Annotated in this window: 44 protein-coding genes, 1 tRNA gene and 1 pseudogene (1 of these 46 running past the window's edge); 25 read left to right on the top strand and 21 right to left on the bottom strand. The window is 59.4% G+C overall.

The annotated features are described in order from the left end of the window. The 4 genes from ACIQY3_RS17950 to ACIQY3_RS17935 all read right to left on the bottom strand — a co-directional run. A protein-coding gene (locus ACIQY3_RS17950; RefSeq protein ID WP_054616145.1) for a FadR/GntR family transcriptional regulator crosses the window boundary here: on the bottom strand, positions 1-69 show its start. The gene continues 681 nt to the left of window position 1, outside the view; only the first 69 of its 750 coding nucleotides appear in the window; its start codon is at positions 67-69; the stop codon falls past the left edge of the window. A gap of 196 nt (positions 70-265) precedes the next feature. Next, positions 266-1,993 (bottom strand): ABC transporter ATP-binding protein/permease, encoded by a 1,728-nt coding sequence (locus ACIQY3_RS17945; protein ID WP_403021799.1) that lies wholly within the window; start codon positions 1,991-1,993, stop codon positions 266-268. Between the two features lie 97 nt (positions 1,994-2,090). Further along, the gene (locus ACIQY3_RS17940) at positions 2,091-2,651 is read right to left on the bottom strand and encodes a response regulator transcription factor (RefSeq protein WP_403021797.1); all 561 of its coding nucleotides are present in this window, start codon (positions 2,649-2,651) and stop codon (positions 2,091-2,093) included. After that, entirely contained in the window at positions 2,644-3,906 is a 1,263-nt protein-coding gene (locus tag ACIQY3_RS17935; protein WP_403021795.1) for an ATP-binding protein, read from the bottom strand. Before ACIQY3_RS17935 ends, ACIQY3_RS17940 begins: the two co-directional genes overlap by 8 nt. 278 nt (positions 3,907-4,184) lie before the next feature. On the opposite strand from ACIQY3_RS17935, the gene ACIQY3_RS17930 reads away from it, so the two are divergent. From ACIQY3_RS17930 to ACIQY3_RS17885, 10 genes are all read left to right on the top strand, one after another. After that, positions 4,185-4,904, top strand: coding sequence for an SIMPL domain-containing protein (locus ACIQY3_RS17930; protein ID WP_403021793.1), 720 nt, complete (start codon positions 4,185-4,187; stop codon positions 4,902-4,904). A 406-nt stretch (positions 4,905-5,310) separates the two neighbouring features. Further along, positions 5,311-6,912, top strand: a complete 1,602-nt coding sequence (locus tag ACIQY3_RS17925) for an ABC transporter substrate-binding protein (protein ID WP_403021791.1) — start codon at positions 5,311-5,313, stop codon at positions 6,910-6,912. Positions 6,913-7,171: 259 nt separating this feature from the next. Further along, positions 7,172-8,797: an ABC transporter substrate-binding protein gene (locus ACIQY3_RS17920; protein WP_403021789.1), complete on the top strand. Its 1,626-nt coding sequence runs from the start codon at positions 7,172-7,174 to the stop codon at positions 8,795-8,797. Positions 8,798-9,098: 301 nt separating this feature from the next. Beyond that, positions 9,099-10,700 (top strand): ABC transporter substrate-binding protein, encoded by a 1,602-nt coding sequence (locus tag ACIQY3_RS17915; RefSeq protein ID WP_403021787.1) that lies wholly within the window; start codon positions 9,099-9,101, stop codon positions 10,698-10,700. A 172-nt stretch (positions 10,701-10,872) separates the two neighbouring features. Then, positions 10,873-12,285 carry an OprD family porin gene (locus tag ACIQY3_RS17910; RefSeq protein WP_403021785.1) on the top strand — a complete coding sequence of 471 codons (1,413 nt, stop codon included), beginning with the start codon at positions 10,873-10,875 and terminating at the stop codon, positions 12,283-12,285. 78 nt (positions 12,286-12,363) lie between these two features. Next, positions 12,364-13,959, top strand: a complete 1,596-nt coding sequence (locus ACIQY3_RS17905) for an ABC transporter substrate-binding protein (RefSeq protein WP_403021783.1) — start codon at positions 12,364-12,366, stop codon at positions 13,957-13,959. Positions 13,960-14,033: 74 nt separating this feature from the next. Next, positions 14,034-15,044: an ABC transporter permease subunit gene (locus ACIQY3_RS17900; RefSeq protein WP_054049982.1), complete on the top strand. Its 1,011-nt coding sequence runs from the start codon at positions 14,034-14,036 to the stop codon at positions 15,042-15,044. Between the two features lie 13 nt (positions 15,045-15,057). Further along, positions 15,058-15,969 (top strand): ABC transporter permease subunit, encoded by a 912-nt coding sequence (locus tag ACIQY3_RS17895; RefSeq protein WP_403022016.1) that lies wholly within the window; start codon positions 15,058-15,060, stop codon positions 15,967-15,969. 10 nt (positions 15,970-15,979) lie between these two features. Continuing rightward, positions 15,980-16,948, top strand: a complete 969-nt coding sequence (locus ACIQY3_RS17890) for an ABC transporter ATP-binding protein (protein ID WP_403021780.1) — start codon at positions 15,980-15,982, stop codon at positions 16,946-16,948. Further along, positions 16,948-17,928 (top strand): peptide ABC transporter ATP-binding protein, encoded by a 981-nt coding sequence (locus ACIQY3_RS17885; protein ID WP_403021778.1) that lies wholly within the window; start codon positions 16,948-16,950, stop codon positions 17,926-17,928. The genes ACIQY3_RS17890 and ACIQY3_RS17885 overlap by 1 nt, the downstream gene beginning before the upstream one ends. A gap of 178 nt (positions 17,929-18,106) precedes the next feature. On the opposite strand, the gene ACIQY3_RS17880 is transcribed toward ACIQY3_RS17885, so the two are convergent. Further along, positions 18,107-18,367, bottom strand: coding sequence for a hypothetical protein (locus tag ACIQY3_RS17880; RefSeq protein WP_403021776.1), 261 nt, complete (start codon positions 18,365-18,367; stop codon positions 18,107-18,109). Positions 18,368-18,843: 476 nt separating this feature from the next. Further along, positions 18,844-20,427, bottom strand: a complete 1,584-nt coding sequence (locus tag ACIQY3_RS17875) for a peptide chain release factor 3 (RefSeq protein WP_403021774.1) — start codon at positions 20,425-20,427, stop codon at positions 18,844-18,846. A 365-nt stretch (positions 20,428-20,792) separates the two neighbouring features. Here ACIQY3_RS17875 and ACIQY3_RS17870 point away from each other — a divergent pair, with 365 nt between their 5' ends. The 7 genes from ACIQY3_RS17870 to ACIQY3_RS17840 all read left to right on the top strand — a co-directional run bounded on the left by ACIQY3_RS17870 (position 20,793) and on the right by ACIQY3_RS17840 (position 28,139). Further along, positions 20,793-21,509 (top strand): ABC transporter permease, encoded by a 717-nt coding sequence (locus ACIQY3_RS17870; protein ID WP_403021772.1) that lies wholly within the window; start codon positions 20,793-20,795, stop codon positions 21,507-21,509. Positions 21,510-21,529: 20 nt separating this feature from the next. Further along, on the top strand, positions 21,530-22,438 hold the full coding sequence (locus ACIQY3_RS17865; RefSeq protein ID WP_403021770.1) for a glycine betaine ABC transporter substrate-binding protein: 909 nt from the start codon (positions 21,530-21,532) through the stop codon (positions 22,436-22,438). 12 nt (positions 22,439-22,450) lie between these two features. Beyond that, positions 22,451-23,104, top strand: a complete 654-nt coding sequence (locus ACIQY3_RS17860; protein WP_054049996.1) for an ABC transporter permease — start codon at positions 22,451-22,453, stop codon at positions 23,102-23,104. After that, positions 23,101-24,258, top strand: coding sequence for a betaine/proline/choline family ABC transporter ATP-binding protein (locus tag ACIQY3_RS17855; RefSeq protein WP_403021768.1), 1,158 nt, complete (start codon positions 23,101-23,103; stop codon positions 24,256-24,258). The genes ACIQY3_RS17860 and ACIQY3_RS17855 overlap by 4 nt, the downstream gene beginning before the upstream one ends. 451 nt (positions 24,259-24,709) lie before the next feature. Then, positions 24,710-25,873 carry a type III PLP-dependent enzyme gene (locus ACIQY3_RS17850; RefSeq protein WP_054049998.1) on the top strand — a complete coding sequence of 388 codons (1,164 nt, stop codon included), beginning with the start codon at positions 24,710-24,712 and terminating at the stop codon, positions 25,871-25,873. Between the two features lie 167 nt (positions 25,874-26,040). Beyond that, positions 26,041-27,105 (top strand): alpha-xenorhabdolysin family binary toxin subunit A, encoded by a 1,065-nt coding sequence (locus ACIQY3_RS17845; RefSeq protein WP_403021765.1) that lies wholly within the window; start codon positions 26,041-26,043, stop codon positions 27,103-27,105. 32 nt (positions 27,106-27,137) lie between these two features. Next, positions 27,138-28,139 carry an alpha-xenorhabdolysin family binary toxin subunit B gene (locus tag ACIQY3_RS17840; RefSeq protein ID WP_403021763.1) on the top strand — a complete coding sequence of 334 codons (1,002 nt, stop codon included), beginning with the start codon at positions 27,138-27,140 and terminating at the stop codon, positions 28,137-28,139. 54 nt (positions 28,140-28,193) lie between these two features. Here ACIQY3_RS17840 and ACIQY3_RS17835 read toward each other — a convergent pair whose 3' ends face one another. Both ACIQY3_RS17835 and ACIQY3_RS17830 read right to left on the bottom strand, forming a co-directional pair. Beyond that, positions 28,194-28,955 (bottom strand): tetratricopeptide repeat protein, encoded by a 762-nt coding sequence (locus ACIQY3_RS17835; protein WP_403021761.1) that lies wholly within the window; start codon positions 28,953-28,955, stop codon positions 28,194-28,196. Continuing rightward, entirely contained in the window at positions 28,952-29,632 is a 681-nt protein-coding gene (locus ACIQY3_RS17830; RefSeq protein WP_123598738.1) for a Fe2+-dependent dioxygenase, read from the bottom strand. The genes ACIQY3_RS17835 and ACIQY3_RS17830 overlap by 4 nt, the downstream gene beginning before the upstream one ends. Positions 29,633-29,839: 207 nt before the next feature. Here ACIQY3_RS17830 and ACIQY3_RS17825 point away from each other — a divergent pair, with 207 nt between their 5' ends. The 3 genes from ACIQY3_RS17825 to ACIQY3_RS17815 all read left to right on the top strand — a co-directional run bounded on the left by ACIQY3_RS17825 (position 29,840) and on the right by ACIQY3_RS17815 (position 35,429). Continuing rightward, positions 29,840-32,098, top strand: coding sequence for a TonB-dependent receptor (locus ACIQY3_RS17825; protein ID WP_403021758.1), 2,259 nt, complete (start codon positions 29,840-29,842; stop codon positions 32,096-32,098). 169 nt (positions 32,099-32,267) lie between these two features. Then, a complete protein-coding gene (locus ACIQY3_RS17820) occupies positions 32,268-34,793 on the top strand; it encodes a PepSY domain-containing protein (RefSeq protein ID WP_403021756.1) in 2,526 nt (841 codons plus the stop codon). A 270-nt stretch (positions 34,794-35,063) separates the two neighbouring features. Then, complete coding sequence (locus ACIQY3_RS17815; protein WP_403021754.1) at positions 35,064-35,429, top strand: endonuclease domain-containing protein; 366 nt, start codon at positions 35,064-35,066, stop codon at positions 35,427-35,429. Between the two features lie 239 nt (positions 35,430-35,668). Here the strand turns inward: ACIQY3_RS17815 and ACIQY3_RS17810 are convergent, their stop codons facing one another. The 4 genes from ACIQY3_RS17810 to ptsP all read right to left on the bottom strand — a co-directional run bounded on the left by ACIQY3_RS17810 (position 35,669) and on the right by ptsP (position 42,932). Further along, positions 35,669-37,210 carry an alkaline phosphatase D family protein gene (locus tag ACIQY3_RS17810; protein ID WP_403021752.1) on the bottom strand — a complete coding sequence of 514 codons (1,542 nt, stop codon included), beginning with the start codon at positions 37,208-37,210 and terminating at the stop codon, positions 35,669-35,671. Positions 37,211-37,378: 168 nt separating this feature from the next. Then, positions 37,379-39,118, bottom strand: a complete 1,740-nt coding sequence (locus ACIQY3_RS17805; protein ID WP_403021750.1) for a PTS fructose-like transporter subunit IIB — start codon at positions 39,116-39,118, stop codon at positions 37,379-37,381. 11 nt (positions 39,119-39,129) lie between these two features. After that, positions 39,130-40,071: a 1-phosphofructokinase gene (gene pfkB, locus ACIQY3_RS17800; RefSeq protein ID WP_403021748.1), complete on the bottom strand. Its 942-nt coding sequence runs from the start codon at positions 40,069-40,071 to the stop codon at positions 39,130-39,132. Then, on the bottom strand, positions 40,071-42,932 hold the full coding sequence (ptsP, locus tag ACIQY3_RS17795; protein WP_403021746.1) for a phosphoenolpyruvate--protein phosphotransferase: 2,862 nt from the start codon (positions 42,930-42,932) through the stop codon (positions 40,071-40,073). The genes pfkB and ptsP overlap by 1 nt, the downstream gene beginning before the upstream one ends. 290 nt (positions 42,933-43,222) lie before the next feature. On the opposite strand from ptsP, the gene cra reads away from it, so the two are divergent. Then, positions 43,223-44,218 (top strand): catabolite repressor/activator, encoded by a 996-nt coding sequence (gene cra / locus ACIQY3_RS17790; protein WP_403021744.1) that lies wholly within the window; start codon positions 43,223-43,225, stop codon positions 44,216-44,218. A 3-nt stretch (positions 44,219-44,221) separates the two neighbouring features. Next, entirely contained in the window at positions 44,222-44,998 is a 777-nt protein-coding gene (locus tag ACIQY3_RS17785) for a TatD family hydrolase (protein WP_403021742.1), read from the top strand. Here ACIQY3_RS17785 and ACIQY3_RS17780 read toward each other — a convergent pair whose 3' ends face one another. The 6 genes and pseudogenes from ACIQY3_RS17780 to ACIQY3_RS17755 form a co-directional block, all read right to left on the bottom strand. Continuing rightward, positions 44,999-45,388: a hypothetical protein gene (locus ACIQY3_RS17780; RefSeq protein WP_403021740.1), complete on the bottom strand. Its 390-nt coding sequence runs from the start codon at positions 45,386-45,388 to the stop codon at positions 44,999-45,001. Positions 45,389-45,646: 258 nt separating this feature from the next. Further along, on the bottom strand, positions 45,647-46,351 hold the full coding sequence (locus tag ACIQY3_RS17775) for a methyl-accepting chemotaxis protein (RefSeq protein WP_403022014.1): 705 nt from the start codon (positions 46,349-46,351) through the stop codon (positions 45,647-45,649). Positions 46,352-46,504: 153 nt separating this feature from the next. Continuing rightward, a pseudogene (locus tag ACIQY3_RS17770) lies at positions 46,505-46,702 on the bottom strand (HAMP domain-containing protein); the annotation flags it as partial. Between the two features lie 1,266 nt (positions 46,703-47,968). Next, positions 47,969-48,805 carry a regulatory signaling modulator protein AmpE gene (gene ampE, locus ACIQY3_RS17765; protein WP_403021739.1) on the bottom strand — a complete coding sequence of 279 codons (837 nt, stop codon included), beginning with the start codon at positions 48,803-48,805 and terminating at the stop codon, positions 47,969-47,971. Then, positions 48,802-49,362, bottom strand: a complete 561-nt coding sequence (gene ampD / locus ACIQY3_RS17760) for a 1,6-anhydro-N-acetylmuramyl-L-alanine amidase AmpD (RefSeq protein ID WP_403021737.1) — start codon at positions 49,360-49,362, stop codon at positions 48,802-48,804. Before ampD ends, ampE begins: the two co-directional genes overlap by 4 nt. Positions 49,363-49,426: 64 nt before the next feature. Then, the gene (locus ACIQY3_RS17755; protein WP_403021735.1) at positions 49,427-51,634 is read right to left on the bottom strand and encodes a DUF1631 domain-containing protein; all 2,208 of its coding nucleotides are present in this window, start codon (positions 51,632-51,634) and stop codon (positions 49,427-49,429) included. A gap of 361 nt (positions 51,635-51,995) precedes the next feature. On the opposite strand from ACIQY3_RS17755, the gene nadC reads away from it, so the two are divergent. Beyond that, complete coding sequence (nadC, locus tag ACIQY3_RS17750; protein ID WP_403021733.1) at positions 51,996-52,844, top strand: carboxylating nicotinate-nucleotide diphosphorylase; 849 nt, start codon at positions 51,996-51,998, stop codon at positions 52,842-52,844. 118 nt (positions 52,845-52,962) lie between these two features. On the opposite strand, the gene ACIQY3_RS17745 is transcribed toward nadC, so the two are convergent. Next, positions 52,963-53,268 (bottom strand): DUF6388 family protein, encoded by a 306-nt coding sequence (locus ACIQY3_RS17745; RefSeq protein WP_213940885.1) that lies wholly within the window; start codon positions 53,266-53,268, stop codon positions 52,963-52,965. 179 nt (positions 53,269-53,447) lie between these two features. Between ACIQY3_RS17745 and ACIQY3_RS17740 the strand changes: the two genes are divergently transcribed. Both ACIQY3_RS17740 and ACIQY3_RS17735 read left to right on the top strand, forming a co-directional pair. Beyond that, positions 53,448-54,239, top strand: a complete 792-nt coding sequence (locus ACIQY3_RS17740) for a hypothetical protein (protein ID WP_403021730.1) — start codon at positions 53,448-53,450, stop codon at positions 54,237-54,239. Positions 54,240-54,438: 199 nt separating this feature from the next. After that, positions 54,439-55,530, top strand: coding sequence for an acyltransferase family protein (locus ACIQY3_RS17735; RefSeq protein ID WP_403021728.1), 1,092 nt, complete (start codon positions 54,439-54,441; stop codon positions 55,528-55,530). Positions 55,531-55,656: 126 nt separating this feature from the next. Here ACIQY3_RS17735 and ACIQY3_RS17730 read toward each other — a convergent pair. Both ACIQY3_RS17730 and pnp read right to left on the bottom strand, forming a co-directional pair. Beyond that, a tRNA-Thr gene (locus ACIQY3_RS17730) sits at positions 55,657-55,732 on the bottom strand. Between the two features lie 213 nt (positions 55,733-55,945). Further along, a partial coding sequence (gene pnp, locus ACIQY3_RS17725) for a polyribonucleotide nucleotidyltransferase (protein WP_403021726.1) occupies positions 55,946-57,671 on the bottom strand: 1,726 nt, incomplete at its 5' end.

Genomic DNA, 57,671 nt, shown 5'->3' with positions numbered 1-57,671 from the left:
AGTCACCAGTTCCTGAGCGAGACTGCGGCGCTTGCGAGGGAGGCGAGGTGCGTCGATCGGGTTTTCCATGGTGAACGTCTGTCTCGAAAAATTCGGCTGAAACCGCATCATAGCGCAAGCGGGTTGTACGATCACCGTCGGGGTTGAACACCATTCTCCTTGTGGGAGCGGGCTTGCTCGCGAAGGCGGAGTGTCAGACACCTCAATGCTGGATGTCAGACCGCATTCGCGAGCAAGCCCGCTCCCACAGGGGGATTTGTGGTGATCAGGCGGTCACGGCCTGGTCCACCAGATGCCCATTGTCGATACGGATATGCCGTGGGTGGAAACGCTTCAGGCTGCTGCGATGCCCGACGCTGACAATGCTCAGCCCCGGCAATTCATCGATCAACGCCTGATACAGCGACGCTTCGTCATCTTCATCCATCGCCGACGTGGCTTCGTCCATGTACAGCCATTGCGGCGCATACAGCAGCGCGCGGGCAAAGGCCAAGCGTTGCTGCTCACCCGGCGACAACATGCGCTGCCAGTGATTGGCTTCGTCCAGACGCGCCACCAGGTGCGGCAAGCGGCAGGTTTCCAGCACTTCCACATAACGCTCAGGCAGATACGTGTCGCCGGGCTGTGGATAACTTAGCGCTTCACGCAACGTGCCGATCGGCAGATACGGCTTCTGCGGCAGGAAAAGGTAACGCGCCGCCGGCAGTCGAATGTTGCCGTGGCCCGCCGGCCACAAATGCCCCATCGCCCGCAGCAGCGTGGATTTACCGCTGCCGGAACGACCGCTGAGCATGACGCGGTCCCCCTCTTCCACCGTCATGTCCGCGTTGGTCAGCAAGTGGCGGCCGTCGGCGAGGTCCAGACCGAGGTTGTGGATTTTCAGCGCCGAACCCTGGTTCTGCACGTCGATGGCCGGTGCGCGCTCTTCGTTATCGGCCATGGCCTGACGGAAACTCAGCAGACGATCACAGGTGGCACGCCATGCGGCGAGGTCCGAATACGCGCTGATAAACCAGCTGAAGGCCTCTTGCACGTTGCCGAACGCTGAGCTGATTTGCATCAGTTCACCGAGTTCGATCTTGCCGGCAAAGTAACGCGGCGCGGCGACCATGAACGGGAAGATGATCGCGATCTGGCTGTAACCGGAGGTGAAAAAGGTCAGACGCTTGGACACCTTCATGATGTCCCAGAAGTTGTGCCAGACCATTCCGAAGCGGTTGCTCAGGCGCCGGTTTTCATTTGGCTCGCCGTTATACAGCGCGATGCTTTCGGCGTTTTCACGCACCCGCACCATGGAGAAACGCAAGTCAGCTTCGAAGCGTTGTTGTTGGTTGTTCAGGCCGATCAAACGCCGACCGATCAGATGCGTCAGCCAACTGCCGACCGCCGCGTACACCAGCACGCACCAGAACATGTAGCCGGGAATCTCATAGCCGAACACTTCGATGCTGCCCGACACGCCCCATAGGATGATCGAGAACGACACCAGGCTGACGACGTTGCGGATCAGCCCCAGGCCCAGGCTCAGGGTGTTGGTAGTGAAGCTGTTGAGGTCTTCGGAAATCCGCTGGTCCGGGTTATCGGTGTAGCCGCCCTGCTCCAGCTGGTAGTAATTCTTGTCGCCGAGCCAACGGGCGAAGTGTTTTTCAGTGAGCCAGGCCCGCCAGCGGATGGTCAGCATCTGGGTCAGGTAGAGCCGGTACACCGCGCCGACAATCGCCACGGCGGCAATCGCGCAGAAATACAGAATCAGCTTCCAGAACGCCGCTTCATCCTTCTTTTGCAGGGCGTTGTAGAAATCCTTGTACCAGGTGTTGAACCACACCGAGATGCCGACGCTGATCAGCGACAGTGCAATCACGGCGATCAGCAGCGTCCATGCCTTGACCTTCTCTTCGCTGCGCCAGTACGGCGTGGTCATCGCCCAGACTTTGCGAAAAAACTGCCCGCGCACAGCATCATTGACCGCGGAATATTCAGCGTTCTGATTCATGGATAAGGCTCGGTAGAGAAAAGAACACGCATGAACCGATCATAGATGATCGGCTCGGTTTATCGCGAGGCACGGCCGGCATTCGTTCAGCGCAGGTTCAGCGGCGAACGGGACGCTTCTGCAGTTTGCGCTGCAGCGTGCGGCGGTGCATGCCCAGGGCGCGGGCCGTGGCGGAGATGTTGCCTTCGTGCTCGGTCAACACCCGCTGGATGTGTTCCCACTGCAGGCGGTCCACGGACATCGGGTTTTCCGGCACCAGGGTGTCGAGGTCGGCGTGCTCGGACAGCAGCGCGGCCAGCACGTCATCGGCATCGGCCGGCTTACATAGATAGTTGCAGGCGCCGCGCTTGATCGCCTCGACGGCGGTGGCGATGCTCGAATAACCGGTGAGGATCACCACGCGCATTTCCGGGTCGAGTTCGAGCAACTTGGGCAGCAGCACCAGGCCCGAATCGCCGTCCATTTTCAGGTCGAGCGCGGCGTAATCCGGCAGGTCGGCCAGGGCGATGGTCAGGCCTTCTTCGGCGGAACCGGCGGTGCTGACGCGAAAACCCCGGCGGGCCATGGCGCGGGCCATCACGCGGGTGAAAGTGGCGTCGTCATCGACCAGCAACAAATGCGGCAGTTCTTCGCCTTCTACTTGGATCTCGTCACTCATGTTCGTCTCCTCGGGCGACACGGGGCAGGCGCAGCTCGGTGAGCGTGCCGCCTTCCTCATGACTGTAGAGTTTCACTGAGCCGCCGGCGCGTGTCACGCTGGCCTTGCTCAAAAACAGGCCCAGGCCGAAACCTTTGCCCTTGGTGGTAAAAAACGGTTTGCCAATCTGCTCGGCGATGGCCAGCGGCACACCGGCGCCGTGGTCGCGAATGCTGATGGTCAAGTCCTCGGGATTCCAGTCCAGGGTCACTTGCAGCCCTTCGGGGCAGGCATCCGCGGCATTGTTCAGCAAATTCAAGAGTGCCTGGGTCAGGTCCGGCGGCGGTGCCATGCGTGGCACGGTGCCCTGGCCGAGGCGCTGGAAGCGGTAACTGGCTTCCGGGCGCATCAGGTGCCAGCGGTTCAGGGCTTCGTCGAGCCAGTCGGTGACGTCCTGCATTTCCACGGCCAAACGGCGATTCGCCTCGGCGGCGCGCACCAGTTGCTGCAAGGTTTCTTTGCAGAGTTTGACCTGATCCTGCAGCACCTTCAGATCGTCCTGCAACATCGGGTCGGGATGATCCTGTTGCATCTCTTTGAGCAGCACGCTCATGGTCGCCAGAGGTGTGCCCAACTCGTGGGCGGCACCGGCGGCTTGCGTGGCGACGGCCAACAACTGCTGATCGCGCAGGCCTTCTTCACGGCGGATGGCGCGCAGTTCTTCCTGGCGGCGCAGCTCTTCGGCCATGCGTGCGGCGAAGAAGGTGATCACTGCGGCAGCGAGGGCAAAGCTCAGCCACATGCCGTAGACCTGCAGGTTTTCCCGGGCGATCGGGAAGGTTTGCAGCGGGTAGAACCGCGCCAGCAGCAAGGTGTACATGGCCAAGGCGATGCCGGACAGAATCAGCGAAAACCGCCACGGCAAGGTCACGGCGGCGATAGTCAGCGGCACCAGGTAATAAGAAACGAACGGGTTGGTCGAGCCGCCGGAGAAGTACAGCAAGGCACTGTGGATAAACAGGTCACAGGCCAGTTGCACGGCGTATTCGAGTTCGGTGACTGGCCACGAGGTGCGCAGGCGAATGGCTGTGAAGGCACACAGCAGCATCGAACAGCCGAGGGTCATTGCCAGTTGAAGCCAGGGCAATGGCAGCAAATCGAACCAGTAGGCCAGGCCCACGGAACCGGCCTGGGCGGCCAGCACTAAAGTGCGGATGAACGTCAGCCGCCAGAGGTTCTGGCGAGTCGCGGAAGTGATTTGAACGGGGGCGAGCATGAGCTCTCCTGATGAGCGCTCCAGGCGGATCGCACGGAGTATAACCAAGCAGGGGGGCTGACAGGCAAAAGTGCGGCAAACGGCCACATGGCGGGAAAGGTTGTGGCGTCTATAAGGACGCCTTCGCGGGCAAGCCACGCTCCCACATTGGAATGCGTTCCACCTCCTGTGTATCTGTATGAAAGTTGTAACTGGGCGAACCGGATCATAAAAGCTAGAGTCTGATGGTTTCACGCAGGCTCGGACCATAACCCCTGCGCCCCTTCAAGGAGCTTTTCATGCACACAATGCGCCGCAGCGCCGCCCTCCTCGCCCTTAGCGTTGGCACCGTCGCCAGCCTCCCGGCCCTGGCCGCCGACGAACTTCACTACAACCAGATTGCCCTGCGCGCCGAAGTCAGTCAGGAAGTGGCCCGCGACCTGATGATCGTGACCCTCTATACCGAAGAGCAAAACACCGACCCGGCCAAGCTCGCCGCCGACGTCAGCACCACCATGAACAAGGCTTTGGCACAGGCCAAGCAAGTCAAAGACATCACCCTGCGCCAGGGCAGCCGCAACAGCTACCCGATCTACGACACCAAGGGCCAGAAAATCACCGGCTGGCGTGAACGCGCCGAACTGCGCCTGGAAAGCTCGGACTTCGCCGCCCTGTCGAAACTGACCGGCGAACTGCTCACCGACCTGAAAATGGGCGGCATGGACTTCGCCATCGCCACGCCAACCCGCAAGGCCAGCGAAGACGCACTGCTCAAAGACGCCGTCACCGCGTTCAAGGCTCGCGCGCAACTGGCCACCGATGCGTTGGGCGGCAAGGGCTACAAAATCGTCAACCTGAACCTGAACAGCAACGGTTACCCACAACCCTACATGCGCGCGCCGATGATGATGAAAGCGGCGGGTATGGACTCGGCACCGGTGACGCCAGAAGTCGAGGCCGGCACCAGCCAGGTCAGCATGACGGCGGATGGGTCGATTGAAGTGTTGATGACGCCTTGATTCGATAAGCCCGTCTATAAGAACGGCGATCATTGAAGTGATCGCCGTTTTTTATTGCCCAGATTTTTGTGGTGATTGATCTGCCGCTATCGCGAGCAAGCCCGCTCCCACAGGGGGTCGGGGCTGGTCACAAATTCTGTGCCCGGCAAAAATCCATTGTGGGAGCGGGCTTGCTCGCGAAAGCGGTCTGTCAGGCACCGTGATGTTGAATGTGCCGCCGTCTTCGCGAGCAAGCCCGCTCCCACAGGGGTTCGGGGTCGTTCACACATTCCGTGTCCGCCACCCACCATTTTGATGGATGTATGCCCGGATAGAGGGGTCCACCTCAAAAAACGATATTTCCGCCCAACCGGTCAACAACGCTACTCTCAGGGGTATACCGCTACCCAAATCCCCCGGGGACTCCATGGAAAGAACCACCGTCAAACCGCTTGTGCTCGCCCTCGCCTTAGCCACCACCGCGCCATTCGCCCAAGCTGCCACGACCCTGGTCTACTGCTCCGAAGCCAGCCCCGCCGGTTTCGACCCCAGCCAGTACACCAGCGGCACTGACTTCGATGCTTCGGCCGAAACGGTTTTCAACCGTCTCACTCAGTTCAAGCGTGGCGGCACTGAAGTCGAGCCCGGCCTGGCGACGAGTTGGGACGTGAGCCAGGACGGCCTCAGCTACACCTTCCACCTGCGTGACGGCGTGAAGTTCCACACCACCGACTATTTCACCCCGACCCGGGATTTCAACGCCGACGATGTGCTGTTCACCTTCCAGCGCCTGCTCGACCCGGAGAATGCGTTTCGCAAGGCCTACCCCGCCGAGTCGCCGTACTTCACCGACATGGATTTGAACAAAACCATCAAGAGTGTCGACAAGCTCGACGAGCACACCGTGCGCTTCAGCTTGAACAACGTTGATGCCGCGTTCATCCAGAACCTGGCGATGAGCTTCGCCTCGGTGCAGTCCGCCGAATATGGCGCGCAGTTATTAAAAGAAGGCAAAGCGGCAGACATCAACCAGAAGCCCGTCGGCACGGGGCCGTTCGTGTTCAAGCGTTATCAGAAGGATTCGCAGATCCGCTTCGCCGGCAACAAGGCGTACTGGAAACCCGAGGACGTGAAAATCGACAACCTGGTGTTCTCGATCACCCCGGATGCCGCCGTGCGGTTGCAGAAACTCAAGGCCGGCGAATGCCAGGTCAGCGGCTACCCGCGCCCGGCCGATATCGAGGTGATGGAGAAAGACCCGAACCTGACCGTGCTCAAGCAGGCCGGTTTCAACCTCGGTTTCCTCGCTTATAACGTGACCCATCCACCGCTGGACCAGCTCAAGGTCCGTCAGGCCCTGGACATGGCCATCGACAAACCGGCGATCATCAAAGCCGTGTACCAGAGCGCCGGCCAGCTCGCTCAGAACGCCTTGCCACCGGCGCAATGGTCGTTTGACCCGAACATCAAGGACGCGCCCCACGACCCGACCAAGGCCAAGGCGCTACTGAAAGAAGCAGGGGTTGCGCCAGGTACGACCATTAATCTGTGGGCCATGACCGTGCAACGCGCCTCCAACCCCAATGCGCGGATGTCGGCGCAGATGATCCAGCAGGACTGGGAGAAAGTCGGGATCAAGGCCAACATCGTCAGCTATGAGTGGGGCGAGTACATCAAGCGCGCCAAGAATGGCGAACACGACGCGATGATCTACGGCTGGACCGGCGACAACGGCGACCCGGATAACTGGCTCGGCGTGCTGTACAGCTGTGCAGCCGTGAAAGGTAGCAACTACGCTAAGTGGTGCGATCCGGCGTACGACAAACTGGTCCAGCAGGCCAAGGTGTCGACCGACCGTGACGAGCGGGTCAAGTTGTACCAACAGGCGCAGAAAATCCTCAAGGAACAAGTGCCGATTACACCGATTGCCAACTCGACGGTGTTCCAGCCACTGCGTAAGGAAGTGACCGACTTCAAGATCAGCCCGTTTGGCCTCACGCCCTTCTATGGCGTGGGTATAAATAAGTAACACCACGCGCCAACCGGGTGCGCCATACGCCCCGGTTGCCCCTTCTTGGGGCGGCTTTTGCACCGTAAAAAACGTGCGCAAACGGTCAAATGCGTCAATATTTATACATATGCGACATTAAGGTACGTTCGTGCCACTGTTTAAGACTTGTGGCCGTTCTGGATCTTGCAATGGGTATGGCCCCTGCATAAGTATCCGCAGGCACGACTCACGAGGTCGTCCTCTAATTCCAAAAATGACAACAAATCATGAGGCCACCATGCTTAAACACGCGGTCATTCCGTTTTTAGTCGGCGCCAGCTTGTTAGCTGCCGCACCTTTCGCCCAAGCGGCGACTAACCTGGTGTTTTGCTCCGAAGGGAGCCCGGCCGGTTTTGATCCTGGTCAGTACACCACCGGAACCGACTTCGACGCCTCTGCAGAAACCATGTTCAACCGCCTGACCCAGTTCGAGCGCGGCGGCACCGCCGTTGTTCCTGGCCTGGCGACCAGCTGGGACATCTCCACGGATGGCCTGACGTACACCTTCCATCTGCGTGAAGGCGTCAAGTTCCACACCACCCCGTACTTCAAGCCTACTCGTGAGTTCAACGCCGACGACGTGCTGTTCACCTTTAATCGCATGATTAACAAGGATGATCCGTTCCGCAAAGCGTACCCGACTGAATTCCCGTACTTCACCGATATGGGGATGGATACCAACATCACCAAAATCGATAAAGTCGACGACAAAACCGTCAAGTTCACCCTGAAAGAAGTGGATGCCGCGTTCATCCAGAACATGGCCATGAGCTTCGCGTCCGTGCAATCCGCCGAGTACGCTGCCCAGCTGCTCAAGGAAGGCAAAGCCGCCGACATCAACCAGAAGCCGGTCGGCACTGGTCCGTTCGTGTTCAAGAGCTACCAGAAAGACTCCAACATCCGCTACACCGGGAACAAGGACTACTGGAAGCCTGACGACGTCAAGATCGACAACCTGATCTTCGCCATCACCACCGACCCGTCGGTCCGCATCCAGAAGCTGAAAAAGAACGAGTGCCAGATCACTCTGTTCCCACGTCCGGCCGACCTGAAGGCGCTGCAAGAAGACAAGACACTCAAAGTGCCTAACCAGGCTGGTTTCAACCTGGGTTACATCGCCTACAACGTGATGGACAAGATCAAGGGCAGCGATCAGCCGAACCCGATGGCCCAACTGAAAGTGCGTCAGGCACTGGACATGGCCGTCAACAAGCAGCAGATCATCGACTCCGTTTACCAAGGTGCTGGTCAGCTGGCCGTCAACGCCATGCCGCCAACCCAATGGTCCTACGACACCACCATCAAGGATGCGCCGTACAACCCTGAGAAAGCCAAAGAGCTGCTCAAGGAAGCGGGCATCAAGGAAGGTACCGAGATCAACCTGTGGGCCATGCCGGTTCAGCGTCCATACAACCCGAACGCCAAGCTGATGGCTGAAATGCTGCAGTCCGACTGGGCCAAGATCGGTATCAAGGCCAAGATCGTGACCTACGAGTGGGGCGAGTACATCAAGCGCTCCAAAGGCGGCGAAAACGGCGCGATGCTGATTGGCTGGAGCGGCGACAACGGTGACCCGGACAACTGGCTCAACGTGCTGTTCGGCTGCGACTCGTTGCAGGGCAACAACTTCTCCAAGTGGTGTGACAAGAAGTTCGACGGCATCGTAAAAGAAGCCAAGCGCACGACCGACCAGGGCAAGCGCACCGAACTGTACAAACAGGCGCAACACGTCCTCAAAGACGCCGTTCCGATGACACCTATCGCTCACTCGACGGTGTTCCAACCCATGCGCGACAACGTGCAGGACTTCAAGATCAGCCCATTCGGCTTGAACTCCTTCTACGGCGTCAGCGTCAGCAAATAAGATTTGGCAACGGCGACGTATTTAACGTCGCCGTTGCTTTATCTGCCGGGAATGTAGGAATTCTCTGACAGCCAAATCCGCTGCGGACTACCGCAGATGTTTAGGACGTGTCGGCTTTTCCTACGAGTTTTTCAGGCCTTTCCGCATTTACTGCCAGACCCACGGCCCATACCGTCGGGATCTGACCAGTTCATGCGTGGGCCCTCGGTTTGCGGCGTGCACTGGATTGAGATCAATGAAGCCTCCACGTCCCTGGACGGGACGGCGGCTCATTGTTAAACACTAAAAAAGAGGGAGCGTTATGCGCCATACCTTGGTTTTATCCGCATTGCTGGGCACCGGCCTGTTGGCCGCCACTTCCATCAGCCAGGCCGCCAACAACAGCCTGGTCTTTTGCTCCGAAGGCAGCCCCGCCGGTTTCGACACGGCGCAGTACACCACTGCGACCGATAACGATGCCGCCGAGCCGCTGTACAACCGACTGGCAGAATTTGAAAAGGGCGCGACCAACGTCGTACCGGGCCTTGCAACGAGCTGGGATATTTCCGAAGACGGCCTCACGTACACCTTCCACTTGCGCGAAGGGGTGAAATTCCACACCACGCCTTACTTCACGCCGACCCGCGATTTCAATGCCGATGACGTGCTGTTCACGTTCAATCGCATGCTCGATCCGCAGCAACCCTTTCGTAAGGCTTATCCAACCGAGTTCCCGTATTTCAACGGGATGAGCCTGAACAAGAACATCGCCAAGGTCGAAAAGACCGGGCCGCTGACCGTGGTCATGACGCTCAACAGCGTGGACGCCGCGTTCATTCAGAACATCGCCATGAGCTTCGCCGCCATCCTGTCCGCCGAATACGCCGACAAACTGCTGGCGGACGGCAAACCGAGCGAGATCAACCAGAAGCCGATCGGCACCGGGCCGTTCGTGTTCAAGAGCTACCAGAAAGACTCCAACATCCGCTACAGCGGCAACAAGCAGTACTGGGACCCGAGCCGGGTCAAGCTCGACAACCTGATTTTCGCCATCAACACCGACGCGTCGGTGCGGGTGCAGAAGCTCAAGGCCAACGAATGCCAGATCACCCTGCATCCGCGCCCGGCCGATGTCACGGCACTGAAGAACGACCCGAAACTCAAGCTCATCGAAAAGCCAGGTTTCAACCTCGGCTACATCGCCTATAACGTGCGCCACAAACCGTTCGACCAGCTCGAAGTGCGTCAGGCGCTGGACATGGCGGTGAACAAGCAAAGCATTCTCAACGCCGTGTACCAGGGCGCCGGGCAACTGGCGGTCAACGCCATGCCGCCGACCCAATGGTCCTACGACACCAGCATCAAGGATGCCGCCTACAACCCGGAAAAAGCCAAGGAACTGCTCAAGGCTGCCGGCGTGAAGGAAGGCACCGAAATCACCCTCTGGGCCATGCCGGTCCAGCGCCCGTACAACCCCAACGCCAAGTTGATGGCCGAGATGCTCCAGGCGGACTGGGCGAAAATCGGCCTCAAGGTGAAGATCGTCAGCTACGAATGGGGCGAGTACATCAAGCGCACCAAGAATGGCGAGCACGACGTCAGCCTGATCGGTTGGACCGGTGACAACGGGGACCCGGACAACTGGCTGGGCACGCTTTACAGCTGCGACGCCATTGGCGGCAACAACTACTCCATGTGGTGTGATCCGGCTTACGACAAGCTGATCAAGCAGGCCAAGATCGTCACCGATCGTGACCAGCGCACCGTGCTTTACCAACAGGCGCAGCAATTGCTCAAGCAGCAAGTGCCGATCACGCCAGTCGCTCACTCGACGGTCAACCAACCGTTAAGCGCCAAAATCGAAGGGTTCAAGGTGAGCCCCTTTGGTCGCAACGTGTTCTCGGGTGTCAGCATAGAAAAATAACCGACTAGCCAGAAACGCTGAGGGCGGATTCCGTCCTCACGCAAGCGTGTTGCCGTAATTCGCCGATTCGGCCTACAGCAAACGTTTGCGATGCTTGAAATGAGTTCTAAACCAAATAGCCGGATCACCAAAAAAGACCGGCATTAAAAAAAGAAAGAAAGGAGCTTCACCCATGAAACTGAGCAACACCGCGATCTTGGCCTTGGCCATCAGCAGCATCACCGCCACGGCTTACGCGGAATCCCAAAGCCAGGAGTTCACCCCGGTCACGGTCAACACCGCCAGCGCCCAAGCGGATGCACCCGGCTTCCTCGAAGGTTCGACGATCAGCGGCACGACCCGTAACTGGTACGCCAACGAACAACTGAAACGTGGCGGCAAGTTCACCTACCGCAAAGACGGCGTAGCCACGCCGACTGACCGCCGGATCAACTGGGTCCAGGGCACCATCGTCAACTACACCTCGGGCTTCACCCAGGGCACCGTGGGCGTCAGCACTGAAGTGGCTGCGTACAACGCCGTTGCACTGGAGCGCGATCGCAAGAACCTGGCATCCAACAACGGGGGCGCACCGGGTTCCCGTCCAGGCGCGGGCAACAACCGTACGCTGACCAACGAAGGCGGCGACGCTGAAGGCCAGTGGAGCAAACTGGGCCTGGCCAACGTCAAGTTCCGCGTGTCGAACACCACCCTGACCGCCGGTCGCCAGAACTTCAGCACCCCGATTGTCGATAACATCGGCAACCGTCCTCTGCCTTCGAGCTTTGAAGGTGTGAGCATTCACAGCGAAGAGCTGAACAACCTGTCGTTCGACGCCGGCACTTTCGATCGCGTATCCCCGCGTACCGAAGAAAGCCTGTCGAAATTCCGCTCCGAGTACACCAACAACAGCGCTGAAACCGATCACGTCAACATCGTCGGCCTGAACTACCAGCCGCTGAAAAGCCTGAAGACCAGCCTCTACGCTTCCCAGGTTGAAGACTTCTGGAACCAGTACTACTTCGGCGCCACCCACGAACTGGGTGACAGCTCGGTCCTGAGCCTGACCACTGGCCTGAACTACTACAAAACCGTCGATGCCGGCAAAAAAGAGATGGGTGAAATCGACAACGACACCTACTCCCTGTCGTTCGGCCTGACTCACCAGGCCCACAGCCTGACCTTCTCGTACCAGGAAGTGAACGGTAACGAGTACTTCGACTACCTGCATGAAACCAACGGCATCTACCTGGCCAACTCCCTGCTGTCCGACTTCAACGGCCCGAACGAAAAATCGTTCCAGATCGCCTACGGTCTGAACATGGCTGAATATGGCGTGCCAGGCCTGAAGTTCAATATCTACCAGGCTCGCGGCTGGGGCATCGACGGTACTCACTACACCGGCACCGCCTACGACGTACGCAACATGGACGGCGAACACCATTACGAATACGGCATCGGTACTTCGTACGCCGTACAGAGCGGCCCGCTTAAAGCGACCACCGTTCGCGCGACCTACACCACCCACCGTGCCAGCGAAAACCAGGCCGATGGCAGCATCAACGAGTTCCGTCTCGTGACCACCATCCCGTTCAAAGTCTTGTAATAACGCACGCCAACGGCTGACTCATGACGAGTCGGCCGTTTGGCTTTTATCTGTTCAACCGATTGCAGAGGGTTCTTGATGAAAATGCTTCCCCTACGTGCGGCCATCGCTGCCGCGTTGCTGAGTGTCGCTGTTGGCGTCTCGGCCAAGCCCTTGGTGGTCTGCACCGAAGCCAGTCCGGAAGGCTTCGACATGGTCCAGTACACGACTGCAGTCACTGGCGATGCGGTGTCCGAGACCATTTTCAACCGTCTGGTCGCCTTCAAGCCCGGAACCACTGAAGTGATTCCTGCACTGGCCGACTCCTGGGACATCAGCGAAGACGGTCTGACCTACACGTTCCACCTGCGCAAAGGCGTCAAGTTCCACACCACCGATTACTTCAAGCCGACCCGCGACATGAACGCCGACGACGTGGTCTGGAGCTTCCAGCGCCAACTGGACCCGAATCACCCGTGGCACAAACTGTCGAGCGTGGGTTTCCCGTACTTTGAAAGCATGGGCTTCAAGGAACTGCTCAAAAGCGTCGAGAAAGTGGATGACAACACCGTCACTTTCACGCTGACCCGTCGTGAAGCGCCGTTCCTGGCGGACGTCGCCATGGCGTTCTCCTCGATCTACCCCGCCGAATACGCCGACCAGTTGCTCAAGGCCAACAAGACCGGCGACCTGAACAACAAGCCGATCGGCACCGGCCCGTTCGTTTTCCAGCGCTATGCCAAGGACGCTCAGGTGCGCTTCAAGGCCAACCCGGACTACTTCCTCGGCAAGCCACCGGCTGACGCACTGATCCTGGCCATCGCCACCGACAACAATGTGCGCCTGCAAAAGCTCAAGGCCAACGAGTGCCAGATCGCGCTGTATCCGAAGCCGGATGACATCCCGAGCATCAAGAAAGACCCCAACCTGAAGGTTGATGAGATGAACGCGATGACCGTCTCGTACATCGCCATGAACACTCAGCACAAATACATGAGCGACGTGCGGGTGCGTAAAGCCATCGACATCGCCTTCGACAAAGCGGCCTACGTCAATGCGTTGTTCGGCAAAGACAATGCGACTGTCGCGGTCAACCCATACCCGGACACCCTGCTTGGCTACAACCACAAACTGACCAATCCGCCACGCGACCTGGACAAGGCGCGCGCCCTGCTCAAGGAAGCCGGCGTGCCGGACGGCACTGTGCTCACCCTGTTCACCCGTAACGGTGGCGGGCCGACCAACCCGAACCCGATGCTCGGCGCGCAGATGATGCAGTCCGATCTGGCCCAGGTCGGGATCAAGCTCGATATTCGCGTCATGGAATGGGGCGAAATGCTCAAACGCGCCAAAAACGGCGAGCACGACATGGTTTCTGCCGGATGGGCGGGCGATAACGGCGACCCGGATAACTTCCTTACGCCTAATCTAAGTTGCGAAGCCGCCAAGAACGGCGAAAACTACGCCCGCTGGTGCAACGAGAAATTCCAGGCACTGATCGACGATGCACGGGCTAAAGTGAACCCGACGGAACGTGCGGCGCTCTACGAACAAGCCCAGGAGGTTTTCAATCAGGACCAGCCATGGATCAACATGGCGCACACCCGTATGTTCACCGCAATGCGCAACAACGTAGAGGGCTACCACATTAGCCCCCTCACCACTAATAACTTCGCCACCACCCAGGTGAAGTAGATAAGAAAACTCCCGGCGTCCCTGACCCCAGGGACGCCAGGCACGCCTAACCGGCTGATGAGGTACCACACAAGATGTTTAGTTTTATTGCCCGCCGACTGGGGTTACTGATCCCCACGTTTTTCGGCATCACCTTGCTGACTTTCGCGCTGATTCGCATGATTCCGGGCGACCCCGTGGAAGTAATGATGGGCGAACGTCGGGTCGACCCCGAAATGCACGCCCAGGCAATGGAACGCCTGGGTCTGAACAAACCCCTGTATGCCCAGTACCTGGATTACATCGGCAAGTTGGCCCACGGCGACCTTGGCGAATCCCTGCGTACCCGTGAAAGTGTCTGGACCGAGTTCAGCTCTCTATTCCCCGCGACCCTGGAACTGTCCATGGCCGCGCTGTTGTTCGCCGGCATCCTGGGCCTGTTGGCCGGGGTGATTGCGGCACTCAAGCGAGGATCCCTGTTCGACCATGGGGTGATGGGCATCTCCCTGGCGGGATATTCGATGCCGATCTTCTGGTGGGGCCTGATCCTGATCATGTTCTTCTCGGTGTCCCTGGGCTGGACCCCGGTGTCCGGGCGGATCGACCTGCTGTATGACATCGAGCCGCGCACCGGTTTCATGCTCATCGACACGTTGCTGGCCGATGACGTCGGCGCGTTCTTCGACGCCCTGCATCACCTGATCCTGCCGGCCATCGTTCTCGGCACCATCCCGCTGGCGGTTATTGCGCGGATGACCCGTTCTTCGATGCTCGAAGTGCTGCGTGAAGACTACATCCGTACCGCCCGCGCCAAAGGCCTGTCGCCGGCACGCGTGGTATTCGTGCACGGCCTGCGCAACGCGCTGATCCCGGTACTGACCGTGGTCGGCCTGCAAGTCGGCACGTTGCTGGCCGGTGCGGTCCTGACCGAAACCATCTTCTCCTGGCCCGGCATCGGCAAATGGCTGATCGAAGCCATTGGCGCACGGGATTATCCCGTGGTGCAAAACGGCATCCTGTTAATCGCCTGCCTGGTGATTCTGGTCAACTTCGTAGTGGACATCCTCTACGGCTTTGCCAACCCACGCATTCGTCACCAGCGCTGAGATCATCATGACCATGACCACCCCAATTCCAGCGGTAGCAGTCGATCAAAGCCTGCTGTACCCGTCTCCGTACAAAGAATTCTGGCAAGCATTCTCCAAGAACAAAGGGGCCGTCGCCGGCCTGCTGTTCATGCTGCTGGTGATTTTCTGCGCGATCTTCGCGCCGTGGGTTTCCCCGCACAACCCGAGCGAGCAATACCGTGACTTCCTGCTGACCCCGCCGTCCTGGCTGGAAGGCGGGCAGATCCAGTTCCTGCTCGGCACCGATGAACTGGGTCGCGACCTGCTGTCGCGGCTGATCAACGGTTCGCGCCTGTCCCTGCTGATCGGTTTGTCGTCGGTGGTGATGTCGCTGATTCCGGGCATCCTGTTGGGTCTGTTCGCCGGGTTCTTCCCGCGCGTGCTCGGCCCGACCATCATGCGCCTGATGGACATCATGCTGGCCCTGCCGTCCCTGCTGCTGGCCGTGGCGATCGTCGCCATCCTCGGCCCTGGCCTGATCAACACCATCATCGCCATCGCCGTGGTTTCGTTGCCGTCCTATGTTCGTCTGACCCGCGCTGCGGTGATGGGCGAACTGAACCGCGACTACGTGACCGCCGCGCGCCTCGCCGGCGCCGGCCTGCCACGCCTGATGTTCGTCACCGTGCTGCCGAACTGCATGGCACCGTTGATCGTTCAAGCGACCTTGAGCTTCTCCTCGGCGATTCTCGATGCCGCGGCCCTGGGCTTCCTGGGCCTTGGCGTTCAACCGCCAACCCCTGAGTGGGGCACCATGCTGGCTTCGGCTCGCGACTACATCGAACGCGCCTGGTGGGTCGTCAGTCTGCCTGGTTTGACCATTTTGCTCAGCGTGCTGGCAATCAACTTGATGGGCGACGGCCTGCGCGATGCGCTGGACCCGAAACTCAAGAACGCCGCCTGAGGAGATTCAAATGTCACTGTTAGAAATCAAGAATCTCAACGTTCGCTTTGGCGACAAGAACGCCGTTCCGGTGGTCGATGGCCTCGACATTACCGTGGACAAGGGCGAAGTCCTGGCCATCGTTGGCGAGTCGGGTTCCGGTAAATCCGTGACCATGATGGCGCTGATGGGCCTGATCGAGCATCCGGGGATCGTCACCGCCGACGCCCTGAATTTCGACGGCAAGGACATGCTCAAGCTCAGCAACCGTCAGCGCCGGCAGATCGTCGGCAAAGACCTGGCCATGGTCTTCCAGGACCCGATGACCGCGCTGAACCCGAGCTACACCGTCGGTTTCCAGATCGAAGAAGTGCTGCGCCTGCACCTGAAAATGTCCGGCAAGCAAGCGCGCAAGCGTGCCATCGAACTGCTGGAAAAAGTTGAAATCCCGGGCGCCGCCAGCCGTATGGAAGCCTACCCGCATCAACTGTCCGGCGGCATGAGCCAGCGTGTTGCGATCGCCATGGCGATTGCCGGCGAACCGAAACTGCTGATCGCCGACGAACCGACCACCGCCCTCGACGTGACCATCCAGGCCCAGATCATGGACCTGCTGCTGGCCCTGCAGAAAGAGCAGAACATGGGCCTGGTGCTGATCACTCACGACCTCGCGGTCGTGGCTGAAACCGCCCAGCGCGTGTGCGTGATGTACGCCGGTCAAGCGGTGGAAGTGGGTCAAGTGCCGCAACTGTTCGACATTCCGGCGCACCCGTACAGCGAAGCGCTACTCAAGGCGATTCCGGAACACAGCCTCGGCGCCACGCGCCTGGCCACATTGCCGGGTATCGTTCCCGGCCGTTATGACCGTCCGCAGGGTTGCCTGCTGTCGCCGCGTTGCCCGTACGTGCAGGACTCCTGCCGCCAGCAACGTCCAGGCCTTGACCCGAAAAGCAACAGCCTCGCCCGCTGCTTCTACCCGCTGAACCAGGAGGTGGCGTAATGGCCGTCGTACTTACCGCCCGCGACCTGACCCGTCACTACGAAGTGTCCCGTGGCCTGTTCAAGGGCCATGCGACCGTGCGCGCCTTGAACGGTGTGTCGTTTGAACTGGAAGCCGGCAAGACCCTCGCTGTCGTTGGCGAATCGGGTTGCGGCAAATCCACCCTGGCCCGCGCCCTGACGCTGATCGAAGAGCCGTCCTCCGGTTCCTTGAAAATCGCCGGGCAGGAAGTCACCGGTGCCGACAAGGCCCAGCGCAAACAACTGCGCAAAGACGTGCAGATGGTGTTCCAGAGCCCGTACGCCTCGTTGAACCCACGGCAGAAAGTCGGTGACCAGCTCGGCGAACCGCTGCTGATCAACACCAACCTGTCGGCGGCTGAACGTCGCGAGAAAGTCCAGGCGATGATGAAGCAGGTGGGCTTGCGTCCCGAGCATTACCAGCGTTATCCGCACATGTTCTCCGGCGGTCAACGCCAGCGGATCGCCTTGGCTCGCGCCATGATGCTGCAACCGAAAGTGCTGGTGGCGGACGAACCGACTTCCGCGCTCGACGTGTCGATCCAGGCCCAGGTGCTGAACCTGTTCATGGATTTGCAGCAAGAGTTCAACACCGCCTATGTGTTCATCTCCCACAACCTGGCGGTAGTCCAGCACGTGGCCGATGACGTGATGGTGATGTACCTCGGCCGCCCGGTGGAAATGGGCCCGAAGAACGACATCTACGAGCGTCCGCTGCACCCGTACACCCAGGCGTTGCTGTCGGCCACCCCGACCATTCACCCGGACCCGAACAAGCCGAAAATCAAGATCGTCGGCGAGTTGCCCAACCCGTTGAACCCGCCGTCCGGCTGCGCTTTCCACAAGCGCTGCCCGTACGCCACCGAGCGCTGCAGCACCGAAGAGCCGGCCCTGCGCCCTCTCGATAACCGCCAGGTGGCTTGCCACTACGCGGAGCAGTTCCTCGACGGCGCGGCGTAAAAATGTGGGAGCGGGCTTGCTCGCGAAGGCGGTGTGTCATTCAACAGTGATGTCGACTGACACGGCCTCTTCGCGAGCAAGCCCGCTCCCACAGGGATTACCGCTTTAGCTGTTAACCAAACCCCTTTTCCTGGATTGCGCATCAGTCCGGTGGAAGGGGTTTTCTTTTGTCCGGGATTTACGACTGGCTATCGCCCTCGTCGTCGTCATCGGTGTCCGGCTCGACGGTGGTCGAATCGTCATCGTCCTTGCTGCCGCCCTGATCCTTGTCACCGCCCTCGGATTCCGATTTGGCGATCATCAGTCCGCTGCTGTCATGCCCCGCAACGCCGCTAAATCCCTGTGGATGACTCGGATTGGCCGCCCACGCCGCCGACGTGCCGAGGGACAGCATCACCAAAACCTTAAGCAACAGCACAATGCGTTGAAAAATGCTCATAGCCGATTCCATCCTTTCTGAAGTGCAGCATGGGTGCCTGACGGCGCATGACCCGATTGCCGTGGCGCTGACTGAAATCTAGTTCCGATCGGCAGGGTTCACCAGATAGGACGCTAACGAAGGGCTGGAATTGCCGTGAATGGGCAGATTGGTTTGGAATAAGGGTTATGCCGAATTCGCACCCCTGATCATTCCCACGCTCTGTGTGGGAATGCCTCAATGGACGCTCTGCGTCCGCTCCTGGAACGCGGAGCGTCCCGGGCTGCATTCCCACGCAGAGCGTGGGAACGATCCATCTCCTGTGGGAGCGGGCTTGCTCGCGAAGGCGGTGGATCAGTCAACATCATTGCTGAATGACACACCGCTTTCGCGAGCAAGCCCGCTCCCACAGGGGGTTTCGTTTAACCGCTAGAAATCGGGGCAATAAAAAACCCCGCAGCTTTCGCCACGGGGTTTTGGGTGTAGCCAGTCAGCGCTTAGTGATGCTCACGGGTCGCACGGAATTTCACGTCCGGCCAGCGCTCTTCCATCAACGCCAGGTTGACCCGGGTCGGCGCGAGGTAGGTCAAGTGACCGCCGCCGTCGATGGCGAGGTTTTCCACGGCCTTGACCTTGAACTCCTCCATCTTCTTCTTATCGTCGCAATCGATCCAGCGCGCGGAGTACACGGTGATCGGCTCGTAAGAGCACTCGACCTTGTATTCCTCTTTCAAGCGGCTGGCGACCACATCGAACTGCAGCACACCGACGGCGCCGAGGATGATGTCGTTGCTGCGCTCCGGGAAGAACACCTGGGTCGCGCCCTCTTCCGCCAATTGCTGCAAGCCCTGGCGCAGTTGCTTGGATTTCAGCGGATCACGCAGACGTACGCGGCGGAACAGTTCCGGGGCGAAGTGCGGGATGCCGGTGAAGCCCAGGGCTTCGCCTTCGGTGAAGGTGTCGCCGATCTGGATGGTGCCGTGGTTGTGCAAACCAATGATGTCGCCGGCAAACGCCTCTTCCAGTTGCTCACGCTCCGAGGAGAAGAACGTCAGCGCGTCGCCGATCCGCACGTCTTTGCCGGTGCGCACGTGGCGCATCTTCATGCCTTTTTCGTACTTGCCGGAGCAGATACGCATGAAGGCGATACGGTCGCGGTGTTTCGGGTCCATGTTCGCCTGGATCTTGAACACGAAACCGGCGAATTTCTCTTCGACCGGCTCAACGGTACGCTCGTTCGCAACACGGGCCAGGGGTTTCGGCGCCCAGTTGACCACGGCGTCGAGCACGTGATCGACACCGAAGTTACCCAAAGCAGTACCGAAGAACACCGGGGTCAGTTGGCCGTCGAGGAATTCCTGTTGATTGAATTCGTGACAGGCGCCCTGCACCAGTTCCAGTTGATCGACGAAGCGATCGTACTCGTCGCCCAAATGCGCGCGGGCTTCATCGGAGTCGAGCTTCTCGATGATTTTCACATCGGTGCGCTCGTGGCCGTGACCGGCGGTGTACACGATGATGTAGTCGTCGGCGAGGTGGTAAACGCCCTTGAAGTCGCGGTAGCAACCGATCGGCCAGGTGATCGGTGCAGCCTTGATCTTCAGGACCGCTTCGATTTCGTCGAGCAGTTCGATCGGGTCACGGATGTCACGGTCGAGTTTGTTGATGAAGCTGACAATCGGCGTGTCACGCAGACGGCATACGTCCATCAGCGCAATGGTCCGAGGCTCTACACCCTTACCGCCGTCGAGGACCATCAAAGCCGAGTCCACTGCCGTGAGGGTACGGTAGGTATCTTCGGAGAAGTCTTCGTGGCCCGGGGTGTCGAGCAGGTTGATCATGTGATCGCGATACGGGAACTGCATGACCGACGTGGTAATCGAGATACCACGCTGCTTTTCCATTTCCATCCAGTCGGAGGTGGCATGGCGGTCGGACTTGCGGGATTTCACCGTGCCCGCAATCGCAATCGCCTTGCCCATCAGCAAGAGCTTCTCGGTGATGGTGGTTTTACCGGCATCGGGGTGGGAAATAATGGCGAAAGTGCGGCGTTTCGCGACTTCGGCGGCCTGTTTGGTCATGGGAAATCGCCTGGCAGGTGATTCAAAAAAGGGCGGCGAGTATAGCGCAAACCGAGCGCCACGGACCACCGCTCGCCCAGTCGCCGGCGGCAATTGACGGACACAAAAGGACATAAACGGTGGCTAAATGCTGCTAATTATGGAACCTTTTAAAAGGTGGAGGCGTCCACTCCCCTGTTACAGCTCTCGTAGCAGGGTTTGAAAAACCTGCAAGTTAGCCTGACGAGGCTGCGCTTATGGCTCGATCTCATGCGGTTGCACCAGCATGAAGAGCTGCTTCTCGCGAACGTTGATATCCCGGCAGCCAGGAATGGTATTGCCACACGGGACTGCGTTCGCCGACAAAGAAAAAAAGGAGTCCGCCTGTGGCTATTCGCTATGGCAAGGGGCTTATTGGAGGTGCGGTTGTCGTCGCACTCCTGGCCCTGCTGGTCCATTGGATTGGCATCAACACGATCGAACATTACCGCGACGATTTGTTTTTTTACCTGCAAGCTCACTTGATTCTCGTCCTTGTTTCCATGCTGGCCGCCCTCGTTGTGGGCATCCCCGCCGGTATCTTCCTCAGCCGCCCGACCATGGTGGGCCGCGCTGAACGCTTCATGCAGATCTTCAACATCGGCAACACCGTGCCGCCTCTCGCCGTACTGGCCATCGCCCTGGGGATTCTGGGCATCGGCAGCGGCCCCGCGATCTTCGCCCTGTTCCTCGCCTCGCTGTTGCCGATCGTGCGCAACACCTATGAAGGCCTGAAAAATGTCCAGGGTTCGCTGAAAGAAGCGGCGGTCGGCATCGGCATGACCCCGACACAAGTGCTGTGGAGGGTCGAACTGCCGAACGCGGTGCCGATCATCATCGGCGGCGTGCGCGTGGCTCTGGCGATCAACGTCGGTACCGCACCGTTGGCGTTCCTGATTGGCGCCAATAGCCTGGGCAGCCTGATTTTCCCTGGCATCGCCCTGAACAATCAGCCGCAACTGCTGCTCGGCGCCGCTTGCACCGCCCTGCTGGCCTTGCTGCTCGACGGTCTGGTGACACTCGCCAGCCGCCTCTGGCTCGAACGCGGCCTACGCCCGTCTTAAGCCTCGGCAAAGGAATACTCATGAAAGCTCTACACCTAAAAGGCATGACCTTAATATTGGGCTGCGCCCTGCTGTTCGCAGGATTTGCCCAAGCCGCTGAAAAACCGGTGATCCGCATCGGCGCACGGGTGTTCACCGAACAAACCCTGCTCGCCGAAATCACTTCCCAATACCTGCGCACCAAGGGTTACGACACCCAGGTGACCGGCGGTCTTGGCAGCAACCTGGCCCGCAGCGCCCACGAAAGTGGCCAGCTCGATTTGATGTGGGAATACACCGGCGTCTCGCTGGTGGCTTACAACCATGTCACCGACAAGCTCGACAGCGCTCAGTCCTACGCACGGGTGAAAGAACTCGACGCGAAAAAAGGACTGGTCTGGCTCACGCCGTCGAAATTCAGCAACACCTACGCCCTGGCCCTGCCGGAAACCACCGCGAAGGCTTACCCGCAGATCAACACCATCAGCGAGCTGAACACGGTGCTGCAGGCCGAGAAGAAAGATAACCACCTCGTCGCGCTGGACACCGAGTTCGCCAACCGCTCCGACGGTCTGGACGGCATGGTCGATCTCTACGGCATGAACCTGACCCGCAAGAACATTCGGCAGATGGATGCTGGCCTCGTCTACACCGCCCTGCGTAATGGTCAGGTGTTTGCCGGCCTGGTCTACACCACCGACGGTCGTTTGAATGCCTTCAAGCTCAAGTTGCTCGAAGACGACAAGCATTACTTCCCGGACTACACCGCCGCGCCAGTAGTGCGTCAGGTTTACCTCGACGCCCATCCGAAGCTTGCCGAAGAACTCAAGCCACTGGCTGAACTGTTCGACGACGCGACCATGCGCCAGCTCAACGCGCGGGTCGATGTCGATCACGAAAGCCCTTCATCCGTTGCCGCAGATTTCCTGCGCCAGCATCCCCTGAACTGAGGAGGAGAAGACATGGAATTTCTGAACGCCTTTTCCCATCTCGATTGGCCGCTGGTGCTGCACCTGACCTTGCAGCACATCACCCTGGTCGGCATCGCCGTGACGCTGGCGATCCTCGTGGGCGTGCCGCTGGGCGTCCTGATGACACGCTTCCCGACACTGGCCGGCCCACTGCAAGCCAGCGCCACGGTGCTGTTGACCGTGCCGTCGATTGCGCTGTTCGGCCTGCTGCTGCCGTTCTACTCCAAGTTCGGCCAGGGCCTGGGCCCGATGCCGGCGATCACCGCAGTGTTTCTGTATTCGCTGCTGCCGATCATGCGTAACACCTACCTGGCGCTGACCGGCGTCGAACCCGGCATTCGCGAAGCCGCCCGCGGCATCGGCATGACCTTCGGCCAGCGCCTGCGCATGGTTGAACTGCCGATCGCGGTGCCGGTGATCCTTGCCGGTGTACGCACCGCCGTGGTCATGAACATTGGTGTCATGACCATCGCCGCGACCATCGGTGCCGGTGGCCTCGGTGTACTCATTCTCGCTTCAATCAGCCGCAGCGACATGTCGATGCTGATCGTCGGCGCCGTGCTGGTCAGTCTCCTGGCCATCTTCGCCGACCTGCTTCTGCAATGGCTGCAACGCACGCTGACTCCAAAAGGACTGCTCAAATGATCGAACTTCAAAACCTCAGCAAGACCTTCCAAAGCAACGGCAAAGATGTGAAAGCCGTGGACTCGGTAAGCCTGACCGTCAATGAAGGCGAAATCTGTGTGTTCCTCGGGCCATCGGGTTGCGGCAAAAGCACCACGCTGAAAATGATCAACCGCCTGATCAAGCCGACCTCGGGCAAGATCCTGATCAATGGCGAAGACACCACCGACCTCGACGCCGTGACCCTGCGTCGCAACATCGGTTATGTGATCCAGCAGATCGGCCTGTTCCCGAACATGACCATCGAGGAAAACATCACCATCGTTCCGCGCTTGCTGGGTTGGGACAAACAGAAATGCCACGACCGCGCTCGCGAGTTGATGAGCATGATCAAGCTTGAACCCAAGCAGTACCTGACGCGCTACCCGCGTGAACTGTCCGGCGGTCAGCAGCAGCGGATCGGCGTGATTCGCGCACTGGCGGCGGATGCGCCGTTGTTGTTGATGGATGAACCGTTCGGCGCGGTTGACCCGATCAACCGCGAGATGATCCAGAACGAGTTCTTCGAGATGCAGCGCGCATTGAACAAGACCGTGATCATGGTCAGCCACGACATCGACGAAGCCATCAAGCTGGGCGACAAGATTGCGATCTTCCGCGCCGGCAAGCTGTTGCAGATCGATCACCCGGACACGCTGCTCGCGCACCCGGCGGACGACTTTGTCAGCAACTTCGTCGGCCAGGACAGCACGCTCAAGCGCCTGTTGCTGGTGAAAGCCGAAGACGCGGCGGACAACGCGCCGTCGGTGAGCCCGGAAACCCCGGTGGCCGAGGCCCTGGAGTTGATGGACGAACTGGACCGTCGTTATGTGGTGGTCACGGACGGTGAGAACAAGGCGCTCGGTTATGTACGACGTCGCGACCTGCACCGTCAGACCGGGACTTGCGCCCAGTACCTGCGCGAGTTCAACGCCACCGCAGCGTTCGACGAGCATTTGCGCATCCTGCTGTCGCGCATGTACGAGTTCAACCGCTCGTGGCTGCCGGTGATGGACGCCGAGCGGGTGTTCCTCGGTGAAGTGACCCAGGAATCGATTGCCGAGTACCTGAGCTCCGGCAAATCCCGTGGCGGCAAGACCAGCATTGTTTCGCCAGCCGAGACTGCGTTGGCCTGATCTGACGCCTTCGCGAGCAAGCCCGCTCCCACATTGGATCTGTGTAGCAACACAGATCCCCTGTGGGAGCGGGCTTGCTCGCGAATGAAGGCAACACAATTCCCCCTGAAGCCCGGCAAATATCCCTGTCAGGGGAACATCACACTGTCATGCAGGTCGGTTACATCAGTAACTGTCGGGGACCGCACGACGGAAGCGTGCAAAAACGCGACATTTTTTGTTGATCTCAAGCCCCTCACGCCCTAAAGTTCGCGCCGAACGTCCATGCTGGAAACGATCCATCCGGCTCAAGTACTGACGACGAGACAGCAAGGCCAAGGGAAGCACCGCCTCCCATGGCCTTTTTGCTTTCGGCGACATGCCTTGGGAAGTAGGCGAACCAAAGTGGGGATACGGAGGACGTTCATTTGCACCCATTGTTAATTTCAGTTTGCCAGTAGGAGATCCCAGCATGTCGATCAACGTCGAAGACTATTACGCGCGCGAAACCTTCCAGAGATTGAAGGCCTTCGCCGACACGCAAGAAACCCCGTTCGTGGTGATCGACACCGCGATGATCAGCCAGGCCTATGACGACCTGCGCGCCGGTTTCGAATTCGCCAAAGTCTATTACGCGGTCAAGGCCAACCCGGCCGTCGAAATCATCGACCTGCTCAAAGAGAAAGGCTCGAGCTTCGACATCGCGTCGATCTATGAGCTGGACAAAGTGATGGACCGCGGCGTTAGCCCCGACCGCATCAGCTACGGCAACACCATCAAGAAATCCAAGGACATCCGCTACTTCTACGACAAGGGCGTGCGCCTGTTCTCCACCGACTCCGAAGCCGACCTGCGCAACATCGCCAAGGCTGCACCGGGTTCGAAAGTCTACGTGCGCATCCTCACTGAAGGCTCGACCACTGCCGATTGGCCTTTGTCGCGCAAATTCGGCTGCCAGACCGACATGGCCATGGACCTGCTGATCCTCGCTCGCGACTTGGGCCTGGTGCCTTACGGCATCTCGTTCCACGTCGGCTCGCAACAGCGTGACATCAGCGTCTGGGACGCGGCGATCGCCAAGGTCAAAGTGATCTTCGAACGCCTGAAAGAAGAAGACGGCATCCACCTGAAGCTGATCAACATGGGCGGCGGCTTCCCGGCCAACTACATCACCCGCACCAACAGCCTGGAAACCTACGCCGAAGAAATCATTCGTTTCCTCAAGGAAGACTTCGGTGACGACCTGCCGGAAATTATCCTGGAACCGGGCCGTTCGTTGATTGCCAACGCCGGCATCCTGGTCAGCGAAGTGGTACTGGTCGCGCGTAAATCCCGTACCGCCGTAGAGCGATGGGTGTACACGGATGTGGGCAAGTTCTCCGGCCTGATCGAAACCATGGACGAAGCCATCAAGTTCCCGATCTGGACCGAGAAGAAAGGCGAGATGGAAGAAGTTGTCATCGCCGGCCCGACCTGCGACAGCGCCGACATCATGTACGAAAACTACAAGTACGGTTTGCCGCTGAACCTGGCGATCGGTGATCGTTTGTACTGGTTGTCCACCGGTGCCTACACCACCAGTTACAGCGCCGTTGAGTTCAATGGCTTCCCGCCACTGAAATCCTTCTACGTGTAAGCGTACCGCTTCAATAAAAAACCCGTGATCATTCACGGGTTTTTTATGGGCGATCAATTAAACCAAACAAATAATTACTAAAGAACAGTTACAGACCAAACATACACTTATTTTAAAAACACTATTACCCTGAGGACTCAACACACATTCTAAAAGGAATTAGATCAATGCAAACAAGTAACAATGCCTCAACCCCCATTATTACGAAAGACGACATTCGCAAGATCAAACATTACATTGCCACCGCTAAAGCGCTGCCTGTTACCCTTGAAGCAGTTGAACATCAACTGAAAACCAAAAAGACCAATATTGTCGGCCTGGAACCGTTCGATGTTGTCGACCTTTATTGCAAGATCATCAATAACGCCAACTCATGGAAAGACATTGAAGGTTCCATGAAGCGCGTCGGTGGCAGCCTTGCGACTTTTTCCGAGGACCTGGAAAGTTTCGGGCAAGACATTATTGATGCCATCGTGACCATGCCCGGCTATCAAAACTACATCGGTACGATCGAAACCATGAGCGAGGAGGAAATCAACAGCCTTCCACCGCTGGAGATCGGCAAGACCGAGAAAAACCGCTTTGGCTCGATCAAGGAATCCCTCGAATTCATTGGCCGCTCAATCGATGACAAGAAGCTGAGCAGCCAGGACATCGTAGCGCACTTGAAGTATTTCAAGGCTGAACTGCACGATGAAGTACAGATCGGCATCGGCGCGAAGCTGAAGCTGGCCAGCAACGAAGAGATCAACAGGCAGATCACCCAGATCAATCAAAAAATCGACGAAGCCCAGAAACGCATTGACGAAAAAACCCGTGCCACTTCGCCAACGTTTTTTGATCATGTCATGGGCTTTGTCAACCCGCTGGGCTCTCAGCACTACAAGGTGGTGGCCGACCTGCAGAAAGTTCATCTTTCACCCTTGATCAGGGAACGCGAACAACTGACAGAGCAAGTCAAACAAAAAAGTATTCTCGCAGGGACACTGCTTGAACTTCATAGTGAACTGGATAGCCTGATGACTTACGTTGAAGGCGCTATAACAAGCACCTCGCAACTTGAAACCTTATGGATCTCGACGTCCGAATACATCGATGCTTCGAAGAACAAAGTTGCCGGAATCAATGATTTCCTGACCCTTAGAAGTTTTGTTTCCAGCCTGAAGGTCATTCTGAAAAACTGGAAAAGCATTCAAAACAACGCGAACGCCCTTATTACCGCATTCGACTAATCAACCCCTATACATTGGAAAAGGATTTCCTCATGACCACTCCATCTTATGTTACCCCTGACTTCGCCTTGATTCGGGAAAGCCGTGAATTCATTCGTTATCAATCGATCGTCGGCTCCGCCAATTTATACATCAAAGCACTGAGCGATGAACTGGTCGGGCTGAATGCAGCCGTCAGCAGCACCGACCAACTGGTCGCCAATGCGATTACCTCGGCCATCACCGCGCTGGAAACCGAGGACCTTCACGAAAACCTCGAGGCCCTTGCAGTATTGACCGGCCGTGAAGCAAACGAAGGTGTGAAAAACGCTATCAAGCAGTATTCGAAAACCGCCAATCAGCTGATGGAACTGTGCACCAGCCAAATTGCAAAGTTGTACACGCAACTGCAAAACGGCGTGTTCAATGTCCAGAGCATCACCATCAGCAACAACCGTTTCCGACTGGCGGAGCTGGCAGACAAACAGGTCAGCCTGAACAAGGAGTTAACCACGGAGCAAATGCCACTGGACGCCCTGCGTGGCGATGAAGACATCTTGAACGAAGCCATCAAGGTCTTCGAAAAGCTGACCTTTATCGATCGCGTCAAGCCGTTGCTGGAGCAACTGACGACGCTGATCGGCAACAAGCCGGAAACGCCTGAGACCGCGGCCATGAAGGCCGGGCTGATTGTCGCGAACAAATTCCTGGATGAAGCCAACGAACTGACCAAGTACAGGGATTTACTCAAGGCCCGCCAAATCATCCAGGCCCGGATTGATCAGCGCCAGGAACGAGTCACGTCGCTGAAAGCGCAATTACGGGACGTTAACGACAAGACCCGGCAGCTCAATGACACCCAGAAAGTCGTTCCTCACCAGCAAGTCTATGTGCATGAAGCCAACAAGCTTGTTGAGTCGCTGTCGGCATTCCTGAAGTCGGGCAAGCCCGCTGCGAATGAAGACATGCTGGCAACCGGCAATCGCCTGATCAAGGAGTGTCACGCGTTACGCGCCTACATGAATGTCCTGCAAGGCCGCTGGATGCGAGGCTGATTCTCAACCTTCACGGCACATCGGACCATCCGGCGATGGGACGATGTGCCGTCGTTAAATCAGGTAGCTGGTGAGTTCAACAAGCCGCTGCCGATAGGCCTGGGCCATGGCGCGAATCTCCGGATGCCGTGCGCCCAGCAATGACTCGCTGCTGACGCGCAGGAAATTGATATTCCCGCCGGCCAATGCCTTTTGCAGCCAAACCAGCGCCTCCTCGATAAGCCCTTCATCCGCCAGCAACGACGCATAGCTGAACTGCCCACGAAAATCCCCGCCGAGTGCCGAACGGCGATACCAGTCGCGGGCCGCCTGCGGATCCGCCGGACATAACCGTCCGTCTTCCAGATAACGCCCCACCAGGTTCATCGATTTCGCGTGGCCCGACTCAGCGGCACGTTGATACAGACTCAGCGCTTGCGCCTGGTCTTCAGCCACGCCACGACCGGTCGCCAGCAGATTGGCGTAGTTGTACATCGCCCAATCCAGGCCCTTCTCGGCCGCCAGTCGATAATGCCCCGCCGCCACTGCAGCATCGGCGGTGCAACCCCAGCCATGCTCATGGCAACGACCGAGCATGTTGCGCGCCATCAGGTGTCCGCCACTGGCGGCAATCCCGAACCAACGCACGGCCAGCGGCTGATCCTGCTCGATGCCCTGCCCGTCCAGCAGAATCTGCCCCAGCAATGCCTGGGCATCGAGTACGCCTTCGCGAGCAGCAATCAGAATCGCCTGGGCCGCCCGCGCCGGACTTTCCTCAAGCATGGCTTTGAGCCGATCACCGTCGAGGACTTCCTCGCGGCGCAGTTGATAACTCATACCTCGACCCAGCGGCGCAGCAGGTTGTGATAAGTGCCGGTGAGGCGAATCAGTGAAGGGTGGTCGGGCATGTCCTGGGTCAATTGCTGGATCGCGCCATCCATCTCGAACAGCAAGGCGCGCTGGCTGTCTTCGCGCACCAGGCTTTGGGTCCAGAAGAACGACGCATAGCGGGTACCACGGGTGACGGCGTTGACTTTGTGCAGGCTGCTGCCGGGGTACAGAACCATGTCGCCGGCGGGCAACTTGACCCGTTGGGTGCCGAAGGTGTCCTGGATTTCCAGCTCGCCGCCGTCGTAGTCGTCCGGTTCGCTGAAGAACAGCGTCGCCGACAAATCGGTGCGCACCCGCTCGATGCTGCCCTTGGGCTGGCGCACGGCGTTGTCGATGTGGAAATCGAAACTGCCGCCCGCCGTGTAGCAGTTCAGCAGCGGCGGGAAGACCTTGTGCGGTAACGCGGCCGACATGAACTGCGGATTTTTCCACAGCCGTTCAAGCATCGCGGCGCCGATTTCCTTGGCCAGCGGATGACCTTCCGGCAATTGCAGATTGTGCTTGGCCTTGGCCGACTGGAAACCGGCGGTGATCTTGCCGTCGGCCCAATCCGCCTGTTCCAGGGCCTCGCGGATGCGCTGCACTTCTTCTTTCGCGAACACGCCGGGAATGTGCAGCAACATGAGGACGACACCTGATTTCAAAGAGGCGCCAATGGTATTGATTCTTATTGACTGTGTAAAACCCCACAGACGAACGAGTCATCAAAAACCGTAAGGATAAATTGTAAAGAATGTAAATTCGTCGCGAATAGTAACGTTTCGCAATTGATACAAATACCTGTTTACCCTATATTCCGCGGCCTCAAATCCTTGGGGAGGGGAATTCACATGTCACGCCAACAATTACAATCACCGGTCAGTTCACCACGTTTGCTCGCGTCTGCCATTGGCATGGCGATCACTGCCGGCTCCGCTGGCCACATGGTGTTCGCCGCCGAGAAGACTGACGAAAAAGCCTCGGGCAATGCGATTTCCCTGGACGCCACCAGCGTGGTTGGCGAGCAGCAAGACACCTCCTACAAGACCGATACCTCGGCCTCGAAAAAGTACACCGCACCGCTGCGCGAGACGCCAAAAAGCGTCACCGTGATCCCGCAACAAGTGATCCGCGACACCGGCGCCACCAGCCTGGTCGACGCGTTGCGCACCACGCCGGGCATCACCTTCGGTGCCGGTGAAGGCGGCAACCCGGCCGGCGACCGTCCGATCATTCGCGGCTTCAACGCTGAAAGCGATGTGTTCGTCGACGGCATGCGCGACCCGGCGTCCCAGAGCCGTGAGATCTTCGATGTTGAATCCGTCGAAATCAGCAAAGGCCCGGGCTCGGCCTTTACCGGCGCCGGTTCCACCGGTGGCAGCCTGAACCTGGTGAGCAAGACCGCCAAACTGGGCAACTTCTACAACGGCGGCTTCACCTGGGGTTCGGACCAGACCAAGCGCACCACCCTCGACCTGAACCAGCAGATCAACGACACCTCGGCTTTCCGTCTGAACCTGATGAAGCACGAAGCCAACGTCGCCGGGCGTGACGCCGTGGACGTCAGCCGCTGGGGTGTGGCGCCGACCTTTTCCTTCGGCCTGGGCACCGACACCCGTGTGACCGTCGGTTACTACCACGTCGAAACCGACGATATGCCGGACTACGGCGTGCCGCTGACCTTGAGCCCGAACCGCAGCAAGTACCACGTCGACAAACCGGCCAACGTCAATAAAGACAACTTCTACGGCCTCACCGGTCGCGATTATCGCCAGACCGAAAACGACAGCGGCACGATCAAGATCGAACACGATCTGAATGAAGACCTGACCGTTTCCAACAGCTTCCGCATGTCCCGTTCGACCCTCGACTACATCGTCACCAACCCCGACGACAGCAAGGGCAACGTGGCCAACGGCAGCGTTTACCGTGGCTCGAAAAGCCGTAACTCGACGTCTAGCGGCTGGGTCAACCAGACCGACCTGAGCGCCAAGTTCAACACTGGCGCGATCGAACACAGCCTGGTCACCGGTCTGGAGTTTTCCTATCAGGATACTCACAACCGCCCGTATATCCTGACCTCCACGGCTGCTGGCACCACTTGCAACCGCGCACTGTTCAACTCCGGCGACTGCACCAACCTGTACAAGCCGACGCCTGGGGATAACTGGTCGGGCTCCATCAAAGACAGCAATGCCTTCACCGACACCGACACCAAGACCGCTGCGGCTTATGTGTTCGATACGCTGAAGTTCAACGAGCAATGGTCCCTGAACCTGGGCCTGCGCTACGACAACTACGAGACCGAATCCAGCGGCTACGCCAATGCCGGTCGTTCCACCCCGGCGGGCAGCTTCTCCCGGGAGAACACCACCGACCTGGTCAACTATCAGATCGGCGTGGTCTACAACCCGTTGCCTAATGGCAGCGTGTACGCGGCCTACTCCACCTCCAGCAACCCGGCCGGTGAAACCAGCGGTAACGGCAGCCTGGAACTGGCGGCGAACAACAGCGACCTCGACCCGGAAAAGAACCGCAACTACGAGATCGGCACCAAGTGGGACTTCTTCGGTGACGACCTGTCGCTGACCGCCGCACTGTTCCGCACCGAGAAAACCAACGCGCGGATCGACGATCCGGATGGCGCCACCACTCAAGTGCTGGACGGCGAGCAAACCGTCAACGGTCTGGAACTGACCTACACCGGCAAGCTGACCCGTAACTGGAAAGTCTTCGGTGGCTACACCTACATGGAAAGCGAAGTGGTCAAGACCACCCTCGCCGCCGACAAAGGCAACCATATGCCGAGCACGCCACGGAACAACTTCACCCTGTGGTCGACCTACGACCTGATCCCGGAAAAGTTGACCATCGGTGGTGGCGCAACCTTCGTCGATTCGCAGTTCGGCAACGTCGCCAACTCGGTGGAGATCCCGTCCTACTGGCGCTACGACGCCATGGCCAGCTACGCGCTGACCAAGAACGTCGACCTGCAACTCAACGTACAGAACCTGACCGACAAGCGTTATTTCGACCAGGTGTTCCAGACGCACTACGCCCACGTGGCGGCGGGCCGTACTGCCCTGCTGAGTGCGAACTTCCACTTCTGATTGCCAGCCACACCGCTCCCACAAGGGATGTGGGTGAGGGCTGAAATCAGCGCCAGGCCCCGTTCATTGAATTGAACGGGGCTTTTGTGCGTAATAAAGAATGTTTCTCGACAACCCACGGCATAATGCGCGCCGTGATGATGACTTTCGGACGAACAAGGCGAGTGACGTGTTGAAGAAAACCCTGTTCCAGTTGCACTGGTTTTTTGGCATCAGTGCCGGGCTGGTCCTGGCCCTGATGGGCATCACCGGTGCAGCCTATTCATTTCAGGATGAGATCCTGCGGGCGCTGAACCCTTCTGTGTTGCAGGTCGAGAAGCAACTCGCCGGCGTCCTGCCGCCTGCCGAACTGGTTGAACGCGTCGAAGCCGCCTCCGGCAAGAAAGTCTCGATGCTTTGGGTCGAGACCGACAGCGGCAACGCCGCGCGGGTGATCTTCACCCCGCCACCGGGCGAACGTCGTGGCGAGATGCGTTACTTCGACCCGTACACCGCCGAATTCCTCGGTGATGCCACCGGTCAGGACTTCTTCGGCCTGATGCTGCAATTGCACCGGTTCCTGGCCATGGGCGACACCGGGCGGCAGATCACCGGCGCCTGCACGTTGATCCTGGTGTTCTTCTGCCTGTCTGGCCTTTATCTGCGCTGGCCGCGCCAGTGGAACAAATGGCGCGCCTGGCTGACCCTGGACTGGAAGAAAAAGGGCCGCAGCTTCAATTGGGATCTGCACTCGGTGGCGGGCACCTGGTGCCTGATGTTTTACCTGTTGGCCGCGCTGACCGGGTTGTCCTGGTCCTACGAGTGGTACAACAAAGGCCTGACGCAATTGCTGTCTGACGCGCCGCAGAACGAGCGGGTTCGCAATCGTGGCCCGGCCCCGAGCGGTCCTGCGCCGAGCGCCGATTACGCGGCGATCTGGAGCAGCATCTACAGCGCCGCCGGCCCGAACCTGTCCGCCTACAACATCCGCATGCCGCCCCTGGCTGGCCAACCGGCGACCGTGTTCTACCTGCTGAACACCTCGCCCCATGACCGGGCACTGAACGAGATCAGCCTCGATCCGGCGACCGGCATCGTCAAACGCCATGACCGCTACAGCGACAAGAGCTTCAAGGCGCAGCTGCTGACCAGCATCTACGCGCTGCACACCGGCAGTTATTTCGGCATCGTCGGGCGGATCGTCCTGACGATCACCGCCCTGACCATGCCGCTGTTTTTCGTTACAGGCTGGTTGCTGTACCTGGACCGCCGGCGCAAGAAACGCCAGATCAAGGATGCGCGCAAAGGCCTGGTGCAACCGGGCAGAGACGCGCCGGCGTGGCTGATTGGTTTCGCCAGCCAGAGCGGGTTTGCCGAGCAACTGGCCTGGCAGACCGCCGGGCAATTGCAGGCCGCCGGATTGCCGGTGAAAGTGCAGCCGCTGGCGAGTGTCAGCGAGCAGGATTTGCGCGATTCGAACAACGCGCTGTTCGTGGTCAGTACCTTTGGCGACGGCGAAGCGCCGGACAGCGCCCGGGGTTTCGAACGCAAAGTGCTGAGCCAGGCGTCGAGCCTGGAAAGCCTGAACTACGCGGTGCTCGGTCTGGGTGATCGCCAGTATCAACACTTCTGCGGTTTCGCCCGACGCTTGCACACCTGGCTCGGCGAACACGGCGGCAAGACCCTGTTCGCCCCGGTGGAAGTCGACAGCGGCGACCCCTACGCCTTGCGTCACTGGCAGCAGCAACTCGGCCTGGTGACCGGACAGGCGCCGGTGGACACCTGGCAGGCGCCCAGCTACGACAACTGGACGCTGACCCGTCGCGAACTGATGAACCCGGACAGCTGCGGCTCGCCGGTGTACAAGATCGGCCTCAGCGCCCCGAGCACCAGCAGTTGGCTGGCCGGTGACCTGGTGGAAGTCATGCCGCGCAATTGCCCGTGGGCGATCGAGCATTTCCTCGATGGCCTGGGGATTGATGGCCGCGCCGCAGTTGAACTCGATGGCCTGTCACAACCGCTGGACCAGGCCCTCGCCAGTCGCCAGATGCCGGAGAACCGGGCGCATCTGGTCGGCCTGCATGCCCAGGCGCTGGTGCAGGCATTGGTGCCGTTGGCGATGCGCGAATACTCCATCGCCTCGATCGCCGCCGACGGCGTGCTGGAACTGATCGTCCGTCAGGAAGTGCACCCCGACGGCAGCCTCGGCATCGGCTCCGGCTGGCTGACCGAACATGCGCCTGTGGGTGGCAGCATCAGCCTGCGAGTGCGGCGCAACAGTGGTTTCCATCTACCGACCGAACCGGTGCCGATGATCCTGCTGGGCAACGGCACCGGTTTGGCCGGGCTGCGCAGTTTGCTCAAGGCACGGATTGCCGACGGGCAACAACGGCATTGGCTGCTGTTTGGCGAGCGCCAGCGCGAGCATGACTATTTGTGCCGTGATGAGCTGGAAGGATGGTTGATTGAGGGCGATCTGGAGCGATTGGACCTGGCGTTCTCCCGGGACCAGGCCGAGAAGATCTACGTCCAGGATCGCCTGCGCGAATCCGCCACCGAGCTGAAGAAATGGCTGGCCGACGGCGCGGTGATCTACATCTGCGGCAGCTTGCAAGGCATGGCCTCAGGCGTGGACCACGCGCTCAACGAAATACTCGGGATCGAAGAAGTAGACCGCCTGATCGAACAGGGCCGCTACCGCCGCGACGTCTATTAAGTCCAGCCCTCTCCCCAGGGGAGAGGGAGCCGACCGAGGTGTCTTGCGCGATACATCGACCTGAAAAACCGAGTCGAACTCAGGTATGGAAAACAACGACGATCAGCTCAGCGGCTGAGAGTCTAACTCAGCATTTGAACAACATGCAGATCGGCTCCCTTTCCCCCTCTCCCCCTTGGGGAGAGGGCTGGGGTGAGGGGTCGATCTCAAGCCAAACCCATAATCCCCGACTACAGTAAAACCTCCATCCCCTTCACAAGGACGTGAAGCATGCCCACCCGCCCCACCCTCGACCAACGCCAGTTCGCCCGCCATCTACACACCAATCAAACCGACTGCGAACTCCTGCTCTGGCAGAAACTACGCGCTCGACAAATCGCCAATCTGAAATTCCGCCGACAGTTTCCGTGCCCGCCGTATGTGCTGGATTTCTACTGTGCCGCTTTGAAACTGGCGATAGAACTTGATGGAGGGCAGCACTATGAAATGGCAGGCAGAATTCATGACCAGCGGCGTACGCTTTATCTCCAGCAGTGTGGGATTGAGGTATTACGGTTCAGCAATTTGGAAGTCATTGAACAGATGAGTGATGTGTTGGAGCAGATCATCAGGATTGCTACGAATCGGATGCCGTGATTCTGATCTGGAATCCACCCCTCACCCCAGCCCTCTCCCCAGAGGGGAGAGGGGGCCGACCGAGGTGTCTTGCGCTATACATCGACCTGAAAAACCGAGTCGAACTCAGGTATTGCAAACAACGAAAATCAGCTCAGCAATTTAGAGTCGAACTCAGGATTTGAACAATATGAAGATCGGCTCCGTTCCCCCTCTGGGGAGAGGGCTGGGGTGAGGGGTGGATCTTGAAGCCATCCACATCAAACCGGCTGCAACTTCTGCTCAAACACACTCACCCCATCCAAATCCCGTAACACCACGCTCATCTCCCCGCTCTGCCCATCAATATTCACCTCCCCAAAAAACTGGAATCCGGCAAACGGCGAGGTGTTCTGCGCTGGCGGTGCTTTTTCGAACACCACTTCAGGCCCAAAGGTTTTATCCAGTGGATTGGGCCCAAAGCTCCCGGCATTCAACGGTCCGGCGACGAACTCCCAGAACGGTTCGAAATCCTGGAACGCCGCGCGATCCGGGTGGTAGTGATGCGCGGCGCAGTAGTGCACATCCGCCGTCAAAAACACGAAGTTGCGCACCTGCTGTGCCCGCAGAAAACCCAACAACTCGGCGATTTCCAGTTCACGGCCCTGGGCCGGGCCCGGATCACCGTTAGCCACTGCTTCCCAACGCGCCACACCCGGGCTGACTTCGCCATCGGGCACGCCTAGGCCAATCGGCATGTCGGCGGCGATGACTTTCCATTGCGCATTTGAGGCTTTCAACGAAGTCTTCAGCCAGTCCAGTTGCTCACGCCCAAGGAAAGGTTTTTCACCGCCCAGGTTGTCATCATTCGCCCCGCGATAACTGCGCATATCCAGCACAAACACATCGAGCATCGGCCCATAGCTCAGCTGGCGATAAATCCGCCCGCCGTTGTCGGCGCTCTGCAAACGCATCGGCGCGTATTCGAGCCAGGCCTGGCGCGCGCGGCCGACCAGGCTGTGGATATCTTTGCTCTTGTAGCGCTCATCCAGTTGTTTGCCCGGCGACCAGTTATTCACCACTTCGTGGTCGTCCCACTGCCAGATCTGCGGTACTTCGGCGTTGAAGCGGCGGATGTTTTCGTCCATCAGGTTGTAGCGATAGTTGCCGCGATATTCGTCGAGGGTTTCAGCGACTTTGCTCTTGGCTTCGCTGGTGATGTTGCGCCACACGCGACCGCTTTCGGTGGTGAGTTGCGCCGGCACCGGGCCGTCAGCGTAGATGGTGTCGCCGCTGTGGATAAAGAAGTCCGGCAGGCGCAGGCGCATGGCTTCGTAAATGCGCATGCCACCGATGTCCGGGTTGATGCCGAAGCCCTGGCCGACGGTGTCGCCGCTCCAGACAAAACGCAGGTCGCGCCGGGTCGTCGGCACGCTGCGCAAGTGGCCGAACCAGGGCTCGCTGGCGACTCCGGTTTGGGCGTCTTCGAAATGCACACGATAAAAAATCGCCTGGTCGGCGGGCAGGCCGGAGAGTTCGACGCGGGCGGTAAAGTCAGTGCGCGAATCCGCCAGGGGCGAAACGAAACGACGGGGGTTGGTGAACAGGCTGCGGGTGTCCCATTCCACCACCATCCGCGCGGGACGGTCGCTGCGGCTCCAGACCATCGCCCGGTCGCCCAGCAGGTCGCCGGACTGCACGCCGTCGGTGAGTTGCGGCCGATCCTTGACCGAGGCGATCACCGCCGGCGCCAGGCCGGGCAGCAACAAACCGGCGCCGACCGCTTGCATGACACGCCGGCGGCCGAGGTTGAATTCGCTCATGGTGTTCTCCCTGAAAAAGGGAAACTTAAGCATGTGCGCATGACGCCCGTGTGAAAACACAATTCCCTTGTGGGAGCGGGCTTGCTCGCGAAGGCGTCGTGTCAGTCAACATCCTTACCAACTGACAGACCGCCTTCGCGAGCAAGCCCGCTCCCACAGGATTGGGTGTCAGGCGTTGACGGGTTCTACCGCCAACTCCACCACTTCCGGCCGCTTGATCACCGCATACACCACCGCCGTCAGCAAACTCCCCGCCACAATCGCCAGCAAATAAAGCAGCGCATGGTTGATCGCATTCGGGATCAGCAGCACGAACAGCCCACCGTGTGGCGCCATCAATTTGCAGCCGAAATACATCGACAACGCACCGGTCAGCGCGCCGCCCGCGATGCTCGCCGGGATCACCCGCAACGGGTCTTTGGCGGCAAACGGAATCGCGCCTTCAGAGATAAAACACAGCCCCAGCACAAACGCCGCTTTACCGGCCTCGCGCTCGGTCTGGGCGAACTTGCGCCGGGCAATAAACGTCGCAATGCCCAGGCCAATCGGCGGCACCATCCCGGCGGCCATGGTCGCGGCCATCGGTGCATAACTCTGCGACGCCAGCAGCCCCACGGAGAACGCATAAGCGGCCTTGTTGATCGGCCCGCCAAGGTCGACGCACATCATGCCGCCGAGCAACACACCCAGCAGAATCGCATTGGTAGTGCCCATGCTGTCGAGGAAGTGCGTGAGCGCTAAAAGCATCTCCGCCACGGGTTTACCGACCACATAAATCATCACCAGGCCAGTGAACAGACTCGCGAACAGCGGGATGATCAGGATCGGTTTCAGCGCCTCAAGACTCTGCGGCAACCGCGCATAACGATTGATCGCCTGGGCCGCATAACCGGCGATAAAACCGGCAATGATCCCGCCGATAAAACCGGCGCCCAGGGTGCTCGCGAGCAGACCACCGATCATCCCCGGCGCCAGGCCCGGACGGTCAGCAATCGAATAGGCGATGTATCCCGCCAGCAACGGCACCATCAACTTGAACGCGGTCTCGCCACCGATCTGCATCAGTGCAGCAGCAAGCGTGCCCGGCTCCTTGAACGCGGTGATGCCGAACACGAACGACAGCGCAATCATCAACCCGCCCGCCACCACCATTGGCAGCATGAACGACACACCGGTCAGCAAGTGTTTGTAGACGCCAGTCTTCTCTTGTTTGGCCGGGCCTTTCGAACCGCTTGAAGCGGTTTCCTGCTTGCCTTCAGCCAGGGCTTTGTTGAGCGTGGCTTCGGCTTGTTTCAACGCGATGCCGGTGCCGCAGCGGTAAATCTTCTTGCCGGCGAAACGCTCGGTGGCGACTTCGATATCGCAGGCCAGCAACACCACGTCAGCATCGGCAATCGCCGCTGCGCTCAGAGGGTTGCGTGCACCCACCGAGCCCTGGGTTTCGATCTGCAAGTCATAACCCAGACGCTTGGCCGCTTGCTGCAAGGCTTCGGCGGCCATGAACGTATGAGCCACGCCAGTCGGGCACGCAGTAATCGCGACCAAACGCGGGGCGTTTTTTGCGACTTCAGCAGGCTCGGCGACGGCTTCGGTGGCGACGTAGATTTCGGCCTCTTCCGCGCCACGACGCAGCACTGCTTCAACATCTTGCAGGGCTTGGGCCGGGGTGCTGCGGAACACCCGTTTACCGACGAATCGCGACATGTCCACGGGTGCACTGGTCACCAGCAACACCCACTCGGCGGACTCAATGGTCGCCGCCGACAACTGGCGCTCCGGGTGCGCCGCATCGTTGACTTCGACGCAGGTGCTCCAGCCCTGACGCTGAGCTGCGGCGTCGAGCAGCCGAGCGCACAGCACACTGGTGACCATGCCGTTCGGGCAGGCCGTAACAATGGCTAACTTCATGACAACCCCTCTTATTGTTCTGTCAGGAGGCGCACGCGCACGCCCTGTTCGAGTTGCGTCAACTGCGCGGCATCATCGATGCCGAAACCGATTTGCGTGACCGCCATCGCGGCAATCGCCGTGGCGGTGCGCAGGGTCTGTTCAGGCGTGTCAGCGCTGAGCAAACCGTGGAGCATCCCCGCCAACAGCGAATCGCCGGCACCCACGGTGCTGACCACGCTGACCCTCGGCGGCGTGGCATGCATCGCCGCGCCAACACTGAACCAGTTCACGCCATCCGCACCGTGGGAAATCACCACGTGCTCGATGCCTTGGGCGTGCAAGCGGCTCGCTGCTTCAGCCTGGGCCGCCACCGACACCACTTCGCAATCGAGCGCTTCCGCAAGTTCTTCGGTGTTGGGTTTGATCAACCACGGCCCCGCCGCCAGTCCTGCCCGCAAGGCTTCGCCGCTGGTGTCCAGGGCCACGTTCAAACCGAGGTTTTTCAGACGCACGATCAGCGCCTGCAACCACTGCGGGCTGACACCGCGCGGCAAGCTGCCGGCGACGACAACGGCGTCATGCCCCGGCGCGATCTGGTCGAGTCGATCGAGCAACGCTTGCTGCGCCACTTCATCAACCTGCGGCCCCGGGCCGTTGATGTCGGTGATGCGCCCGTTGCTTTCCGCCAGTTTGATATTGCTGCGGGTCTCGCCGGGAACGCGAATGAACGCATCGACAAAACCGCGCTTGGCAAACAGCGTTTCAAACGCCTGGAGATTGTCTTCACCGAGAAAGCCACTGACCGTCAGTTGATGCCCGAGATCGGCCAGCACTTGCGCCACGTTCACGCCTTTGCCGGCGGCGTGGGTGTGCATCTCGTCGCTGCGGTTGACCTGACCGGGGGTTAGCACTGGCAACTGGACGGTGAGGTCCAGCGCCGGGTTAAGGGTCAGGGTTAAAATCTTGGCCATTACAGGGCCTCCACTAATGCGCGCACTTCATTGGCGCTGCCCACGGCCAGGGCCTGTTGGGCGAGAATTTGAGTCTGGGCCAGGCTGAGTTCGCGGATGCGCGCCTTGACCTCGGCGATGCTGCGACCGGACACGCTGAGCTCATCCACACCGAGGCCGACCAGCACCGGCACCGCCAGCGGATCCGCCGCCAGTTCGCCGCACACGCCGACCCATTTGCCATGGGCATGGGCCGCGCGCACGGTGATGTCGATCAGTTGCAGCACCGCCGGGTGCAAGCCGTCAGCCTGGGCGGACAGGGTTGGATGGCCACGGTCGATGGCCAGGGTGTATTGGGTCAGGTCGTTGGTGCCGACGCTGAAGAAGTCGACTTCCTTGGCCAGCACCGGCGCGAGCAACGCCGCCGACGGCACTTCAATCATGATCCCCAGTTGCAGGTCCGCCACCGGTATTTCCAGGCGCAGACGCTCGGTCATGTCCCGGGCCTGGCGCCACTCATCGACGCTGCCGACCATGGGGAACATGATGCGCAACGGACGGTTGTCGGCGGCCCGCAGCAAGGCGCGCAATTGCGCTTCCATGATGTGTGGACGCTGCAGGGTCAGGCGAATACCGCGCACGCCGAGGAACGGGTTTTCTTCCTTGGCGATCGGCCAATACGGCAGCGGTTTATCGCCGCCCACGTCGAGGGTGCGCACCACCAACGGGCGGCCGGCCAGGCCATCGAGGACGCGACGGTATTCGACTTCCTGGGTCGCCTCGTCCGGCGCTTGGGAGTGCGCCATGAAAATCAGTTCAGTGCGCAGCAAGCCAATGCCTTCGGCGCCCTGCTCCACCGCGCTGGTAACACCAGCGCTTTCGCCGATGTTGGCGAACACTTCCACGGCGTGGCCGTCGGTGGTCAACGCCGGTTGATGGCGTTGCTCGGCGGCGGCTTTCAGCCGCAGTTCGCGGGTGTCGCGTTCTTCGGTGGCGCGCTGCAAGGTCGCGGCATCGGCGTCCACGTGCAGGCGACCGCGTTGGCCATCGATCAGCAACGGCGTGCCCGGCGCCAGCAGCAACACCGCTGCACCGGCACCGACCAATGCTGGAATCCCCAACGCACGGGCGACGATGGCGCTGTGAGCAGTGGCGCCGCCACGGGCGGTAAGGATGCCGGCGACGCGCGCCGGGTCGAGACGAGCCACGTCGGACGGACCGACCTCGTCCATCACCAGAATGTACGGTTGCTCCGGTTCGCTCGGGGTTTCGACACCGCAGAGTTGCGCCAACACCCGACGACCGATATCCCGCAAGTCAGCGGCGCGCTCGGCGAGCAAAGCGTCTTGCAGGGATTCCTGTTGCTTGGCGGCGGCTTCAATCACCGCCATCCACGCTGCTTCGGCGCTCTCGCCTTGCTTGAGGCGCGTGTCGACTTCGTCGGTCAATTCCGGGTCGTCGAGCATTTCCTGGTGGGTGATGAAAATCTCGCGAATCGCCTTGGATTTACTGCGCTCGATCAAGCCTTCGATGTCGCGACGGACCTCCACCAGCGCTTGTTGCAAGCGTTCGCGCTCGATGGCGGCGGACTCACCGCGCAGCGGATAATCGATGGCTTGCAGCACTTGAATATGCGCCGGGCCGATGGCAATGCCCGGTGCGGCGGCGATGGCCTGGACCAGACTGCCGGACTTTGGCGCGAGCAGCACTTCGGCGACGTCCGCCATCACTTCCCGCTGCTGACTGACTGGCGGCAACGGCTCGACTTCTTCACCGAGGCCTTCTTCGATGGCCGCCAGCAACGCTGGCAAAGCATCGGCGGCAATGCTCGGTTCAGCGATAAATTCCAGCACCTGACCGCGACGAGCGCCGAGGCTCAGCAGCTTGCTCAAGCTCTTCACCGACACGGCGCTGTCCTGGCCATCGACGATGCGCACGCGAATCTCGCCTTCAAAGCTTTTCGCCAGTTGCGCGAGGACCTTCGCCGGGCGCGCATGCAAACCGTGGGCGTTGGCCAGGGCAATGCGCGCGCTCGGCCAGTCGGCGGGCACTTCACCGCCGAGCACTTCGAGGACTTTGCGGCTGCTGGTGGCGCGGCCCAATTCGTGGCCACGACCTTCGATCAGCAACGCGCACAGGCGTTCGAGCAAGGCTTGATGCGCTTCACCGAGGCTGGCCAGGCAGAACAGACCGCTCAACGGCTGGCCGAGGTAACGCATAGGTTTGTCCGGCGTGACGAAGGCCAGGCCCGGACGCTTCACGGTTTGCTCGCTGTGCAGCCACCACAGACCATCGCCCAGGGGCAGCGCTTCGACTTGTTGCAACACGGCGGAGAAACCGTTGCTCACGCAATCGGCCTGACGCAGCAAACGGGCACCGCGCCAAACCAGTTCTTCAAAATCGTCGGCAGACACGCCGAGACCGATCATCTGGGCATCCAGCGCCAGTTCTTGCGGCGCGCCTTGCAGCAGTTTCAGCAACGCTTCGGCGGAACTGGCGCGACGCAGGGCCTGGCCCAGGTCGGTCTCGCCGAGGGCGCGGGTCAACAGTTGCAGCAGACGCAGGTGTTCATCGGATTTGGCGGCGATGCCGATCGCCAGGTAGACAGTGTGGCCATCGCCCCAGTCCACGCCTTCGGGAAATTGCATCAGCCGCACGCCAGTGGAAAACACCTGGTCGCGGGTTTCCGGAGTACCGTGGGGGATGGCAATACCTTGACCGAGAAAGGTCGAGCCCTGGGCTTCCCGCGCCTGCAAACCGGCGAGGTAACCTTCTGCGACCAGACCATCGGCAACCAGATGCTGGGCCAGCAGGTGCAACGCGGCTGACTTATCCACAGCCGACTGGCCCATGGATATCTGCTCTATGGTGAGCTCGAGCATGCTTTCTCCTTTTTGGCGCCTTGGGACGCCAGGTATTGTTTTGAATGATTCAGCTTAGGCTCTTCGTGATCACATTTGGCGGTTTCGCGGCAGAACCGGCCAAAGGAACCTATAACCCAGAAAATACGCTTGCTGAAACGTTTAATCTAGAATGATTGGCACGTTACTCGATAATGTCCCATCCTTGAAGTCCAACTTGTCGGATGCGTTGCGACATTGGTCGTCTGCTCGAATCGGGTAGGATTGGCGAAAATGTCGGGGCAAGCTCGAAAAAACAAGGAAATCCCGAGTTGAAACTCAGTGATATCGCACAGTTGGCCGGTGTGTCCGTTACCACCGCCAGTTATGTCATCAATGGCAAGGCCACACAGCAACGCATCAGCAGCGCTACCGTCGAGCGTGTGCGTGCCGTGGTCGAGCAACATGGCTTTACACCCAATCCCCAAGCGGCCGGGCTGCGCAGTCGGCACACCCGCACCTTGGGCTTCATCCTGCCGGACCTGGAAAACCCCAGTTACGCACGGATCGCCAAACTCCTGGAGCAAGGCGCCCGGGCGCGCGGCTATCAGTTGCTGATTGCCAGCTCTGATGATGCGCCAGACAGCGAACGGCAGTTGCTCAAACTGTTCCGTGCCCGGCGCTGCGACGCGTTGATCGTCGCCAGTTGCCTGCCAACGGACGACGACAGTTATCGACAGTTGCAGGCCAAAGGCATGCCGATCATCGCCATTGACCGGGTCATGGAGCCCGAGCATTTTTGTTCGGTGATCAGTGACGACCGCGAGGCCAGCCTGCAACTGACCCGCAGCCTGCTCGAACCGCTGCCCAAGCAAATCGCACTGATCGGCGCCCGCCCGGAACTGAGCATCAGCCAGGAACGGGCCGCCGGTTTCAAAGAAGCGCTGAGCGGGTTCAAAGGTGAAATCCTGATCGAACACGGCGAGTCGTTCAGCCGCGAGTGCGGCAAGCAGTTAATGGACGAATTGCTCCAGCGCCTGGGGCATTTGCCGGATGCGCTGGTGACCACGTCCTACGTGTTGCTTCAGGGTGTGTTCGACGCCTTGCATGACTTCCCGCTCAAGACTCGTCCCCTGCGTCTCGGTACGTTCGGCGATACCCAGTTGCTGGATTTCCTGCCATTGCCGGTCAACGCCATGGCCCAACAGCACCAGTTGATCGCCGACAAAGCGTTGGAACTGGCCCTGGCCGCCATCGAACAGTCGGATTACCAACCCGGCGTGCAGGCCATCGCACGGACCTTCAAGCAGCGCATTCTTCAGGACTGAGCCGTGGAGCTGATCGACAGCCACACGCATCTGGATTTTCCGGACTTCGACGCCGATCGCTCGGCGTTGTTGGCCGAAAGCCGCGCCCTCGGGGTACGGCGGATGGTGGTGCTGGGGGTTTATCGGGGCAATTGGCAGCGGGTCTGGGATCTGGTGCAGAGCGATCCCGATCTGCACGCGGCGTTCGGCTTGCACCCGGTGTATCTGGAGGATCATCGCCCCGAAGACCTGACGGCGCTCGGCGACTGGCTGACCCGCTTGGCCGGCCATCGACAGGTGTGCGCGGTGGGCGAAATCGGCCTGGATTACTTTATCGAAACCCTCGATCGCGAGCGCCAGCAGGCGTTGTTCGATGCGCAGTTGCAACTGGCGGTGGATTTCAATCTGCCGGCGCTGATCCATGTACGGCGTAGCCACGCAGCGGTAATTGCCACGCTCAAAAGGTTTCGCTTGAAACGCGCCGGCATCATTCATGCGTTCGCCGGCAGCAAGGAAGAGGCGCGGGAATACATCAAGCTCGGTTTCAAATTGGGCCTCGGTGGCGCCGCGACCTGGCCTCAGGCGCTGCGCATGCACCGCGTGCTCGCCGAGCTGCCACTGGAATCGGTGGTGCTGGAAACCGACTCACCGGACATGGCGCCCGCCATGTTCCCCGGCCAGCGCAACAGCCCGGCGCACTTGCCGGCGATCTGTTCGGCACTGGCCGACATCATGGCGATCAGCCCCGAACAACTGGCCGCAGTCAGCACAGCCAATGCCTGCGAGTTGTTCAACTGGTAATCAGTCGACGTGAGCCTTGGCGGCCTCCAGCGTCAGGGTGAGGTGCTGCCGGTGCCGGGCATACCGAACGACGGCGAAGTAGACGAAAATCGCCAACAGCGAAAAATTCAGTTGTTCGAGAACGCTGAGCATCCCGACCCACTCCATCACCAACGCCACCAGCAGCGCGGTGCAGACCATCACCAGCGTGCTCGCCCGTAACAAAGCCAGGGAGTCGAGGGACTTGAAGCGCTTGATCTGCTTGGGATCGTTCAGTTGCAGGGCTTTTTCACAGTGGGAACAGGTAAACGGCTCGTTGATCGCGATGGCATTGAGTTGCCAGGGCTCAAGCAACAGTGTGCGCTGGCAATGGGCGCAGCGGCCCAGGATTCCAATCGTAGCGGCAGACATAACCGAGCCTCCTCAGGGCAGGTCTAAGAAATGGATCTTGCTTCATTGAAGACCAAAAACCAGAGCGCGCAGGAAAACAGGAAATACCGTACTGACGAAGGGAATAAGTACTACGGATTGCTCGGTATTGACGTTGGAACACATTCCCTGTGGGAGCGGGCTTGCTCGCGAAGGCGGTGTGTCAGCCAACATCAATGTTGAATGTACAGCCGCCTTCGCGAGCAAGCCCGCTCCCACATTTTGATCCGGGCTATGCCTTCAGACCCGGAACGCGCTGATCAACTGTTTCAACTCCACCACCTGCGCCGACAACGCGCGGCTGGCATTTTCGGTCTGGTGCGCGCCCTCGGCCGTGCGCTCGCCGGCGCGGTTGATTTCGACGATGTTCTGGTCGATGTCATGGGCCACGGCGGTTTGCTGTTCCACGGCGGCGGCAATCTGCTGGTTCTGGTCGACGATCATGCCTACAGCGCCGAGGATATTTTCCAGGGCTTGCTGGACCTTTTCCGACTGGCCCACGGTGCCATTGGCCATTTGATGGCTGACGCCCATGGCTTTGACTGCTGCGCCAACCCCGCCGTGGAGCTTGGCGATCATCTGCTCGATTTCTTCGGTCGATTGCTGGGTGCGCTTGGCCAGCGTGCGAACCTCGTCCGCCACCACCGCAAATCCACGGCCCTGCTCCCCCGCCCGTGCGGCTTCGATGGCGGCGTTCAGCGCCAGCAGGTTGGTTTGTTCGGCGATGCTTTTGATCACGTCGAGCACGCGGCTGATGGATTGGCTGTCGCTGGCCAGTTGATTGATCACCAGCACCGATTGATCAATCTCGCCGGCCAGTGCCGCAATGCTGCCCTGCTGGGATTCCACCAACCCGCGCCCGCTGAGGGTTTCGTCGTTGACGCTGTGGGCGCTGCTAACGGCCGCCGCAGCACTGCGCGCCACTTCCAGGGAGGTGGCCGACATCTGGTTCATCGCGGTGGCGACTTGTTCGATCTGACTGCGCTGCCCGGCTACGGCCTGGTTGCTCTGGGCGGAAACGCTTTCCACCTGACCGGCCTGGCGTTCGACTTCGCCGACGGTCTGTCCGACCCGCTCGATCAAGTCGTGGATTTTCTTCACCGTCCCGTTGAACACCTCGCCCAACTCGCCCAGTTCATCGCGGCTGTGGGCGCTGAAGGTCACGGTCATGTCGCCGGCCGCCACTTTGTCCATCACCGCGCCCAGGCGCTTGAGGGTGGTGCGGGTCGAGTAGTAAAAGCCGCCATAGAGGTAAAAGATCAGCACAAACACCACCGACAACGCCACGGCCTGCATGACCATATGGGCGCGGTTCTGCTCCAGCCGCTGCTGCAACTGGCTGCCGAGGAATTTCAGGGTTGCTTCATTGAGTTGGTAGGTCTGGTCCATCAGACCGGTGACCTGATCGTAAAACCCCTGCCACGGCGCATCGAGGGTGTCGGCCATTACCACCTGTTCTTCGAACAGTTCGCTGGCCTTTTTCAGGGACGCCTTGCTGCTGTCAGCCTGAGCGGCCAGGGTTTCGTTCGCGGCTTTGCTGGAGCCCAACGCGTCGTGCAGCTTCAGCCCATATTCCGCCTGAAGCTTTTCGATCTGCGCCAGCAATTCGTCGAAACGGGTGCTCGACGCCGAGTTGAGAAAGCCCTGCCCCAGCGACAGCGAGCCCATGGCCCGGCCTTCGCCCAGAATCTGCGTCACCGGCGGGGTGACATTGGTGATGAGTTCGCTGAGCTGACGCATGTCACTTTGGGTGTCGCGGCTCAGGCCGGCCTGACTGGTGATGATCTGGCTGAAAATCTGTGCATTGCCGAGCAACTTGCCGATCAGCGCACTTTTACTTTGCAGGGAATTTTCCGCTTGCTGGGCCTTGAACGCGGCGATCATTTCATCGCGTTTGCCATCGAACACCGCGATCTGTTCCGGATCAATGCTCATAGCTGTCAGCCCTTGCAGACGGGTCAGAACGCTTTGCTCCAGGGCGCTGATCTTGGTCTCGACGTCGCCGGCCTTGCCGGATTGCCCGAGGGTGACGTTGATTTGCACGAGGTTGTTCAGGGTTTCCAGATCCCGGCGCAGGGTCAGACTGCTGCCCAACAGGTCGAGGCTTTGCAATTCGACGCGGGTGCCCTGGAATTCACGATAGGAATCGCGCACCAGGTAGAAGTTGGTCACCAGCATCGGCACCAGGAACAGCACGCTGATCAGGCTGAACTTCATGCCGAAGCTCAGGCGGTTCATCAGCGCGACAGCGGGATAGAGCAAGCTCTTCACTGTGAAGTCTCCCTTGGATTTCTTATTTTTATTGGCAGGCGCACAGATACAGCAGATAGCCACTATTGGGCGCTATCTCTGTATAGCTCAAATCGGAGGGAGGTTTTGTAACTTAAGGTTAACGGCAGGGATGCAGCTCTTGAGGCAGGTGACATCCCTTGTGGCGAGGGGGCTTGCCCCCGCTGGGTGGCGAAGCCGCCCCCTGCGATTCATCTGCAGGAACGCATCCGCTGGGTTACGACTGCTGCGCAGCCGAACGGGGGCAAGCCCCCTCGCCACGGGTTGTACGCTTTAGGGAAGGACCGTCCACAACGCAAACCCGGCATACCAAAGCACCGCCGCCCGCAGCAGCAGTTCCCAGAGGCGATCCAGGCTGTTGATGCCATCCGGCCCGACCACCGGCGCCGGAATTTCCCCGGCCACCAGCCCGACCTTTTCGATCAATTGGGCGGCGCTGATGTTCCAGTTCAGCAGCTCATGCAACATCACCCGACCGACCGCGACAAAGTTGCCGACCAGGGCAAAACTCGCCGCCAGCAAGCGCACCGGCACCCAATCGAAGGCGTGACGCAGTTGTGCGGCACGTTCGACCACTGCCGGGTTCTGTCCGTGTTCTTCGGCCAGGGCGAGCAAGCGATAGCTCAGCGCAGCCACCGGTCCCAACAGGAAGTACCAGAAAATCACTGCGAAAAAGCTTTGGTAGGCTTCCCACAACAGATGCCCTTGAACCCGCTCCAGCAGTTGCTCGCCACTGTCGGCGCAGATGTCCAGGTCGCGCTTGGCCACATGGGCGGCCGCTTGCAGGTCTTCCCGGCGCCAGGCGTCGCGAAACGGGCCGAGGCCGCCCAACAGATCACCACGCCCCAGGCTGTAAATCACCACCAGCAAGTGCACCGGCAGGGCGAGCAAGCCATAGGCCACGGGCTCCAGTACCAACAGCAGCAAACCGAGCAGCGCCACTGGCAACAGCACCAACACGATCAACACCAGCCACGGCTGGTCCTTCAGACGCGGGTTGGCCTCAAGCTTGTGCAGCTCGCGCACCCAACCACCATCACGTTGAACCCGATGGCGCAGGGCCGAGAATTTCTCGATCCAGACAGCCAACAGCAACACCAGAAAACTCATTGTTGTTCCTCTTTTGCCAAAGCGGCGCGGTAGCGTGCCCAGTCGAACGCCGGTCCCGGGTCAGTCTTGCGTCCGGGTGCGATGTCGCTATGCCCGCAAATGCGCTGTGCGGTAATGCCCGTGAAAGCGCTTTGCAACTGTCGGGTCAGGGTCGTCAACGCCAGGTATTGCGCATCGGTAAACGGCAGATCATCCGTGCCTTCGAGTTCGATGCCCACAGAAAAATCATTACAGACTTCGCGCCCGTCAAAACTCGAGACGCCGGCATGCCAGGCGCGCTCAAGACAGGAGACAAACTGAGTCACCGTGCCGTCACGTTCGATCAGAAAATGCGCAGAAACCCGCAGGTCAGCGATCCCTTCAAAGTAGGGATGCTCCGTGACATCCAGGCGATTCTGGAAAAATTCCTGCACCTTGCCGGTGGCGAACTGCGCCGGCGGGAGGCTGATGTTGTGGATCACCAGCAGGGAGATTTCATCTGAGGGGCGCGCATTGAAGTTGGGCGAGGGGCAGATATTTACGCCCTGGCACCAACCGCTCGCGGGGTCCAACTGCATACAGGTTCCTTCAACGACGACCGTGTTGGCGCCCAGTATGCCGCGATAGACCCTCGGCGCGCGATCACTTGGCGTGATTGAGACGCCGCAAGTTACCAATCACCGATTCCAGGGCCCGATCAAACAGCAACGTATCGTCCAGCGTGCGCACCGCGCCACGGCGGAATTCCAGGGCCAGCCCGGTGCGGCTGCGCTCCAGCACTTTCATGCCGGTGCGGTTGACGAAAATGTACTTGCCGGTGGCTTCAATGATCGCCGCCAGTTTGCAACGCAGGGTGTTTTCTTCGTCTTCCTGAAATTCGACCCAGCAACCCAGTCGCAGTTGATCGACCTGAAGCAGGCCTGCATCGTCCGCCGGCAAACGCACCGAGGCCGTTTCGACCGGGCCTTCATCGGCGGTGCGCAGGACGATTTCCTCGCGCACTTCGACCATCACTGGCGTATCAGCCTGCTCCGGTGCCACGGCCGGCCGCTCGAACAGTTGAACGTGCAAGGCCTCCAGTTCACTGAAAAACTCGCTGGTGGCGAAGGGATCGAACGCCGAGCTACTCAAACCATCGCGCAGGGATTTAAGCAACCCCGGCACCATCGACAGCAGACGCAGGCTCGCATCGGCTTCGTTATGGCGCTGCACGCTCCAGATCAGTTGCGCCATGGTTTGCACATCGGCGTGCCACTCGGCGGACTGATCGCCGTGCTTGAGGCAGGTCAGCAACAGCACCTTGCTCCAGGCGTCCTGGACGAACGCCACTACGCCTTGCGGGAGCAACTTGCCCAGTAAGGCCTCGTTCAGCGCTTGTTCGACCCGCTGACGGGCCAGTTCAGTCTTGGCCCGACCTTCTTCGGCATCGCGGGTGCGCTGCTCCAGCAATTCGCTGCGACGGCGCTCGTCACTGGTAAACGCCAGGAAGTCCGCGAGCAACTCAGAGAAAATCGCCGGATCGTCGACAAAATCATTCAACAGCCGTTGCACCACTTGCTCGATGCGCAGGTACAGCGTGTCGCGCTCATGATCGTCGCACTCGCCCCAGCCCATGGCCGCGGCGGCGATTTCATTGAGCAGGCGCCGCGCCGGATGGCTGCTGCGGCTAAAGAAACTCTTGTCGAGTACCGCGACTTTCAGCATCGGAATCTGCAAACGCCCGATCAACGCCTTGAGCGAGTCTGGCAAGTTGCGGTCATCAAGGATGCATTCGAAAAGCATGGCGATCAGGTTGATCACGTCTTCATCCGCGACCCCGACCACCCGGGATTTGCCACTTTTGACGCTGACCCGGGTCAGCAGTTGTTCGAGCTGGTTGCGCAGGTCGAAGTCGTCCTGAGCCGCCAGGGCCGGAACGTATTGCTGCAAGTGCGACAGCAGGCGCAGCAGGTCGCGGGTGGAAATCGGCTGGGCCGGGGTGCTGGCTTCAAGCGTCGGCGCAACACTGCCGCGCACGTGAAACAGCAGTTCCTGCAACGCGGCGAAGACTTCCTGCACGCTGTCATCTATCTGCGCACTGCCGGGCCGTGCAGCCGCCTCGACGGGTTCGGCATGGGCACTGGCTGTCGCCCGATCAGCGGCGCGGCGTGCCGGGGCGGGCTTGAGCTCGGGCAGCACACCGGTGGCGATCAGCAGTTGGTTGGCTTCGGCGTAGAGCTGATCGGCGCTGCTGAGCACATAGCGCTCGAACAGTTTGAGGATGATCAGCTTGACCTTGATCTCGACGCCCAGATTGCGCCCGGCCTGTAGGAAATACTCACACAGCATCGCCGGGCTCAGCGGGTTGTGCTGTTCGAGCAGTTCCTTGCCCAACAGCACGCTGAGCCGGGTGGTCAGTTGATCGAGGGCGAACCCCTCGCGGTTCAGCACTTTGCTGACCATGCCCTCCACCGCCACGTTGCGCTCCAGGTCGTCACTGGGCAACGTTGCGCCGGCATCGAACGCCAATGCCTGGGGCAAGGCTGACTGGGTGACGTCGTATTGCGTGAGGCTGATGAACGCCTCGAAGAACTGTTCAAGAAATCCGCGCTCAATGCTTTTGCGCTTGAGGCGCAAGTCGCGCATGGCTTCGAAAAAGATGTTCTGTTCGACGTCATTGCGGGCCCGGTCGGCCATTTCGAACAGGGTGTCGTCGGCGTTATCGAACAGTTCCTGCAAACCATGCCGGAGCTGTTGCGCAGCCTTGTCGCGAACCTGAAGCAGAATCACAGGCAGGCGGGCGAGCGGCGAGTGAGTCGCCTGGTCGGTAGCTGCCTTGTGCAAAGGCACTACATTCCCGTCGTTGTGCATCCAAGCCTCCTGGAACGGTGATGCTTCGGTTCGTTAAGAAAGTTCGATTTGCGCAAGCTGCACAGCCGGCGCCCAACGGGGAACAGTGCCCACCCGCTGTCGTTCAATAATCGGGGACCCAAAGGAACGTCAAAGCTATGACGTCAAATGCAAGGCGGATTATCTGCAAAACAGGCCGCTTGTGCCAGCAGACTCTACGTTTCACATTGAAATAGACGTACAGGGCAGACCCTGGCTTAGCGTCAAATGCTCACGCGAATCGACCAAATGCAGGTTTCAGAGCGATTCGAGCACCCGGCATGCCTTGGGTTGCTTCGCGCCATGGCCCTATAATCGAGCCACTTTGTTTGTGGAGCCCGTTATGCCGAATCTACGTCTCGCCGATTTGACCGCCGAAATCGAAGCCAACGTGCGCCGTGCGTTGCTCGAAGACATCGGCAGCGGCGACATCACCGCGCAACTGATCCCGGCCGAACGCCTGGCCAAAGCCACCATCATCACCCGCGACGCGGCTGTCATTGCCGGCACTGCTTGGGTGGATGCCGTTTTTCGGCAACTGGACCCCCGGGTGGCGGTGCACTGGCAAGTGCGCGATGGCGAACGGGTGAAACCCAATCAGGCGCTGTTCCACCTCGAAGGCCCGGCCCGCTCGCTGTTGACGGGTGAACGTTGTGCACTGAATTTCCTGCAACTGCTGTCTGGCGTGGCCACCCGCGCGCAGTCTCTGGCGGATTTCGTCGCCGAGACTCAGGTGAAGCTGCTCGACACCCGCAAAACCCTGCCGGGGCTGCGCCTGGCGCAAAAGTACGCCGTGACCTGCGGCGGCTGCCATAACCACCGCATCGGCCTGTACGACGCCTTCCTGATCAAGGAAAACCATATCGCGGCCTGCGGCGGCATCCCTGAAGCGATTAAAGCCGCGCACAAGATTGCCCCGGGCAAGCCCGTGGAAATCGAAGTGGAAAGCCTGGAGGAGCTGAAGGAGGCCCTGGAGGGCGGTGCCGACATCATCATGCTCGACGAACTGAGCCTGGATGACATGCGCGAAGCGGTGCGCCTGAACGGCGGCAAGGCCAAACTGGAAGCCAGCGGCGGGATCAACGAAAGCACGTTGCTGCCGATCGCCGAAACCGGGGTGGATTACATTTCGATTGGTGCGATGACCAAGGATGTGAAGGCTGTAGACCTGTCGATGCGCCTCAGCCTCTGATTAAACAATGTGGGAGCGGGCTTGCTCGCGAAAGCGGTGTGCCAGACGACAATGATGTCGATTGACACACCGCTTTCGCGAGCAAGCCCGCTCCCACAGGTGTTTCACATTTGCTGGGTCAGACCACCAGATTATTCATCTCGCAGTACTCTTCCCACTCGACGCCCAACACTTCGGCCGCTTCCTTGTGCAGGACCAGGCGCGCTGCCTCGAACTCTTCCGGAGTCGAGGTGTACTTGAGCGTCAATTCCCAAGGCTGCAGACCCTGGGATTCCGCTTCATCCTCGAACGCCCATTGAATCTGGTCTTTCTGATCATCGGCCGGCAGGTCCTTGATCTCATCGGCTAGCTGGGGCGACTCCAGCAGGTACTTCTTCAGCGCTTCTTCGTGTCTGGCTTCTTGGGTCAATTCTTTAACAGTCATGGCGTTCTCGCTGATCTGGGGAATGGAAGATGGATCTGGATCATCAAGGATCTCTCTGACGCAAAAAACCGCGTAAAGCCCGGTTTGTCTGGCCTTCAGAACCATTCGGGATCATCTGAAAACTGCTTCGGTGGTGCTTGTGCAAGCACCGAATATAGGACCTTTGGCTGACGATTTATATGCATGTTTACATCAAATCTACAAAAAAACGGCCGCCGTTCATTTTGTATGGCCCTCAGGAACATGTTTCGAAAACGGAAGTCATAGCGATGTGCCATATAGGCACTTCACAAGGAACTCAGGTGATGCGTAATTTCCCAAAGCGTTCGTCTACCCTGTTCGCAACCGGCATGGCCGCCCTGCTGCTCGGCAACCTGGCACTGGCCAATGCGGCTCAGGCTATCGAGCTTAGCTCAGACAACCCTTCTTACAACGACACCCTCACTGCGACCCACAACTCGTACGGCAAAACCGTATTGGTCAGAACCAATCTGGATGTCAATGAACTGGAAAAGCTACAGGGCACCGTTAAAACCAATACGGCTGAAATCGACACCCTGAAGAAAACCGTCAGCGACCAAGCGCGCCTCATCGAAGAACTCAGACGCAACACCGGCACAAGCTCCGGCTCGAGCAGCAATGAAATCTCCAACCTCAAGCGCACCGTCGAGGAACAGGACAAAGACCTGAAAAAACTCTCGAGCCAGGTGGAAGACCTCAAGCGCAATAACGGCTCGAGCTCAAGTTCCAGCTCAAGCGAGCTGGCCAGCCTCAAGCGCACCGTCAGTGATCAGGACAACGACCTGAAAAAACTCTCCAGTCAAGTGGAAGACCTCAAGCGCAGCGCCGGATCGAGTTCCAGCTCAAGTTCCAGCGATCTGTCGAATTTGAAGCGAGAAGTCAGTGATCAGGACAATCAACTGGATCAGCTCAAACGCACGGTCGAAGACCTGAGCCGGAAGGTGAAATAACAGCGGCGGTGGTGCCCGAGACAGGAGTCGCATTTATCCCAAAAAGCACTGAATTCATTGGTACTATCGAACAGCATTAAATCCAATGTACTAACCAGTGTATTTTGTGTGTTTCCTCTGGGCGGATAGCGGTAATAAAGAAGCACGATTACACTCCGCCCCTTTCCTGAATTCGCGCAATTCACCGAGCTACGGACGCATGATAAAAAATATCCAATACCTGCGGTGTGTAGCCGCCCTGCTCGTCGTGTTCGCTCATTCCAATCTGCAAATCTTCGGAGTGTCTGCGAGATTCACGAACGTCGGCGGCTTCGGCGTCGATCTGTTCTTCGTCATCAGCGGCTTCATCATGCCCTACATCTTGTTCGGTGGCTTATACAGGCAGGGATCGATAGCCACGAACAACGCGGCCGGATTCTTCTGGCGCCGCATTGCGCGGATTATGCCGATGTATTTTCTGGTGACCGCGGTGGCGGTACTGATTTCGTATCTGGTAATGTCCGGCGCCATCCACAATCCAGACAATGATCTGATGTACACCTTCAGCCCTTCACGGGTTGACTGGTCGTGGTTCGTTGAGTCAGTGACCTTCACCCACTGGGAGCGAGCCCCCATCCTTGGCGTAGGTTGGTCGTTGCAAGTTGAGTTCTTTTTCTATCTGGCTATCACGTTCGGCTTGTTGCTCGGCGCGCAAAAGCTGGAATCAATCGAGTTCGCCATTCTCGGATTCTTTTTCGTTTTTATTCTTTTTGGTTCAATCAATACCACTAACAGCATGATCGCTCAGAACTTCTGCAACCCGTTGGTTATTGAGTTCTTGCTGGGGTTGTTCCTTTACAGGATGGTTTCAAACGGTCAGCTGATGAACACGTACGCGGCGATAACAACGATCGTCCTGTTCCTGCCAATCTTCATGTATATCGAACTGAAAGACGTGATTCGCATCATCATCCCAAGTCTGGACCGTGCGGTTCAGTGGGGCTTTCCGGCACTACTGCTGGTGTGGGCGGCGATCAGTCTTGAGGGCAAGGTGAAAGAATTCAAGCTCGTCAGCCTGCTGGGTGATGCTTCTTATAGCCTGTACCTGATTCACGCAATTGTCGCGCCCCTGTACATTTTCTATATGCACAAACTAGGCATATCGCTTGCGGTAGGCCCAGTTATATATCTGCTGGCAATGCTGACAATTTGCAGTGCGGCGGGGATAGCCGCTCATTTGTACGTCGAAAAGCCGATCAACAACTTTGTTAAGAAATACACAGGGCGCCGCAGGGTACTCGCTGAGGCATAAGACCGGTCAGCTGGTCCTCATATCCCATGCGCTTTAATGCACCATTGAATTCCTTGCCGGTCGGTTTGGCCTGATGCACAGCGGTATCAGTGAGGAGCATTAGCACCGCAAGGCGACGAATGAATTTGGTGCCCGAGACAGGAGTCGAACCTGCGACCTTCGCGTTACGAGTGCGCTGCTCTACCAACTGAGCTACACGGGCGGTGGGCTAAACCTAGCACCGGCATCGAGGTCCGGCAACTTGGCAGACCTCTCTTTTACGCACATAACGCAAACATCGAAGCCTTCGGCAGCGTCTGCACGGGATCGGCGCAGGCGCTGCCGAAGGCTGCCATCTTTTGATTTTCTGACGCACAGCAAAACGCCCCGAACCAGTCGGGGCGTTTTGTTGTTCAGCGGTTAAGCGCGGGGGTAATTAAACGCCCGACGCCTTGGCTGCTGCTACGTCTTTGATGGACAGCTTGATACGGCCGCGGTTGTCCACGTCCAGTACCAGTACTTCCACTTCCTGGCCTTCTTTCAGGATGTCGGTCACTTTCTCAACGCGAGCGTCGCTCAACATGGAGATGTGAACCAGACCGTCCTTGCCAGGCAGGATGTTGACGAATGCGCCGAAGTCGACGATGCGCTCAACCTTACCAACATAGATCTTGCCGATTTCAGCTTCTGCGGTGATACCCAGAACGCGCTGACGTGCTGCTTCAGCCGCTTCCTTGGTTTCGCCGAAGATCTTGATCGAGCCGTCGTCTTCGATGTCGATCGAAGCCTTGGTCTCTTCACAGATCGCACGAATGGTCGCGCCGCCTTTACCGATAACATCACGGATTTTGTCGGTGTCGTTTTTCATCGCGATCATGGTCGGAGCATTTTCCGACAGTTCGGTGCGGGACTGACCAATGATCTGGTTCATCTGACCGAGGATGTTCAGGCGCGCTTCCAGGGCTTGGCCCAGAGCGATTTCCATGATTTCTTCGGTGATGCCTTTGATCTTGATGTCCATCTGCAGCGCGGTAACACCTTTGGCGGTACCCGCTACTTTGAAGTCCATGTCGCCGAGGTGATCTTCGTCACCCAGGATGTCGGTCAGGATGGCGAATTTCTCGCCTTCTTTAACCAGACCCATGGCGATACCGGCAACCGGTGCCTTCATCGGAACGCCAGCGTCCATCAGGGCCAGGGAAGCGCCGCAGACCGAAGCCATGGAGCTCGAACCGTTGGACTCGGTGATTTCCGACACAACACGAATGGTGTACGGGAACACGTCGGCAGCAGGCAGCATGGCTGCAATCGAACGACGGGCCAGACGGCCGTGACCGATTTCGCGACGACCAGCGCCACCCATGCGACCACACTCACCTACCGAGAACGGAGGGAAGTTGTAGTGCAGCATGAACGGGTCTTTTTTCTCGCCTTCCAGGGTGTCCAGCAGTTGCGCGTCACGGGCGGTGCCCAGAGTCGCGACTACCAGAGCCTGGGTTTCGCCACGGGTGAACAGCGCCGAACCGTGGGTCTTAGGCAGAACACCGACTTCGATGTTCAACGGACGTACGGTCTTGGTGTCGCGACCGTCGATACGTGGCTTGCCGTTTACGATGTTTTCGCGAACGGTGCGGTATTCGATTTCGCCGAAAGCCGCTTTGACTTCGCTGGAAGAAGGCTGGCCTTCTTCACCGGACAACTTGGCAACGACCTGGTCTTTCAGCTCACCCAGGCGAGCGTAACGGTCGGCCTTGATGGTGATGGTGTAAGCCTGGGAGATCGCGTCGCCGAATTCGGCACGGATAGCGCCCAGCAGAGCCGTGGCTTCTGGCTGTGGAGCCCAGGTCCAGGTCGGCTTGGCAGCTTCGGCAGCCAGTTCTTTAACGGCGTTGATCACAACCTGGAACTCGTCGTGAGCAAACAGTACCGCGCCCAGCATCTGGTCTTCGGTCAGCTCTTTGGCTTCCGATTCAACCATCAGAACGGCTTCCGACGTACCGGCAACGACCATGTCCAGGCTCGAAGCTTTCTGTTGTTCGTAAGTCGGGTTCAGCAGGTAGCCGGTGCTTTCGTGGAACGCAACGCGGGCAGCGCCGATCGGGCCATCGAAAGGAATACCGGAGATGTCCATGGCAGCCGTGGTACCGATCATCGCAGCGATG

It is taken from the genome of Pseudomonas sp. NPDC096950, assembly GCF_044762525.1.
Lineage (GTDB): Bacteria > Pseudomonadota > Gammaproteobacteria > Pseudomonadales > Pseudomonadaceae > Aquipseudomonas.
This window is presented reverse-complemented; position numbering and strand designations above follow the sequence as displayed.

Excerpts from the sequence above, each read along its gene's own strand:
- ACIQY3_RS17755 (WP_403021735.1), bottom strand. The coding sequence starts at position 51,634 with ATGCACAACGACGGGAATGTAGTGCCTTTGCACAAGGCAGCTACCGAC.
- ACIQY3_RS17920 (WP_403021789.1), top strand. The coding sequence starts at position 7,172 with ATGCTTAAACACGCGGTCATTCCGTTTTTAGTCGGCGCCAGCTTGTTA.
- ACIQY3_RS17935 (WP_403021795.1), bottom strand. The coding sequence starts at position 3,906 with ATGCTCGCCCCCGTTCAAATCACTTCCGCGACTCGCCAGAACCTCTGG.
- ACIQY3_RS17940 (WP_403021797.1), bottom strand. The coding sequence starts at position 2,651 with ATGAGTGACGAGATCCAAGTAGAAGGCGAAGAACTGCCGCATTTGTTG.
- ACIQY3_RS17830 (WP_123598738.1), bottom strand. The coding sequence starts at position 29,632 with ATGTTGCTGCACATTCCCGGCGTGTTCGCGAAAGAAGAAGTGCAGCGC.
- ACIQY3_RS17900 (WP_054049982.1), top strand. The coding sequence starts at position 14,034 with ATGTTTAGTTTTATTGCCCGCCGACTGGGGTTACTGATCCCCACGTTT.
- ACIQY3_RS17860 (WP_054049996.1), top strand. The coding sequence starts at position 22,451 with ATGGAATTTCTGAACGCCTTTTCCCATCTCGATTGGCCGCTGGTGCTG.
- ACIQY3_RS17810 (WP_403021752.1), bottom strand. The coding sequence starts at position 37,210 with ATGAGCGAATTCAACCTCGGCCGCCGGCGTGTCATGCAAGCGGTCGGC.
- ACIQY3_RS17895 (WP_403022016.1), top strand. The coding sequence starts at position 15,058 with ATGACCACCCCAATTCCAGCGGTAGCAGTCGATCAAAGCCTGCTGTAC.
- ACIQY3_RS17780 (WP_403021740.1), bottom strand. The coding sequence starts at position 45,388 with ATGTCTGCCGCTACGATTGGAATCCTGGGCCGCTGCGCCCATTGCCAG.
- ACIQY3_RS17840 (WP_403021763.1), top strand. The coding sequence starts at position 27,138 with ATGACCACTCCATCTTATGTTACCCCTGACTTCGCCTTGATTCGGGAA.
- ACIQY3_RS17735 (WP_403021728.1), top strand. The coding sequence starts at position 54,439 with ATGATAAAAAATATCCAATACCTGCGGTGTGTAGCCGCCCTGCTCGTC.
- ACIQY3_RS17875 (WP_403021774.1), bottom strand. The coding sequence starts at position 20,427 with ATGACCAAACAGGCCGCCGAAGTCGCGAAACGCCGCACTTTCGCCATT.
- nadC (WP_403021733.1), top strand. The coding sequence starts at position 51,996 with ATGCCGAATCTACGTCTCGCCGATTTGACCGCCGAAATCGAAGCCAAC.
- ACIQY3_RS17880 (WP_403021776.1), bottom strand. The coding sequence starts at position 18,367 with ATGAGCATTTTTCAACGCATTGTGCTGTTGCTTAAGGTTTTGGTGATG.
- ACIQY3_RS17910 (WP_403021785.1), top strand. The coding sequence starts at position 10,873 with ATGAAACTGAGCAACACCGCGATCTTGGCCTTGGCCATCAGCAGCATC.
- ACIQY3_RS17835 (WP_403021761.1), bottom strand. The coding sequence starts at position 28,955 with ATGAGTTATCAACTGCGCCGCGAGGAAGTCCTCGACGGTGATCGGCTC.
- ACIQY3_RS17945 (WP_403021799.1), bottom strand. The coding sequence starts at position 1,993 with ATGAATCAGAACGCTGAATATTCCGCGGTCAATGATGCTGTGCGCGGG.
- ACIQY3_RS17890 (WP_403021780.1), top strand. The coding sequence starts at position 15,980 with ATGTCACTGTTAGAAATCAAGAATCTCAACGTTCGCTTTGGCGACAAG.
- pfkB (WP_403021748.1), bottom strand. The coding sequence starts at position 40,071 with ATGGCCAAGATTTTAACCCTGACCCTTAACCCGGCGCTGGACCTCACC.
- ampD (WP_403021737.1), bottom strand. The coding sequence starts at position 49,362 with ATGCAGTTGGACCCCGCGAGCGGTTGGTGCCAGGGCGTAAATATCTGC.
- ACIQY3_RS17865 (WP_403021770.1), top strand. The coding sequence starts at position 21,530 with ATGAAAGCTCTACACCTAAAAGGCATGACCTTAATATTGGGCTGCGCC.
- ACIQY3_RS17845 (WP_403021765.1), top strand. The coding sequence starts at position 26,041 with ATGCAAACAAGTAACAATGCCTCAACCCCCATTATTACGAAAGACGAC.
- ACIQY3_RS17775 (WP_403022014.1), bottom strand. The coding sequence starts at position 46,351 with ATGTCGGCCACCTCCCTGGAAGTGGCGCGCAGTGCTGCGGCGGCCGTT.
- ACIQY3_RS17915 (WP_403021787.1), top strand. The coding sequence starts at position 9,099 with ATGCGCCATACCTTGGTTTTATCCGCATTGCTGGGCACCGGCCTGTTG.
- ACIQY3_RS17815 (WP_403021754.1), top strand. The coding sequence starts at position 35,064 with ATGCCCACCCGCCCCACCCTCGACCAACGCCAGTTCGCCCGCCATCTA.
- ACIQY3_RS17925 (WP_403021791.1), top strand. The coding sequence starts at position 5,311 with ATGGAAAGAACCACCGTCAAACCGCTTGTGCTCGCCCTCGCCTTAGCC.
- ACIQY3_RS17930 (WP_403021793.1), top strand. The coding sequence starts at position 4,185 with ATGCACACAATGCGCCGCAGCGCCGCCCTCCTCGCCCTTAGCGTTGGC.
- ACIQY3_RS17805 (WP_403021750.1), bottom strand. The coding sequence starts at position 39,118 with ATGAAGTTAGCCATTGTTACGGCCTGCCCGAACGGCATGGTCACCAGT.
- ACIQY3_RS17905 (WP_403021783.1), top strand. The coding sequence starts at position 12,364 with ATGAAAATGCTTCCCCTACGTGCGGCCATCGCTGCCGCGTTGCTGAGT.
- ACIQY3_RS17825 (WP_403021758.1), top strand. The coding sequence starts at position 29,840 with ATGTCACGCCAACAATTACAATCACCGGTCAGTTCACCACGTTTGCTC.
- ACIQY3_RS17850 (WP_054049998.1), top strand. The coding sequence starts at position 24,710 with ATGTCGATCAACGTCGAAGACTATTACGCGCGCGAAACCTTCCAGAGA.
- ACIQY3_RS17885 (WP_403021778.1), top strand. The coding sequence starts at position 16,948 with ATGGCCGTCGTACTTACCGCCCGCGACCTGACCCGTCACTACGAAGTG.
- ACIQY3_RS17855 (WP_403021768.1), top strand. The coding sequence starts at position 23,101 with ATGATCGAACTTCAAAACCTCAGCAAGACCTTCCAAAGCAACGGCAAA.
- ACIQY3_RS17745 (WP_213940885.1), bottom strand. The coding sequence starts at position 53,268 with ATGACTGTTAAAGAATTGACCCAAGAAGCCAGACACGAAGAAGCGCTG.
- ampE (WP_403021739.1), bottom strand. The coding sequence starts at position 48,805 with ATGAGTTTTCTGGTGTTGCTGTTGGCTGTCTGGATCGAGAAATTCTCG.
- ACIQY3_RS17740 (WP_403021730.1), top strand. The coding sequence starts at position 53,448 with ATGCATGTTTACATCAAATCTACAAAAAAACGGCCGCCGTTCATTTTG.
- ptsP (WP_403021746.1), bottom strand. The coding sequence starts at position 42,932 with ATGCTCGAGCTCACCATAGAGCAGATATCCATGGGCCAGTCGGCTGTG.